The organism is Shewanella sp. 38A_GOM-205m, assembly GCF_000518445.1.
Classification (GTDB): Bacteria; Pseudomonadota; Gammaproteobacteria; order Enterobacterales; family Shewanellaceae; genus Shewanella; species Shewanella algae.
Genome location: NZ_JADP01000003.1, coordinates 1 through 57671, shown reverse-complemented (window position 1 = coordinate 57671; position 57671 = coordinate 1). Strand labels below are relative to the sequence as shown.

Below are 57671 nucleotides of genomic sequence, written 5' to 3'. Positions count from 1 at the left end.
TGAAGAATGTGAGCAAGAGTTGCTGGCGGTGGAAACCCGGGTTGCAGCCATTGTCGAAGCCATTGCGGACTGGATGGGTGATAAGCCACAAAGCGATCCACTGGCGGAAGGTGATGCCGTCGAGGAGATGGACCCCGAGGCGCTTAAAACCGCCCTGGAGCAACTGCTGCAGAGTCTGGAAGACGCCGATGCCGAAGCCGTTGTTCAACTGGAAGCATTGAGCCGCAGGGTGAGCAAGCCTCTGTGGCAGCGCCTGAAACCTGTCAGCAGTATGGTCGGCAGCTATCAGTTTGACGATGCCGCCGATCTTATCCGCGAGCTGCAGCAGGAGCTGAACGAGACCGAGCAGGCCTGACTATACTCATTAGGGGATATGCCATTAAAGCGCTGTGGCGCTGAAATAGGATGTGGGGCCCATAACAAGAGGGAGATTGAGATGGAAAAAGCCACTGTACTGGTGGTGGACGATACACCGGAGAACATAGATATTCTGGTGGGGATCCTCGGCGATGACTATAAGCTCAAGGTGGCGATAGATGGCCCAAGAGCGCTGGCGTTGGCGCAGAAGAGCCCTCCGGATCTGATCCTCCTGGATGTGATGATGCCGGGCATGAATGGCTATGAAGTTTGTAAGCGTCTCAAGCAGGAACCCATGACCAGCCATATCCCGGTGATCTTTGTCACCGCTCTCTCTGAGGTGGCCGATGAGACCCAGGGCTTTGATTTGGGGGCTGTCGACTACATCACCAAGCCTGTCAGTGCCCCGATAGTCAGAGCCAGGGTACGTAACCACTTGGCCCTCTATGATCAGAAGCGTTTGCTGGAACAACAGGTGCGCGAACGTACCCGCGAGCTGGAACAGACCCGCTTCGAGATCATCCGTCGCCTGGGCCGCGCCGCCGAATACAAGGATAACGAGACCGGCTTACACGTTATTCGCATGAGCCACTATGCCAGGCTCCTGGCGCAACAGGCCAAACTGCCGGACAACTTCTGTGAGCTGCTTTACAATGCGGCGCCCATGCATGATATCGGCAAGATAGGTACTCCGGATGCTGTGCTGAAAAAACCGGGGAAACTGGACGCCGAAGAGTGGCGAATCATGCAGCAACACGCCGAAATCGGTGCCGAGATTATCGGTGAGCACCCGGATCCTCTGTTGCAGATGTCCCGGCGCATTGCGCTGACTCACCACGAGAAGTGGGATGGCTCAGGTTATCCCAATGGCTTGAAAGGCAATGATATTCCCATTGAGGGGCGAATCGTCGCCATTGCCGATGTCTTCGATGCCCTGACCTCGATTCGACCTTACAAGAAGGCCTGGAGCATAGAAGATACCATGGCGTTACTGGAGTCTGAGTCGGGGAAACACTTTGACCCTGAACTGGTGGAACTGTTCAAACAGATACTGCCCCAGGTGATAGAGGTGCGTGATACTCACATGGAAACTGAGTCCGGCACCGAATAGCGACAAACTGCGGATAAAAATAAAGGCGCCGACGGCGCCTTTATTGGGTCATTCATTGTTACTCCTGCTCTTCCAGAGAGTAGGGCAGAGGCAGTACCGTCAGTTCGCTGTTTTCATCATCAGCGATGCGGAATTTGGCGCCGACTTCTGTGTCATTGGCCAGCACTGCGGTCAGCAGCAACTCGCCATTTCGTTGTACGGCTTCAATAATGCTGCCGCCCTTACGAAAACCTTCATCCAGCGCCATCTCCAGCGTGGTTTCCGGGGTGACATCGACAGTGGCTTTACCCTTGAGAATATAGAGGGCTCGCTTGTTGCCGCCGCGATACTTCATTCTGGCCACGGTTTCCTGGCCCATGTAGCAACCTTTGGTGAAGCTGATGCCGTTGATGGCCTGCAGGTTGCACATTTGCGGTACAAATTGGCCCATGTGTGATGCCGGCAGGTTAGGGTAGGCGGCAAGGATTTCCAGCTCTTGCCAGGCACTGGCATCGACTGGAGACTGCTGCTGGCACAAGGCATCGGCCCGGGCCCTGGGCAGAACCAGAATAAAGCGCTCGCCGTCCTGCAGTACCACGCCGTCATCGACAGCACTCACTTGCTGCTCTGGACTGAAGCCCGGGAACTGCTCTGCCAGCCAAGTGGCAGCCTTGGCGCCGGCTACACCCACGAGACTGTAATCGTCGCTGACATCGACCAGTTCGGCCTTACTGAACACAGCGTACTTCTTCAGTTGCGGCAAGTCGGCAGCCAGGGTATCCCTTGGCATCATCAATATCAGGGCATCACCCAGGGCAAAGGTTCTGAAACTTGAAAGCATTTTGCCTTTGGGATCGCAGTGAGCGCCCCAACGCCACTGTTCGGCCGTGAGAGAGCTGATATCCGTGGTGACCTGACCATGGATAAAGCTGCGGCCCTGTTCGCCGGTAACGGCAAGCAGACCCAAGTGAGATAGGCGGGAAATAAGCAGATCCGGAATGCCGGCATCCAGTGGCCAATCGGGCTGAGAAACGCAAATGCTCATAACAAGATCCTGAGATTGAAGGCATTAAGAGATCTGCGATTGTAGCGGATTTGACAGAAATAAACAGGGCGCCGATAGCAATATGGCACCCTGTGAAAGCCTCAAAAAATCAGAACAGCAGTCTGGTACGGATAGTACCTTCGATAGACTTGAGTTCTGTCAGTGCTTCTTCAGCCTGGGTGGTATCTACCTCCATCACCACATAACCTATGGTAGCCGTGGTTTGCAGATACTGGGCTGAAATGTTGATGCCTTTCTCCGAGAACGCCTGGTTAATCTTGATCAGAATACCGGGGCGGTTATGGTGAATATGCAGCAGGCGGGAGGCATCTTTATGCTGCGGCAGCGATACTTCCGGGAAGTTGACTGCCGACAGGGTAGAGCCGTTGTCTGAGTATTTGGCCAGCTTGCCGGCAACCTCAATACCTATGTTTTCCTGGGCTTCTTCTGTGCTGCCGCCTATGTGTGGGGTCAGTAACACATTGTCCAGGCCGCGCAGCGGGCTTTGGAATTCGTCAGTATTGGACTTGGGCTCAACCGGGAACACGTCGATGGCGGCACCAGCCAACTGTTGCTCCTTGAGTGCTACCGCCAGGGCGTCGATATCCACCACAGTGCCGCGGGAAGCATTGATCAGTATGCTGCCTTTGCGCATCATCGCCAGTTCGGCCTGGGCAATCATCTCTTTGGTTTGTGGGGTTTCAGGCACATGCAGGCTGACCACATCGGCTTGAGACAGTAACTGCTCCATGGAGTGTACCTGCTGGGCGTTACCCAGCGGCAGCTTATCTTCGATATCGAAGAAGATCACTTTCATCCCCAAGGTTTCGGCGAGGATCCCCAGCTGGGTACCGATATGGCCATAACCTATGACCCCCAGGGTCTTGCCACGGGCTTCGAAGCTGCCATTGGCGCTCTTGAGCCAGCCACCACGATGGGCCAGGGCGTTGCGCTGCGGAATACCGCGCAGCAGCATGATGATTTCACCGAGTACCAGTTCGGCCACGCTGCGGGTATTGGAGAAGGGCGCATTGAACACAGGAATACCCAGTTGCTCGGCAGCCTTGAGATCGACCTGGTTGGTGCCGATACAGAAACATCCTATGGCAACCAGCTTTTCCGCCTGTTGTAATACTTCTTGGGTCAGTTGGGTACGGGAGCGGATTCCGACGAAATGGGCATCTTTGATCGACTGCTGCAGCTCTGAGCCGGAGAGTGATGCCTTGTGATACTCGATATTGGTATAGCCAGCCCTTTCCAGCACATCGACGGCTGATTGGTGGACGCCTTCCAACAACAGGATTTTAATTTTATCCTTGTCCAGCGAGTGTTTCGCCATGATATAGGTACCCTCTTGATTATTAACTAATGTACGTATGCTATGATGCTTTTGCCCATGCCCAATCAAAGTAGCACTTTTTTCAGGTGAAGTGGAGGGCTAGATGGCTAAAGTATTTTTTCCTAATTGAGAACAATCACTGGCATAAGGAAAGTGGCTTGAAAAACACAATTATCTGGCTGGTCGTTTATTTTGTGGTACTTATCTGGTCGGCGATAGCGCCTAAAGATGATTTCACTTGGTGGCTGGAAGCGCTGCCTGGGATGCTGGCACTGCCGATACTGTTTTTTACCCGCAAACGTTTTCCGCTGACCCCGCTGCTTTATGGCCTGATTTTGGTGCATTGCCTGATACTGTTTGTCGGCGCTCACTACACCTATGCCGAGGTGCCGCTGTTCGATACTTTAGCGCAGTGGATGGGCTCTGAGCGTAACAACTACGATAAACTGGGTCATTTGGCCCAAGGGTTTATCCCGGCAATGATTGCCAGAGAGATACTGCTGCGTAACCAAGCTGTGAAACCTGGTGCCTGGTGTGCTTTTCTGGTCAGTTGTTTTGCCTTGGCCTTGTCGGCTTTCTATGAACTGATTGAATGGTGGGTTGCCGCGGCTACAGGCACAGGTGCCGAGGCATTTCTCGGCACCCAGGGCTATGTCTGGGATACCCAGTCGGATATGCTGATGGCTCTTATCGGTGCCATCGCCGCCTTGCTGTTTTTATCCTCATTTCATGACCGCCAGTTGCAGCGTCTTGGCACCGATTGACAGGTCGGGACAGAGAGAGCCATATACAGTCTTTACAATATTTCATCTGGCAATGCGACTAAAGATTGTTAGAATCATACTTTATGGTGATGAAAACCGGACACTATCTGGTCAGAATCATCTGATACTTTTTGTGTAAGCTCACGGAAAGTGATTAAGGAAGCTATCCCTTTAGGGATATGAGCGAGACTTTTCAGGGAGAAGAGTAAATATGAGTAGTATCAATGAGTTGGTTTTTATAAACCAGATAGCCGCCCCTTGTCATTTGGCCATACTGGCCGAGTCCATTGGTCTTAAGACCCGTATAGTACGCCACCCGGAACAGTTGGATCCGCAGAAGAGCGATAGTACTTTCTATCTAATTTCTCAGAAGGGGTCGGCGCTGGACAATAAGGGCATTCCTCTGCTGGCCAGCCGTCTGGTCTCTCATGTTCCTGTCGCCCTCTATCAAGTTGCCAGAGGTTCACTGGATCAGGAGTCGGCTATGTTGCTGGGGATCCGCGGGGTACTTTATTCAGATCAGCGCATCGATCTTATGCTTACTGGCCTGCGCAAGATGGTGGCCGATGAGCTCTGGTACGACAGAACCCTTATCAGCAAGATGTTCCGTAAGCTGGTCAAGACCTTGGACACTGGCAATGAGATGTCGGCCGATACGGTTTCCATGCTGCAGATGTTGACCCGGCGTGAACGTACCATTATTCAACTGGTTTCCAGTGGTGCCAGGAATAAAGAGATAGCCCAACGTCTGTGTATCAGTGAGCATACGGTCAAGGCGCATATTTCATCGATTTTCCGCAAGACTCAATCTCGTAATCGAGTCGAATTGTTGCGTTGGGCCCAGACCTATCAGAGTCACTTCGATCTCATCAGTTGATTTGTCGCTAGATCCAGCCTGAACTTGGCCCCGAATGGGGCTTGTTTATGCTTTGATGGCTTTTATGTAAGCCAAGTCAGTGGAAAATTCCTGTCAGAGTGCGGCAATCGCCGCAGCTTTGAGCTTTTTTGCGCGTCGGGAATGGCTTTCAGCCAAAGCCATGATAGCCGTTGTGCCAGCGGCGTAAAGTCGTGGAGCTTAAGTATTCCAATCTGTCCATAGCTTGCGCTCATGAGCACACTCGTCACCGGCGAGTGTTCGCCTTCAGCTACGTTATTTGCGCCAACGGCTGTCGGCGACACCGAGGAGGGATTGGAGCAATTCTGTGAGAGCTAACTTGTTTGAAGCTACCTATATGCCTGCAGACATACTCCTCATTTTCAGGCACAGGCGGAACTGTGACCGTCGAAAACAAGGATGTTTTCGTCGAGGCTACAGGGACGTATTAACGCCGTGTCACAGGATCGCCTGTGCAAGAGCCCACCGCAGGTGATGGGCTGCAACTTAGCTGGCAGCTAAAACCAGGTTTATTAGTGATATTTGGTTCAAAGCCATGATAGCCGCTGTGCCAGCGACCTAAAGTCGTGGTGTAAATGCCTCCATGCACAAGGGCCAGCTCGCCTTCCTTGGCTCGCGCTCATTTCGCAACATTCGCCTTGCTCGACCTTCGAGCCTCGACATCCCTGTCTCGGTTACGCCATTTTGCAACAACGCCAGCGGCGGCTCCGAAGGGGGAATTGGTGCAATCATAGCTTTGCTAGAAATTGCTTATATACCTACAGACATACGCCTATTTTCCAGACACAGGCGGAACTGTGACCGTCGAAAACAAGGATGTTTTCGTCGAGGCTACAGGGACGTATTAACGCCGAGTCACAGGATCGCCTGTGCAAGAGCCCACCGCAGGTGATGGGCTGCAACTTAGCTGGCAGCTAAAACCAGGTTTATTAGTGATATTTGGTTCAAAGTCATGATAGCAGCTGTGCCAGCGGCCTAAAGTCGTGGTGTTCCACACCACACTGGACGAGGGGCTTTGCTTGTCCAAAGCCCCTTGCATCCCCAAGGATACCCCGACGTAGCCGAAATCCCCGCTGGCTTATGAAGCAAATTGGCTACTCAGGACTCGCCAAATGCATCCATGCATAAGGGCCAGCTCGCCTTCCTTGGCTCGCGCTCATGAACTTGTCGCTTCGCAACATTCGCCCTGCTCGACCTTCGAGCCTCGACCTCCCTGTCTCGGCTACGCCAATTTACAACAACGCCAGCGGCGGCTCCGAAGGGGGAATTGGTGTAATTCTGTTAGCACTGAGTAGCTTGAAACATCTGAAGTGTCTGCAGACATACACCTCATTTTCAGGCACAGGCGGAACTGTGACCGTCGAAAACAGGGCCGAATTTTGTTCCTGACAAATTCGGCATTTCCTACGTCCATGTAGGTCAGATGTTTTCGTCGAGGCTACAGGGACGTATTCACGACGTGTCACAGGATCGCCTGTGCGAGAGGCGCACCGCAGGTGATGGGTTACGTCTGTGGTCAAAAACCCGGCAAGTATTGGTGAGGGATTTAAGGCTTAAAGCAATGCTAGCCGCCGTGCCAGCGGCGTAAAGTCGTGGTGTAAATGCCTCCATGCACAACGGCCAGTTCGCCATCCAAGGCTCGTGCTCGAAAGCATGTTGCTGCGCAACTCTCGCCGAGTCACAGGATCGCCTGTGCGAGAGGCGCACCGCAGGTGATGGGCTGCAACTTAGCTGGCAGCTAAAACCAGGTTTATTAGTGAGATTTGGTTCAAAGCCATAATAGCCGTTGTGCCAGCGGCGAATACTCGCCTTGTTATTCGATGTTTATGGTATGGGGTTCCCAAGAAACCGCTGGAACCATGAGTTTTCAAGCCACAATGACTCACGCTCAGTTGGCAATTGGGCAAACAAAAAGGGAGCCAAGAGGCTCCCTTTCGCATAAAGCACCAGAGTGATTAGTTCTGGATAACAGTGGCAACGTTGTAGTCACCGCTTTGGGTTACGCTGATAGCGTTGCTGGTACCGGCCTGAGAACCGACAACCAGGTTTTCGTTACCGCTTTGGGTGATCATCAGGCTGTTACCTGTACCAACTACGGCGAAGGCGCCGCCGTCAACACCGCTCACCCAGTTGTTGTCGCCGCTTTGAACGATTTGAGCCAGGTTGTCATCACCCAGGATCAGCAGGTCTACCAGGTTGAGGTCACCGCTTTGAGTGGTTTCGATATCGGCATTGTCATAGCCAACAACAGTGACCAGAGCTTCGTTGGCGCTGCCATCTTGCTCCATATCAACTTCGTTGTTCTCACCTTCCAGCTCGGCATAGGCAAAGTTTTCAGTGCCTTCCTGATGGATTTCGATCTGGTTGTCTTCACCTGTGGCGAATGCAACCAGCTCGTTGTAATCGCCCTGTGAAGTCAGGTCCATGCTGTTGTCAGTGCCATAGGCGGCGGCAGTAGCGAAGTTGGTGCTGCCATCCTGCTCCAGGTCGATGTTGTTGTCGTCACCCCAGATTTGGAATTCAACGCCGTTAGTGTCGCCTTCCTGCTGGATATCGACTACGTTGTCGCTACCTTGAATATCGGCAACCAGCAGATCGCCTACCGCGTTGCCATCACCTTTCTGGTAGATTTCAACGTCGTTGTCATCACCTGTGGTGAATTCGAGTACTGCGGTGTTGGCAGTGCCGGTTTGCATCATTTCGATGTTGTTTTCAGAGCCGGACAGGGCGTAAACAAAACCAGTGTTCAGATCGCCTGCCTGATCGATTTCGATGCTGTTGTTATCACCGGCAACGCCACGCACGCCACCTATGTTGCTGTTGCCTTCCTGCAGTACGGTCACAGAGTTACCGTTGCCTACGTTGGGGCTGAAATCAACGGCTATCATGCCGGCTTCGTTGTTGTTCCCGTTTTGGCTGATATAGCCGGAGTTGTCGTTGCCGTTGACACGGAATACCGCGAAGTTGGTGTCACCGTTTTGGTTTACTTCGGCGCTGTTGTTGTCACCGATCAGCTCAACATTGGCTTCGTTGAAGAAACCGGATTGAGCGACAGTTGCAGTGTTGACGTTACCGTCTACATCGACGCTGGCCACGTGCCAGTCTTCATTCTGAGTCACTATAACTTTGTTTTCGTCGCCCTTGGAATCAACATAGGCTTCGTGCCAAACACCGTCTTGAACCACGGTGGCTTCCTGGGCAGAACCTTCCTGATTGATGACTGCCAGGTTCAGAATGCCGGTTTGCTCGGCATAGACTTCCTGACCTACAGTGCTGCGGCTCTGCTGGTTAACTGAGATTTCGTTGACACTGCCGGCGAAGGCTTGGGCACTCATACCCAGACCCGTTGTGATAGCCAGTGCAATCAGTGACTTTTTAGCTTGAGATTTCATTAAACGCTCCCTGTGTTTTTAATACTGCGTGATGCTGATAGTGGCAGCATCGGCAATTTGTTGTATCGAAAAATTGGCGCTGCCAAGCTGGTTGAGTTGCACCAGATTGTCATTGCCTATTTGAGTGATGTTTGCCTTATTGGCGTCACCCACCTGCATCATTTCAACCTGGTTATTGACCCCGAGTTGTACTACTTGTGCCTGATTTCCAAACCCGGCCTGGGTGAGGATGGCGCTGTTGTCAATTCCGGCTTGAACTATGATGGCTTGGTTGAAACTGCCTTGTTGCATCAGGTCGACCAAGTTGTCGCGTCCCTGAGTTTCCAGCAGTGTCTGGAGGGTGACTGGCAACTCCTGTAGTGCATTTACCTGGCGCTCTGTCGCTGCTGTACCAAGACTGGTCAACAAAACGGCTGAACCAAACAGGATTTTTGCGAGTACCGACACCTAAGACTCCTTTTCGTACATATCCTTGATTGAACCAGAGTGGAACAAATCAGCAACAAAAGTTACGCGTATGGGACGGGTGCCGCAATCGGAGTTAAAGGCTATTTAGGCTTTAGTCGATATTGTCTGGGTTTTAAGGTTTGATTCTATTTAGTATATTGAAAAATAAGTTTTTATTTTTATTTTTCAGATGTTTTTAAGATTCAAAATACCTAACCCGTCTAGTATCAAAGTCGTATTTTTCAGTTTGCTACTTTCTCTCTTGTTTTCATTGCGGTAACAATCTATTTGCAATAAATAAACGCCGGATTTCACTCGCTGGCCATTGTTTGCCTGTCGTTTCAAGGAAGTGCCGCAGATGCAAGCCGTTCCGGATACCAAGGGATTATAAGGACTATAGGAAGCCCGAATATGTTGAAAAAATTCTCGCCATTGGCGGTGGCTGTCGCTGGTGTTATGGCGCTTGGCGCCGCTCCTGCAATGGCTAAAAACGAGATCCGTTACGCCAAGGACTCTATCCTGGTGGTTTACAAGGATAATGCCACCAAAGAGGAGCGCATCGCGGCTCAGCGCCTGGTACGTGGCACTCTGCGTGATGCCAATGCCGATGGTATAGATGACAAATTTGCCCGCTTGCTCGATGGCCGTCTGGCCAAGCTGAATCTGCGTCAAGGCGCCGATATTGAGCAGGCGATCAAGATGATCTCCAGCCACCCTGCGGTTAAATATGCTGAACCCAACTACATTCTGCGGGCCATAGGCATGCCGGATGATCCCCGTTTCCCTGAGCTCTGGGGCATGCATAACACTGGGCAAACCGGTGGTGTGGCTGACGCCGATATTGATGCTCCCGAAGCCTGGGATGTCACTACAGGCAGCTCGGATGTGATCATTGGGGTTATCGACACCGGGGTTGACTATAACCATCCGGACTTGCAGGCCAATATGTGGGTTAACCCGGGTGAAATTCCCGGTAACGGCATAGATGATGATGGCAACGGCGTGATTGATGATGTTCACGGTTTCAGCTCGGCCAACAACAATGGCGATCCCATGGACGGCAACGGCCATGGTACCCATGTATCCGGCACCATTGGCGCCAAGGGCAACAATGGTCTGGGTGTGGTCGGGGTTAACTGGGATGTGAAGATCATTGGTTGTCAGTTCCTGACCCCTGCCGGTACAGGTTCTACCGCAGATGCCATCGCCTGCATCGACTATATGACTGATCTCAAGGTGAATCATGGCGTTGATATCAAAGCAACGAACAACTCCTGGGGCGGCGGTGGTTTCAGCCAGGCGCTGAAGGACTCCATCGAAGCCGCCGGTGAAGCCGGTATTCTGTTCCTGGCTGCGGCCGGTAATGACACCAGTGACAATGATGTCAGCCCTCATTATCCGTCCAACTATGAATCGGACATAGTGATGTCTATCGCCAGTACCGATAGCTCGGATGGTATCTCCTGGTTCTCCAACTGGGGTGCTACCAGCGTAGACATGGCGGCGCCTGGCAGTGCCATTCTGTCAACGGTTCCAGGTGGTGGTTACGAGAGTTATTCGGGTACTTCCATGGCTACGCCTATGGTGACCGGGGTGGCGGCTCTGGTGTGGTCCATCAACCCGGATCTGACACCGCTTGAGATGAAAGAACTGTTGATGAATTCGGGTGATGCCAATGCGGCCATGACTGGCAAGAGTGTTGCCGGTACCCGTCTGAACGCGGCCAACGCGCTCGATCAAGCCAACCCAAGCCCAAGTTATCGCTTCAGCGTGACTCCGGCTGCCCGCACTATCGAAGCCGGTGAAAGCACCAGCTATGACTTCAGTGTCGGTAGTGTGGCCGGTTGGGATGGTAGTGTTGAGCTGAGTGTCAGTGTGGAGCCTGCTCTGGAAGGGGTATCTTTGTCTGCCACCAGCGTTGGTGCCGGTGACAGCTTTACCCTGAACGTAGCCAGCACAGCCGAGACTCAGTGGGGCGATTACGCCATCACGGTATCGGGTAATGACGGCAGTATTGAAAAGAGCAGTGTGGTGAGCCTGGAAATCATCCCTCAAGGGCTGAATGACTTCCCATACAGCAATGATACCCCAGTGGCTATTGCCGATAACACCACAGTGACCAGCACCATTGAGATCGCCGATCCGCTGCAGATCTTTGGTGTCAATACCAACGTCAACATCAGCCACACCTGGATTGGTGATTTGACTGTGACCCTGACTTCGCCATCCGGCACCGAAGTGGTGCTGCATAATCGCGAAGGAAGCAGCAATGACGATATCGTCAAGAGCTGGGATCTGGGCGACTTCAACGGTGAAATTGCCCAAGGTACCTGGACTCTCAGCGTGACTGACCATGCCGGTGGTGACACAGGCACCCTGAACAACTGGGGGATGGTGATCACGGCGCTGGGTGAAGCCGGTCCTTCAGCACCTAATGCCGGCTTTGACTATCAAGCCGAAGGTTTGAGCGTCAGTTTCAGCAATAGCAGCTCTGATATCAATGATGATATCGCCAGCTACCACTGGGATTTCGGTGACGGCTCTGTCTCCAGCGAGGCAAACCCTCAACATGTGTATGCTGAGGCCGGTACCTACACAGTGACCCTGACAGCGACCGATGCCACCGAGCTCAGCGACAGTGTCAGCATGGAAGTGCAGGTATTTGCCCACAGCATCTCTGCCGATATCAGCCGCGCCCTCAAGTCCCGTCGTGGCAGCGCCATGGTTGATGTTAACTGGAATGGTGCCCTGGGTGATGAAGTGGCGATTTTCCGCGACGGCGAACAGGTTGCGACCACCGCCAACGATGGCCAGTTCCGTGACCGCTTCAATACCGAAGCCAATAGCGTGACTTATCAGGTTTGTGAACTGGGAGCCGAGCTTTGCTCTGATCCCGTTGTTGCTCAATTCTGATAACCCAAATAGATGAAAGCGGCCATCCGGCCGCTTTTTTTATGGTCATATCGCGCAAAAATTAATTTTTGATGACGGGGAGAGATAATTAGTTTCGAGGTTTACTGATTATTTGATGTAAAAATATTTGTCTATTTTATCGACCATATCATACGGCTTATTATATTTTATAGAAGACAGGATTTATTTGTTGTCTAACTATTTTTTTATTAAATAACAGCTTGGGTTGAAACAGGGTTTTCTGCTTTGTTCTCAGTTGAGAACATGGTGGTTAATTAATGATTTATATAGAATTTGCGTTCGGTATAACTGTTGCCTAAATGTGATTAAACCACTTCAATTGACCGTTCTTCTCTGGGACAATCCCGCGGCACGTTAATAGAAATTAACGGCATTATTACAATTAAAGGGGTTGATAATATGGATAATGTTAACAAGCTGACAGCCATTGCGATTGCCGTGGCTGCCACCATTCCAGTGATGGCCAATGCCGATGTTTTAATCAGCGAATACGTTGAGGGCAGCGCCAATAATAAAGCCATAGAGCTATATAACTCTGGTGATAGTCAAGTCGATTTAAACGGCTATAAATTGGTGCGGTATAAAGATGGCGCTACTGATGCCTCCGATATGCTGGTATTGGATGGCCAAAGCATGGCGGCCAAGGGGATTAAAGTGATTCTGCATCCCAATGCTGAAATAAGCTTGCCTGCTGGAGTCGACAGCCTCAAGGGCAATCTCTATTTCAATGGCGGTGATGCGGTAGCCCTGATGAAAGATGGCGTCGTCGTCGATATTGTCGGCGCCGTGCCTACCCCAGCCGACTGGGGCCTGAATATCACTTTGGCCCGCAGCAAGTCGGCGCTCACTGCCTCGACGCAATTCAATGCCGCCGATTGGCAACCTATGGGCACTGATAACTTCAAAGGACTCGGCAGCCTGGATGAGGCTGCAGCCCCTGAAGTTACGGCATTCAGCTGTGATGGCGCCACGCTGACACCCATCTATGAAGTGCAGGGGAGCGGAGATCGCAGTCCGTTGGTCCCTGAGGGTAAGTTCGAATCCGACAGCGAATACACCCTCAAGGGTGTGGTCAGTGCCCGTGGCGACAGCCTGTTCAAAGGCTTTTATCTGCAAGATCCCAAGGGAGACAACTCGCCTTTCACCTCCGACGGCATCTTTGTATTCCTGGGTGAAGCAGCGCCGGAAACAGTGCAGCCCGGTGTCGAGGTTTGCGTACAGGGTAAGGTCAAGGAGTACTATGGCCTGACTCAGTTGGATATCAAGGCTGACAAAAAATTTGCCGTGGGTGAGTTTACCCAACTGCCGGTGGCTGCGCCTTTTTATGTGGCAGATGGTGAAACCCTGCAGCAAGCGCTGGAGCGCTTTGAAGGCATGAAGGTAGTACTGGATGCCGGCAGTGATCTCAAGGTCAGCCGTAACTTCAGCTTTGACTACGATGCCCGTCGCAACAATCTTATGTTGTCTCACAAGGCGCCGCTGCTGAAGCCGACCCAGGTACACCTGCCGCTGTCGCCAGAGGCGATGGCACTGGAGCAAGCCAACCGTGCCAACCAATTGTTTGTTGAGTCAGACTTCAAGGCCAAAGACGGCGAGCTGCCCTGGATGCCGGACTTCAACCCAGAGACAGGTTATCTGCGGGTTGGCGACCAGTTAACCGGCCTTGAGGGGGTTATAGGATACAGCTATAACCAGTATCGTCTGGTGGCAACCAACAGTATTACTCCTGGGGATATATTACGCGGCGACGACCGAAGCCAAGCACCGGCTATTGCCGAGAAGGGGGATATCCGGGTCGCCAGCTTCAATGTGCTTAATTTCTTCAACGATGCCGTTGGTGGTGACGCCAATCCAACAGGTGATAACCGCGGCGCCCTCAGCGAAGAAGAGATGCTGTTGCAACGCACTAAAATAGTCAATGCCATTACCGCCATGAACGCTGACATAGTGGGTTTGATGGAGATTGCCAACAACGGCTTTGGCGAGAAAAGCGCCATCCGCAATCTGGTCGATGCGCTCAATGAGCAGCAAGCCGATGAGGATATCTATGCCTTTGTAGAGATAGCCGATGCCGACAAAAAAGATGGCAAGTATCTCGGCGGCGATGCCATTACCGTGGGCATGCTTTATCGCCCCACCAGGGTGACTCCGGCAGCCGAGGCTTTTGTGATTGCGACTCCAGAGCAACATGCCGCTGAAGCGGTTGCCAGCCGGGAAGTCGATGGTAAACAGGAAGCCAGCCCTGCCTTTGATAAGTATCAGCGCTACAGTCTGGGACAGAAGTTCAACATAGCAGATCAGAGCCTGACTCTGGTGGTGAATCATCTCAAGTCCAAGGGCTCGGGTTGTCTTGAGGATTGGCTGAACTTTGATGAGAACCGGGATCCTCAGGATCTGCAGGGTAAATGCAACGCCTTCAGGGTGTCAGCTGCCAAAGTTCTGGGAGAAGCCTTGCAAAAGATCGACGGCGATCTCCTGGTGATCGGCGATCTCAATGCCTATGGTCTGGAAGATCCTGTGCGGGTGCTGACCGACTATGATGCCGCCCAATCGGAGCGGGTTCTGCGTACCGCCTCCTGGACCACTCTGAACGGTAAGGTCTATGAGCATCAGGGAACTGAAATCAGCAAGGGGTATGGACTTATCAACCTCAACACCTTGGCCCATGGTGTCGATACTTTCTCCTACAGCTATAACGGTGAGTTGGGAAATCTCGACCATGCACTGGCCAACGCCAGTCTGGCGGAGCGTTTGGTTGCCATTGAAGACTGGCATATCAACTCGGTCGAATCCAACATGTTCGAGTATGGCAAGAAGTACACAGGTGAATTGCCCAAGTCTGACAATGCCTTCTCGGCTTCGGATCATGACCCTGTGATAGTGGCACTCAGTTATCCTGCCAAGGTTGAGCCTTCCAAGCATGATGGTGGTGCCTTGGGGTATCTGTCACTGCTGTTTCTCGCAGCATTGGGGCTGCGCCGCCGCGGCTAAAGCTCTCAAGTCTTGATTGACACCCACCCGGTCAGAGGATTGCGCTGGCCGGGTTTACTTGGATACAGGCGGCCAAGTACACTGATTTTCCTATTGGAGTACTAAGGATAACAATAAGATGAGTATTTGGTTTCGACCCATCACCCTGGAAGATTGTGCCAAACTGGATGCCGGTATGGGGGGCAAAGGCACTTTGATGCAGACCCTGGGGATCCGCATCACTGAGATAGGTGATGACTATATGGTAGCCAGCATGCCGGCGTCTCCGGCTATCCACAACCCACTTGGGATAGTACATGGTGGTGCCAATGTGGCGCTGGCAGAGACTGTGGCCAGTTATGCCGCCAATTTTGTGGTGGACTTTGAAAACTACTATTGTGTAGGTCAGGAGATCAACGCCAATCACCTGCGGGCAGCCCGCAATGGTGAACTCAAGGCAACAGCCAGAGCCGTACATTTGGGCAAACGCAGCTCTGTCTGGGAAGTGCTTATTCATAACAGCGCCGGTGAGCTGACCTGTATTTCCCGTATGACCGCGGCCGTGGTCAAGCGCTGACAGCTTCACTCAAGGGCGCTCTGACTCAGGGGACAGAGATGAATGCCAGGGAGTTTCTGCTGAAAGCCAGTGAGATAGACGCCATGAAAGGGGAGGAGCGGACGCATTTCCTCAACCCCAATGCGGTGCGACTTAGAAAATCTCTCGGTGATGTCATCGGCCTTGCTCATCTTGGAGTGCATCTGATTGAGCTGGCGCCCGGGCGTGACAGCACCGAATACCACCTTCATTATTTTGAAGAAGAGTGTATTTATGTGCTCGAAGGTGAAGGCGAGGTGTGTATCGATCAACAAGTCTTCGCCATCGGGGGCGGGGACTTTATCGCTTTCCCGGCCGGCAGTGTGGCTCATGGCATGAACAACACTTCCGAGAGGCCGCTCAAATATTTAGTCATGGGACAACGCCTCAGCCATGATGTGGCCGACTATCCTTATAAGGGTAAACGCCTTTATCGTAATCAGGGGTGTTGGGATCTGGTGGATCTCGACACCATTAGCCATCCCAAATAGGGGAGCTTGAATGGATACAATCAATATATGGGAGTGGGTCGGTTATCTGGCATCGGTAGTGGTGGCCATCTCTCTGATGATGTCCAATATCAAACGACTGCGCTGGTGGAACCTGCTTGGAGCGGCGCTGTTTGTTGCCTATGGGATCGCCATTGCTGCATATCCTGTGGCTTTGGTGAACTTCTTCATAGTGCTTATCGATGCCTATTACCTGGTTAAACTCTATCGTAGCCCAGAGCCTGATTTACAGGCCGCCCCTCAGGCAAGCCCGGAAAAATCAGAGGATCAGCAAGGCTGACAACCCTGTGTCAGGGGAGCCCCAGACGTCGGTTTCTATAAGGTTTGTTGCTTTCGTGACAATGTACGTTTGCTCTGCTTCAGCCGTTTCTCATCTCGACTGGCAGTCACTGCTATCTCGGTCATGCATTTCTTTATCCCCATTTCTCAATCCCAAACCCCATTTAATCTATAAATAGAATTGTGATAATCAGTTTTAATCGTTTTTAAAAATATCTTCGCCTGACTAAGATGACCACATCGCCAATACGACTGCTCAAGGGAGCACTTATGGCCACCATATTCGATGTGATTGAAAACTGGTTAAACGAGACAAAGGATTAAGGAGCACGAGATGAGTCAGAAGCAATATATCACCAGCCAGAGCGGCGCCCCCATCGCAGACGATCAGAATTCCCTCTCCGCCGGAGAGCGTGGTCCCCTGTTGCTGCAGGACTGGCACCTGATTGAAAAGTTGGCCCACTTCAACCGCGAGCGGATCCCAGAGCGGGTAGTGCATGCCAAAGGCACGGGGGTTTACGGCACCTTCACAGTGACCAATGATATGAGCCAATACACCATAGCCGAACATTTCCAGGGGGTTGGCACCCAGACCGAGGCCTTTGTTCGCTTCTCGACCGTAGGCGGTGAGATGGGCAGTGCCGATGCCGAGCGCGATCCCCGTGGCTTTGGGGTACGTTTCTACACCAAGCGCGGTAATCACGACATTGTGGGCAACAACACCCCCACCTTCTTCCTGCGTGACGGCATCAAGTTTCCTGACTTTATCCACACCCAGAAGCGGAATCCGCACACCAATTTGAAAGATCCTCAGGCGATGTGGGACTTCTGGTCGCTCAACCCAGAGTCCTTGCATCAAGTGACTGTATTGATGTCTGACCGGGGTATTCCGGCCAACTATCGGCAGATGCATGGCTTTGGCTCGCACACCTTCTCATTTTGGAATGCCAAGGGTGAGCGCTTCTGGGTCAAGTTCCACTTCAAGACAGAGCAGGGCATAGCCAACCTGACTGAAGAGCAGGCCGCCAAGGTGAAGGGAATCGATCCGGATCATGCCCAGCGTGACATGGTGGCGGCAATCCAGGATGGCAACTTCCCCCGTTGGAAGCTCAAGGTGCAGATAATGCCGGAAGCCGATGCCAATACTTACCATATCAACCCGTTTGATTTGACCAAGGTATGGCCACATAAGGACTATCCGCTGATCGAGGTTGGGGTACTGGAGCTCAATCGTCTGCCACAGAACTACTTCGCCGAAGTAGAGCAGGTGGCACTGGCGCCGAGTAACCTGGTTCCCGGTGTCGGCGCGTCACCGGACAAGATGTTGCAGGCTCGCCTGTTTGCCTATGCCGATGCCCAGCGTTATCGGATAGGAGCCAACTATAACCAGTTGCCGGTGAACTGCCCCCATGCGACTCAGGCCAATCACCATCAACGTGCCGGTGCCATGGCCGGGGCTCAATGCCCTTACCATGGAAGCCAGACAGGTGGCGATGCGTCGGCAAACTATGGTCCCAACTCGCAGCCAAGCGGCCTGCAGGATGCGACCGAGTTCAAAGAGCCGCCGCTGCGCCTGGATGGTGAAGCCGACAGATACAGCCGTTATGGCCAGGATGACTACACCCAGGCTGGCAATCTTTACCGCTTGTTGCCGGAAGAGGAAAAGGCCAGGCTTATCAGCAATATCTGCGGTACTCTGAGTCAAGCGACTCAGGATGTGCAGCAGCGAATGATTGGCCACTTCAGCCAGGCCGATGCCGACTACGGCCGCCGGGTGCAAGAGATGCTGGCCAGCTGATAGCGGCACGCCGGAAATAACAGGGGGCAGCTTGAGCTGCCCCTTTTGCGCTGTCAGCGGTTTCCCTATTCCCACAGCAGGGTGGCTATCCCCAAGAGGGCAAACAGCAGGGCGCAACCTCTGTGGATCCAGGTCATAGGCAGCTTGTCGGCACTGAAATGGCCGGCCAGCACCACGGGAACATTCGCCAGCAGCATGCCGACAGTGGTGCCTGTTACAACCATCAGCAGGCTATCGTATTTGGCCGACAGCACCACGGTTGCGACCTGGGTCTTGTCACCCATTTCGGCGATAAAGAACAGTAAGCAGGTGGCCACAAAGGGACCATAGCGGTAGAAGCGGCTCTCTTCGGCATCGACCTTATCGGGCACCAGCACCCAGAGGGCGATGGCAAAGAAACTGCCGGCAACAAGGTAACGGCCGATATCGGCGCTGAGCCAGCCCATGGCCCATTGGCCCAGCCAGGCGGCGGCAAAATGGTTGAGCAGGGTGGCGACAAGGATCCCTGAGATAATTGCGGTCTTGTTTTTGAAACGGGCGGCCAACAACAGGGCCAACAGCTGAGTCTTGTCACCGATTTCGGCTACGGCGACAGTGATAGTTGAGGCGATGAGTGCTTCCAAAATGGGCGTTCCTTCGGGGTGGCAAAATTCCAAGCACAGTCTACCGCCCACCCCTTTATATTTGTGCGGTATACCGTGCTCAGGTCTTGCCTGGCAAGCCTAAACTTGCTGTAAGCACCATGGCATGAGGCCAAGTGTGTTGATACTTACCCCTGGGCGGGACCCAGGTTAGCTACTCCCCTAAGACAGAGGCGGCCATTATAACCATAAAGCTCGTCATGGCAACACTGGTCGGCTCAGTGACAGGGGGATTTTACGGTATTTCGTTTATCCGATATGAATCAAGCAGATGTTGTGATGCTCAGTATGCTGTACGCATTGTCTGTTTTTAACTTTTTGGTTTTTAAAGAAATTCTTCTTTGACATCGTTGTCATTTTTGCCTTTACTCATAGAACTCTCAGCTGCAGGAAACTGAGGTGAGAGCTTCTGGGTATTTGGCAAACTGAGCGAAAGCTCAGGACGCAAAGCTTCCGGTCTAAGGCCCTAGGGTTAAGATAGCGGGGCTGCCACAGTCGCTGACTGTGTCTGCAACAGAGTCATTCTCTTGTGTGCCCAAATACCGCTTGTTCAAGGAACTGTCGTTAAGGCAGCAAAATGGAGTATTGCAAAGTGGTTAAATCATCATTTAAAACAACAGCTTTGTCCTTGGCATTGACAGCCGCTGGGGTAGGGTTATCTACCCAGGCGTTGGCTCATGGCTATGTGAAAAGCCCAGAGTCCAGAGCCTACGCCTGTAATCAGCACAACAACACTAGCTGTGGTGCGATTCAGTGGGAACCCCAAAGCGTCGAAGGGCCTTCAGGATTTCCGGCATCCGGCCCGGCCGATGGTCAGATAGCCAGTGCCGGAAATGCCAGTTTCAGAGAGCTGGATCAGCAGTCATCCAGTCGCTGGACCAAACAACCTGTGAGTGCCGGCCCTATCAACTTTACCTGGCAGCTGACCGCCAATCATGTTACCCGCGACTGGCGTTACTATCTGACCAAGCAAAACTGGGACCCCAACGCACCTTTGAGCCGGGCGGCCTTTGAGTCTGAACCATTTTGCAGTGTCGATGGCGGCATGGTGCAGCCTCCCAAGACGCTGACGCATCAGTGTCAGTTGCCACAGCGTAGCGGTTATCAGCTTGTGCTGGCGGTTTGGGAAGTGGGGGATACCAGCAACAGTTTCTACAATGTCATAGATGTGAACTTTGACGGTGCAGCCCCGACTCCTTCCGAATGGCAGGACGTGGGGAATATCAACCCGTCCCAGGATCTTAAGGCTGGCGATCAGGTGTTCACTCGGGTGTTTGGTGACAACGGAGAACAACCTTCGTTGTCTACCCGGCTCACCATAGCCGATGCCGGGCAGGGTAATCATAATACCTGGCCCAGTTTGTTGGCTGAGGCGATCAATGCCGGTGGCACCGGCCTTAAGGCGGGGCAATTGAATGCCAATGGTGAGATAGTGCCCGTCTATGGCAAGAATGATGTCTTCGCCCAGAATGATTCCGGGATCACCCGGGTCGAAACTGGTTTTGAGTTGGCGCCTCTGCCCGGCGGCGATTTCAGTGTCAGCGGCCTGAGCGACAACTATGAGATAGTCGATGGCAAGGCCAGCGTTGGCTTTACTGTAACCACAGATGCCAGAATGCAGGTCAGTGCCTTTATCAGTACTCATGATGGCAAGGCATCCGGTTCTGCTGTGCAGCAGATTGACAATAACAGCGCCGACTTCAACATCGAAGTGCTTGAGCCCGCTGCCGGACATTACCACATGCAGTTGAAGGCTCAGACCCAAGAGGGCAAGGAGCTGACCCAGGAGTTTGGTTTCTTCCTGCGTCAAGCCGGTGATACAGCGCCGGCGGATTTCCAGTTCCCTGATGGTTTGGGGTCATACACAGAGGGAACCAGGGTACTGCAGCCCAAAGATGGCAAGATATACCGTTGCAAGCCCTTCCCGGAAAGTGGTTATTGCCGCCAATGGTCGGCCAGTGCGACCCAGTTTGAACCCGGTGTCGGCAGTCATTGGCAACTGGCCTGGATAGCCGAGTGATAAGTGCCTTCCAAAGCTGACTCGATAGCCGCAGCGACTGCTGCGGCTACTGTTTCATGCCTGGTGGTCTTTTCAAGCGCAACAATGCCGTGAAGTAACTCACTAAATTACTTGGATAAATAAAGTTTCATCTTCAGTTAATCTGGTTTTCTTTTTAAAAGTTCCTATCTTAATAGTTAGTGTCGAAACATTTTTAATAATTTGAAATTTATATAGAATTGGACACTGACTCGCCTTATCCCGCCAATCGAGCCTGTAGTGCAAGTGCCATTTTTAGCCGTCAGAGATGACGGTGACGACTTGCCCACCCAGTCTTAAGGCTTCCCTTCCGGGACGATACGTTTCAAGATGCTGACGCTCATCGGCTTACTCCAGTGGCAATCTCACCGTCTTCCAGGACTGCTTATGCCAGTTTTTTGCCTCCATAGGATATGCATGTAAGTCATGAGCGTTATTGAAGACATTCTGTCTGGATCTGAGCTGGCTTTTTTATGCATTTCTCTGGCCTTATGGCCTTTTGCACCCCTGCGTTGGCGGCGGATCCATCTCCCAGGCATTCACTGGAGCACGACACATGATAATGAAAATGAACAAGTTGACCCTGTCGATTATTCTCGCCATGGTGCTGGGTATTGCGACAGGCCAGATTTTGCGCTGGTATTTCCCCGAACAAGCCCAGACATTTGCAGACAGCATTACCATACTCACAGATATATTCCTTAATCTGATCAAGATGATCATAGCTCCCTTGGTGTTTACCACCCTGACCGTGGGTATCGCCAAGATGGGAGACAGCCGCACTGTTGGCCGGGTCGGCTTGAAGACACTTTCCTGGTTTATGATGGCCTCGGTTATCTCGCTGCTGTTGGGACTCTTGATGGTCAGCTTGCTGGAGCCGGGAGTGGGGCTCGACCTGGCGCTGCCGGACAGCCATGCCGCGACAGGTCTGGAGGCCGGTGGTTTGAGCCTGAGAGAGTTTGTCTCCCATGCGATCCCCAAGAGTGTTATCGGTGCCATGGCCGACAACGAAATTCTGCAGATAGTGGTGTTCTCACTCTTCTTTGGTTTGGCGGCTGCGGCTTGCGGTGAACATGCCAAGCCGGTGATTTCAGTGCTCAGCAGCGGCGCAGATATCATGCTCAAGGTGACAGCTTATGTGATGAACTTTGCTCCTTTTGCCGTGTTTGCCGCTATAGGTGCCATGGTGGCCAAGGAGGGCAGTGGCATATTGCTCACCTATGGCAGCTTTATGGGGCAGTTTTATCTTTCCATGGGGCTGTTGTGGTTGGTGTTGATTGCTGCGGGTTCCTTGTTCCTCGGCGGCCGTATCCGTCGTTTACTGAGCTTGATGCGTGAGCCCTTGCTGCTGGCATTTTCCACCGCCAGCTCTGAGTCGGCCTATCCGAAAATGTTGCAGCGGCTTGAAGAGTTCGGCTGCAGCAAACGTATCTCCAGCTTTGTACTGCCAATGGGTTATTCCTTCAACCTGGATGGCTCCATGATGTACTGCACCTTTGCCACCATGTTTATTGCCCAGGCCTATGGCTTTGAGCTGAGTCTGGGGCAGCAGTTGACCATGTTATTGCTGTTGATGGTCACCTCCAAAGGGATGGCCGGTGTGCCCAGAGCTTCGTTAGTGGTGATTGCTGCAACCCTTGGGCAATTCAACATTCCCGAGGCGGGGATCCTGCTCTTGCTCGGGGTCGATCACTTCCTCGATATGGGCCGCTCGGCCACCAATGTGCTGGGTAACAGTATTGCCGCCAGCGTGGTGGCCAAGAGCGAGAATGCCCTCAGTGACACCGCTGACATAGTTCCACAGCCACAAGCTGAGGTCGCGTGAGTCGAACTCAATACGTGAGTCATGAGCGACTGGGCTTAAATTCACTGCGATATTATCCTGATAGGCTATCGCAGTGAATAGGCTCTGCCTGGATGCCTTGACGCCAATTGCTGTGTAAGCCACTCTCTACAAAAGAGAACGCCACGAGGACTTGTTCGAACCTTCCCTAATATCAGCAGCGGCGCATTTACCGATAATGATATTCTGCCCTGTTTTTGATGGAACCGGCCTGCTTTTCGCCTCAGGGCCGATAGTCGCGCTTCCCCGCTTGCCCAAGGGCTGTGGCTCTGTTAATGTCCCGGTTAAGTCAATTTTTTGAGAAAGAGCCTCCGTGTTGAGTTTGCATCTCTGCAGTCCCAAATTCCGCTGTCCACGATTTAGTTAGCCCCAGTGGCTTGGTGGCATACCTCTTCTGTTTGCTGAGCTGTTGGGGCCAATGAAACTCCGTAAGGCGGAATTTCATCTGCGGCCAAGACGTTACAGCTTGCCAGCTGCGCTGACAATTCGCCTTTCCCATGAGTTAAATCTGACCTTAAAGATAACAATACAAAAGAACAGGACGAATTTTAGTGAACTTGAAAACATTGGGCTCTATAGCCATAGTCGCGGGTACTGCGATTGGCGCCGGTATGTTGGCCTTGCCACTGGCAACGGCTGCCATGGGCTTACTGCCGGCACTGTTATTGATGTTGGTCATTTGGGGCATTTCCGCCTACACCTCACTGTTGATGCTGGAAGTCAATCTGCGCTCCGGCGTGGGGGATAACCTGCATGCCATCACAGGTAAAGCCTTGGGTAAGACGGGGCAACTGATTCAAAGCGCCGCTTTTCTCAGCCTGCTGTTTGCCCTGACCGCCGCCTATCTGACCGGCGGCGCCGATCTCCTGGTGCTCAAGGCCAAGGCCTGGTTCGATATGACCCTGGATGGCCAGGACGCGGTACTCTTGTTTACCCTGGCTCTGGGCAGTTTTGCCGCCTTGGGAGTCGGTTGGGTCGATAAGCTCTCCCGCGGGCTGTTTTCTGCCATGATAGTCATGCTGGTGCTGGTGGTACTGTTTCTGCTGCCTGAGGTGAATATGAATACCTTACTGGAGCAGGCGCCGACCGATTCCTATGCCAATGTGTGGCTGGCCGCCGTGCCTGTGGTGTTTACCTCTTTTGGTTTCCATGTCTGTATTGCTACTCTGGTGCGCTATCTCGATGGTGACACGGTTTCCCTGCGCAAGGTGCTGCTGATAGGCTCCGGCATTCCGCTGGCCTGCTATCTGCTTTGGCTGCTGGTAACCCTGGGTACCGTTGGCGGCGATACCATTCACGGTTTTGGTGGTTCACTGTCAAAACTCATCAGTGCCTTACAGGCCATCAGCGAACAGCCTTTGGTGAGCAAGTGCATTGGGCTGTTTGCCGACTTGGCGTTGATCACCTCGTTTCTTGGAGTGACCCTGAGCCTGTTTGACTTCAGCGCCGAGCTTATCCGTGCCAAGAGTAACTTTGTCGGCCGCTTGCAGACCTGGTTGCTGACCTTTATTCCGCCGCTGGCCTGCGCCCTGTATCTGCCCGAAGGTTTTTCAGCGCTGCTGGGTTTTGCCGCCGTGCCTTTAGTGGTGATCATCATCTTCCTGCCGATAGCCATAGCGCTGAAACAGCGGCGTGAGTCGCCGGAAGGCTACAAAGTTGCCGGTGGCAAGCCGGCGATGGCGCTGATGACCCTCCTGGGGATAGGCATTATAGCTGCCCAGCTGTATGCGACGCTGGGGGCCTAATACAAGCCCTTTGTAAGGGAATTTTTCCGAGTCTGTAGCCGCTTGGTAGTCTGTGTTAAAGTCGGGACTTGTGCCCGGCTTTTTTGTTGCACAAAAACAACAAATTGAACTGATACCAGCGAATGGACTTACTAGAATGAAAAAATGGTTACTTGCAACGGCCATAGCCACCAGTTTTGGTGCTCAGGCCGATGAGGGCATGTGGCAGCCCTACCAATTGCCGGCCATGGCCGATGAACTCAAGGCCAAAGGACTGGAAATAGACGCCAAGTCTATCTCCAAGCTGACGGAATTCCCGATGAACGCCGTGATAAGCCTGGGCGGCTGCACCGCGTCTTTCGTTTCTCCCAAGGGCCTGGTGGTAACCAACCATCACTGTGCCTACGGCTCCATCCAGTACAACTCCACCCCGGAGAAGAATCTGCTGCGTGATGGCTTCCTGGCGAAAAACTTTACCGAAGAATTGCCGGCAACTCCGGGCTCGCGGGTATATGTCACCGAAGAGGTCACCAATGTGACCGACAAGGTCAAGCAAGGCCTGGACAACAAGCAGGGCGACGCTTTCTACAAGGGCGTCGAGGCGGCCGAGAAGTCACTGGTGGCCCAGTGTGAAAAAGAAGATGGCTATCGCTGTCAGGTTTACAGCTTCCACGGTGGTCTTGAGTACTATCTGGTGAAGCAGCTGGAAATCCGTGATGTCCGCCTGGTGTATAACCCGGCGGCCAGCGTGGGTAAGTATGGCGGTGATGTCGACAACTGGATGTGGCCGCGCCACACGGGCGATTTCTCCTTCTACCGCGCCTATGTCAACAAAAATGGCAAGCCGGCCGATTTCTCCAAGGATAACGTACCTTACGAGCCCAAGAGCTTCCTCAAGGTGTCGGCCAAAGGGGTCAAGGAAGGGGACTTTGTGATGGTAGCCGGTTACCCGGGCCGCACCAACAGATACCGCACCGGCAATGAAGTGGAAAACCAGTTTGAGTGGTCTTACCCACAAGGCAAGGAGCTGCGTGAGCGCTTTATCGAGATCATTAAAGAGACGGCCCCGGAAGGCAGTGACGAGCGCATCAAGTACGAGAGCCTGATCGCCGGTCTGGCCAACTATGCCAAGAACTTCACCTCGATGATCGAGTTCTATGGCAAGTCGACCATGCTGGAAGACAAGCGTGCCCTGGAAGCCAAGCTCAAGAGCTGGATCGATGCCGACAGCAGCCGCAAGGCTCAGTATGGCGAGGTGTTGGCACAGCTGGATAAGCTGGTCGCCCAAAGCCAGGCGGATCAGCAGCGTGACATTATCCTGGGCTATCTGGGGTATACCACTATGTTGCCGACGGCCCGCGAACTCTATCGTCTGGCCAATGAAAAGGCGCTGCCGGACATGGAACGTGAGCCGGGTTTCCAGGAGCGTGACATGATCCGCTTCAAGGCCGGTATGGAGCGTATCGATCGCCGTTATGCCGCCAGTGTCGACAAGGCGCTGGTGTTTGAGATGCTCAAGCGTTATGCGGCGCTGCCCAAGTCTGAGCGGCTGCCGGCGCTGGACAAGTACTTCGGCATAGGCAACAAGCTCGATGAGGCCAAGCTGAAGAAGACTCTGGACAAGATGTACAAGAATACCAAGCTGGATAACAAAGATGTGCGTCTGGCCTGGATGGACAAGTCGGTTGCCGATTTCAAGGCCTCGAAAGATCCTATGATCCAGTTTGCCGTGGCCTTCTATGACACAGGTATGCAGCTGGAGCAGAAAAAGAAAGAGTTGGCCGGTGAGCTGATGAAGGTGCGTCCTCAGTACATGGAAGCCATCATTGCCTACAACCGTGAGCAGGGTAAACCTGTGTATGCCGATGCCAACTCCAGCCTGCGGGTGACGGTGGGCCATGTGAAGGGCTACTCACCCAAAGATGGTCTCTACGCCGTACCTTTCACTCGTCTGGAAGGCATAGTGCAGAAAGACACCGGGGTTGAGCCTTTCGATGCTCCCAAGAAAGAGCTGGAGCTTATCAAGGCCAAGCAATACGGTGACTTCTACTTCAAGGATATTGACTCGGTACCGGTCAACTTCCTCTCAACTCTGGATACCACAGGCGGTAACTCAGGCTCGCCAACCCTCAACGGCCGCGCCGAGCTGGTGGGACTGCTGTTTGACGGTGTTTATGAGAGCATCATAGGTGACTGGAACTACGACGATAACATCAACCGCTCCATTCAGGTGGACAGCCGTTACATGCTGTGGGTGATGAAGTATCTGGATAATGCAGACAACCTGCTGCAAGAGATGGAAATCGTTAAGTAAGCTTCGCCATCAACAACAATCCCCGCCAAGTTGCGGGGATTTTTTTAGCTAGCACTGGGTTGTTGATTGCAGCGCCTGATCCAACAGCTCACACACCTCGGCGGCCGGGCGTTCAACCTTATCGGGCAAAGATTGCAGTACCCGGCGAGCTTTGGCCCTGAGCGGGCTGCGCTGTGCCAGCCTTGCCAGGTAACTATCTGAATAGTAGTAACCAATTAGCGGGTTACGCTGAATATTAAACAGATGAAATTCGCTGATATCCTGCCAGTCCAGCTCCAGTGTCCGTAGCAAAGAGCGGTAGCAGATGCCATGCTGATGGAAATCGCTGCTGGCCTTAGGCCATAGAGACACATCGAGGCCAGCAAGGCAGAGCTCCAAGTCAGCAGCAGTGCCAGCCAGCGCGGCCAGCTAGATCAACTGTCACTGAAGTAGAATGCGACGGGCAGCGCCGTGAAAAACAATGCCACTAAAAACAATGCCATGAAAAACAGCGCCGCAGACAGCAATTTGCGCCGATTGACTCCAGTATCAAAGGCTGCTGCATTTCAGAGCTGACGGGTATAGGCCTGGCAGATATTCTGCTCACCCGTCTGCTTGGCTCGTTTCAGCGCCACTTCGGCATTACCGAGGAACTGCTCCAGACTCTGGCCCGGCAGATAGGCGGCTATGCCTATGCTGATCCCTTCTGCCAAGCCGTTTTCGCCCAAGTTGGCCAGCGCCTTGACCGCATAGTGATGCGCCTGATTGGCATCGGTTTCCGGTAGTATGATAATCAGCTTACCCAATTGCCAATGGGACATCTGATAGCTGTTGGGCAGATCCCTGAGCAGCTGCATCTCCACCTCGTGTTGGCGGTTCTCCAGCTGGCCGATATCGCTCATATGGCTGAGCATGCCCTCGGGGCTGATGTCCATCAGGAGCAGACTGGCTTGTAGCTTTTCCTCTTCGGACATGGACTTGAAGTAGCGATCCAGATCCCTGAGGTTCACCAGGATGGTGCTGCGGTGTGGCACCAGATCGCCACTGGCCTCAATCTTGCCTCTTGGGGTTGCCTGCTCCAGGGTGCACACCAGATATTCAATCTCGCCGTCTTCATCCAGATAACCCTTGAGCGTGGCTTGCAGGCAACTGCCGTGGCTGTGGGTGCAGAGTATTTGCCCTTGCCACTGGCCTTGCATGCTCACCAGCTGGCTAATTCTCTGCCACTGGTTGCCAAGATCGTTTTCCAGCAAAGCCGCCAGGCTGTGGCTGAGATCACCGTTGAGTTGCATCAGCTTATCAAAGGCTTCATTGACCTTGAGCAACTGCCCCGAGGGCGTGGTCAGGGCGGTGGCCACATTGCTGCCGGTCAATAGCTTGCTAAGGAAGGCTTCCTGCTGGGCTTGTTTCAGTTCGCCGATATCTTCAAAGGTTATCAGCAAATAGGTTTGACTGCTGGCGTTGTAGCGGCGGATATGCAATCTGAGCTGGGCGTTGTCCAGGGATTCGAGCTGCACTTCGCCGCGCCACTCGCCGGCATCCGCCAACTGTTGTTTCATCGAAGAATAAAGCTCGTCTTCCAGCTGCAGGATCCGTTGCAAACTGCGATCCGGCAGCTCATCCTGCTCGAGTTGCAGAGTGCGGGCGGCAGTGGCATTGGCGCTAACGATACGGCCGCTGGGGTTGACCAGCACACAACCCAGGTTGGAGCGGAACAGGCCGCGGGCCAACTCGATACTGTTTTGTCTGGCGCGCTGTTCGAGGCGGAACATATGGGTCAGCAGGATAACCGCGGTTGCCAGAATGGTCAGTATGGCGGCGCAGGCCAAAAGGATGTTGCGCCACTGAAAGAAACGGGAGGCGATGTCGTGATTGCGGATATAGGAAAGCAGCAGATATTCGCGCTTGGTATCGTTTTGCGAAGCCAGTTGTACCTTGAGATAGACGAAGGTGGCGTCTTCTCCGTGGAATTGACCAAAGTTACTTCTGGCCATCTTGCTCCACAGTGCTGGATAGCTCTGTCTTATGCTGCTGCCCATGGTTTCAGGCAGCCTGGCCAAAGGGTCCAGATCCGAGGCGCCGGCATAAAGCAGGCCCTGATTGTCAAACAGCAGCAGAGGTGAGGCATTACTGGAGAAGGCGGGCTTTATCGCCTGCAGCATCTGCAACATGGAGTTGTAGGTGACCAGATAACCGCGCACGCTCTGATCCTGATTTTCCAGCCAGGCCAACTGGTAAATGTAGGGCTCGAGGCGGCCGTCAATCGGGGCAAACTCCAATGCCGAGGTATAGATTTCCTGCCCCCCCAGATTGCGCTTGTTGCCCAGGAGTGCCGGCGGCATGGACATGCTGCCGAAGGTATTGCTGGTGGCGATACGGAACTTGCCGTCGGCATCAAACAGCGCCAGATCCAGCAGTTCTGGGGTGCTGCGCTTCAGGCTGTCCCAGCTCGTCATCAGCCGTTGATATTCTTTGTGTCCCGGATTATCCAGGTACTGGCGCAGATATTCTGACTTGGCAAACATCTGGGTGCGAAACTGCTGGAAGGAGATTTTATCGGCCAGCAGGGCACCAACGGTTTGCAGCTCGCTGTATCTTTGTACCGCCCACTCTTCCTGCAGTCGTCGCTCGCCCAAGGTGATCAACACATTGGTAATGAGTATCACAGTGATCACCAGCATGCTCAGCTGACTGGCAACGGCCAGCAAGCGCTGCCGGGACCAGTGAATACCCTGAGCCGAGATAAGCAGAGGTGTGTCTTTGAGTCCGGTATTCTTTTTGAACATGGAACTGTGCTGGCTCCAGAGTGAAAATTGCGCTCATGTTAACACGAAATAACCCAGTGGGCATCGGCAGTTACCGACCGCTCACCGGGCAGTTAACACTGTGGCCCCTGAAGGCGCGAACACATCCCTATGGGGCCTGCGCGGGTTTACAGGTCCATCTGCTTGGTGCCGCCTCTTTGCTAACCCAGCTGTCCCAGGATCCTGTGCTTGAATTGACAGCCGGCGTCTTCCACTATTTTGCGACAGGCGTCGATATCCACCCCTTCCAGGCCATCGAGTGCCGATACCTGCACCTGCTTGATGTAACGGGGAGCTTCGCGAATAAAGGCGTTGACCGCATCCCAGGAACCTGCCAGACGTGGGCGACAGTGTTTAATGTAGCCTGATTCAGTGTCGGCATTGAGTGAGACCGACAGGGCATCGACGCACTCGGCCAGCTCAGGCAATATGTTGCGCCTGTGAAACAGGTTACCCAAGCCATCGGTATTGACCCTGACCTTACCACCGCGGCGTTTTATTTCGCGGGCCACTTCCAGCAAGGTTTCGAGATTGAGCGTCGGTTCACCATAGCCGCAGAACACATATTCATCGAAACGGGTTACCTCGCCGAGCAGCGGAATGATATCGCTGCCGCGGGGGCGAACCTTGAGATCCAGCTGATACTCATGAATGCTCTTGCTGCCGTTATGCTTGGGACAGAAGCGGCATCTCAGGGTGCAGCGGCCGGTGATATTCAGATAGCGGCTGTTGCGTATGTCATAGACGAGTGTGGGTTGGCTTTGGGCTGTGCTGCTCATAACGACTCAATAAGGCATGCAGGAGATAACTTGGAGTCTAACCAAGAGCCGCAGTGAAAAATGCTAGCAGGATCAGAAAACACCCACTTAGGAGCCACACGAGATGCGGTAGAGTTGAATTTGTTGCCTGATAAGGGAAGGGAGCCTTTGGGCTCCCTTCAATCACTTACTCAGTGTTGCGACTCGTTTAACTGGGCCTCTGCCTCTTTCGGCCGCCACCACCAGTGATAAAACGCTCGGCTCTTGTGGCTCAGATCATCGAGAATGATATAGAGCATGGGCACCAGGATCAGGGTCACCAGGGTGGAGAACAAAATACCGAATGCCAGAGAGGTGGCCATGGGGATCACTATCTGTGCCTGCAGGCTGCGCTCCATTATGATGGGCACCAGGCCGACAAAAGTGGTCAGCGAGGTGAGGATAATCGCCCGGAAACGATAACACCCCGAATCTATGGCCGCCTTGACCACTGACTGACCCTGCTCACGGGCGCGGTTGACGAAGTCCACCAAAATCAATGAATCATTCACCACTACCCCGGCCAGAGCAACTATGCCGCAGAGACTGAGAATGCTCATGGACAGCCCCAGAATAAAGTGACCGAACAACGCACCTATCATACCGAAGGGGATCACCGACATGATGATCAACGGCTGGCTGTAGGACTTGAGCGGAATGGCCATCAAGGCATAGATAGTAAATATCGCGAAGAAGAAGCCTTGCAGCAAGCCGACCATGGCGGCCTGTTCATCCTGGCTGGCACCATCGAGACTGGCGGAAATATGGGGATATTTACGCTCGAGTTCGGGCATAAACTTCTCCTGGATCTCCTGCACCACCTTGGAGGGCTCCACTTTATCCTTGTTGGCGTTGGCGGTCACGGTAATCGCCCTGCGACCATCCACCCGGGTAATGGAAGAGTAAGATTCCCCCAGCTCCAGTTCGGCCACGGTAGAGAAGGGCACCGCCATGCCGTTTGGCGTGCGGATCATCATGTTCTCCAGGTGGCCTATGGTGCGGCGCTGCTCCAGCGGATAACGCACCATTACCTTGACCTCTTCCTTGTTGCGCAAAATTCGTTGCGCCTCATAGCCATAGAAGCCATAACGCACCTGGCGCGCCAGATCCGATAATGTCAGCCCCAGCGCTTCTGCCTCGGGACGAATCTTGAGGCGAATTTCATGGCTGCCGGAGGAGAAGTTATCGGCAATATCATAAACGCCTTCATAGCTGGCAAGCTTCTGTTTCAGTTCTTTGGCGGCCGCAGACAATTGTTCCAGATCGGTGGAGGTAAAGCGGAAAGAGATATCGCCGCCGGCATCATTGGTGCTGGCATTGATATTGAGTTTCTTCACCGCCACCAAGTCCGGCAACTGCTTGCGCCAGGCCTCGGCTATGGTCACGCCGTCCACGTCCCTGTCTTCACCCTTGGTCAGCTCGGCAAAGATAAATGCCGAGGTGCGGCTGCTCATATTGATAAAGCTGTGCTTCACCACAGGGTAGCCGATTTCGGACTCCATCTGCTGGTTCATGGTATAGAGGGCATTTTCAATTTTTTGCACCACATCCAGGGTGTTGAGCTCTGAGCTGCCTTCATCCATTTCCAGATTGACCTGGATAAAGTCGGACGGAATATCCGGGAAGAATACCCAGCGCACCTTGCCACTGGTGACCATGGCGACCGACAGAATAAGCACACCGATAAAGCCCGCCACCAGGGTATATCTGTGGGGGATCATCCGCTCCATAAAGTTGCGGTAACTGTGGTGGATAAAATGCTGCACTTTTTCGTTGAAGGCGCGCTTGAAGCGGCCAAATGGCCCAGGGTTGGGATTGGGTTTGCTGGGCTTCATGTGCGCCAGGTGCGCCGGCAGAATGAACTTGGACTCCACCAGCGAGAAGGCCAGGCAGAGGATCACTATCATGCCGATGGATTTCCAGATGATCCCCATGGGACCTGGCACCATCAACATGGGGATAAAGGCGGCAATTGTGGTCAACACCCCGAAAGTAGCGGGCATGGCGACCTTCTTGGCACCGCGGATCACATTGGTGATCGAGTGGCCGTGACGCTCAACCTCTGTATGGGCACTCTCGCCTATGACTATCGCATCATCCACCACTATCCCCAGCACCAAAATAAAGGCGAACAGAGTCAACATGTTGATAGACAGGCCAAAAGGTTCCATCGGCATCAGTGCCATGGCACCGAGGAAGCACACAGGCAGCCCCAGCATGACCCAGAAGGCCAGTTTCAGATCCAGGAACAGCGCCAGGATAATGAACACCAGCAAGGCACCCATAAACATGTTGGACAGCATCATGTTGAGGCGGCCCTTGAGATAGTGGGTCAGGTCGCCCCAGTAGTCCAGCTTGGCGCCGCTGGGCAGAGTGGCTTGACGCTCGGCAATAAAACCTTTGACCTGATCGGCAATCGCCAGGGCGTTTTGATCGTCTATGCTGGTGATCTCTATGATGGCCGCCGGCATGCCGTCGAAGCGGGTGTACTCGAGCCGCTCCTCAAAGTCATCCTTGATCTCGGCCACCATGGGCAGCATCACCCGGCTGCCATCGGCGCGAGTGCTGACCACTATGTTGGCAAAGTCATCTCCCGTGTAGGCCTGGCCCTTGGTACGCAGCAGTATGTCACCGTCCTGAGCCCGAATTGAGCCACCGGGTAGATCTATCGAAGTGTTTTGTACTGCCTGCGCCACCTGAGTGAAGGTGAGGCCGTACTCTCTGAGCTTATCTTCCGAGACTTCGATACCGATTTCATAGTCGCGCACCCCGGTCACTTCGGCACGGGTCACCGCCGGCAGGTTGGTGATCTCATCACGGATCTCCTTGGCCAGCTCTTTCATGTCGTGCAGTGTCATGTCGCCATAGACAGACACCCAAATAACGTTGTTTTCCGGCTTGATCCGGTAGATATCCGGCTTTTCGATATTGGCCGGAAAAGTCGCGATGGCATCGACCCTGAGTTTGGCCTCATCCAGCACCTCTTTGGCATCATAGCCGTCTTCCACCTCTATGGTGACAGAGCCCACGCCTTCGCTGGCAACCGAGGTAACCTTCTTGATGCCGCTGATGTCCTGAATCGCCTCTTCAATCTTGATGGTGATCCCTTCTTCAATCTCCTGCGGCGCTGCGCCTGGGTAGGCGACTGAGATCCGCAAATAGTTGAGTTCGAAGCTGGGAAAGACCTCTTTATTGATCAGAAAGGCGCTGAAGATCCCGCCGATAAGCAGGATCCACATCAAGAGGTTGGCGGCAACATTGTTGCGGGCGAACCAGGCAATGATTCCTTTTTCCTGCTCCATCAGAGTTCACCCGCCGCAGCCAGACGCTGTTCCTGAGTTTCATCCTCTTCGCTGTGGGAAGCGTCTTTATCTTTGCTGTTGGCAACCCGCACCAACTGACCATTGGTCATATTGTTGAGATTGGTCTTGGAGATTCGCTCGCCATCCTTGAGGCTGTCTTTGATGTAGACATACTCAAGATCTGTGCGTACCACGTTGACGTGACGCATTTCTATCTTGTTGTCCTTGTCTACCACGGCCACATGCTGATTACGCACCATATACCTGGGTAGTTTCACCAAGCCATCGACGGTGCGGCCCTTGATCACGGCGTTGACAAAGCTGCCATATTTCAGCGGCAGTTGGCCGGTCTGTTTCTGCTTTCGCAGATAAGGATCCTGCACTTCGGCCACCAGATAGACCATGCGGTTATCCGGATCTATCACCCCTTCACTGCGCACTACCTTGCCGGTCCAGGTCACGGTTTTACCCGCCAGGGCGGCGCTCAGGGTTACCTGAGTCTCAGGGTTGTCCACCGACTCCAGATAGGCCAGGTCTTTGTTGGCCAGCGGCAGGCGCACTTCGGCTACAGCCGTGTCGTACAGCTCACCCAGATTGGTGCCTATGGAAACGTACTGTCCCAAATCGACACTGCGGGCGCGCACTATGGCATCGAAAGGTGCCCGGATAACGGTGCGTTCCAGGTTGCGCTTGGCTCTGGCGAGTGCCGCTTCGGCATACTTGACGTTGGCTTGCTCTTTCTTCAACTGAGGAACCCGCAAGCCAAGCTCGGGTGGCATACCGTTGTCATAACCGCTGAATTCTATCTTGGCGACTTCGCCGCGAGCGATTTCTTCATCCAATGCTGCCTTGGCCTGGGCCAGAGTGGCCTGAGCCTGCATCAGGTCGGCCTCATAATCAGAAGGTTCTATCACCGCCAGCTCATCACCTTGATGCACCACGCCACCGGCCACAAAGGCCGGGGCTATGCTGAGGATACGGCCCTGAACTTCACTGACCAGCTGAGTCTTGTACTTGGGAGTCACAGTGCCGTAAGAGGGCAGGTTGAGTGACATTGTCTGTTGTTCGACCTGAGTCACGTCGACCACAGGCAGCGGGATCTCTTCCGCTTTTTGCTCCGGCTCCTGCTTGGTCATCATCAGGAGTTCGGCGCCTAGTACGGCGACCACTATGATGAGCAGCGGCGCTATTCTTCGGAAAAATGTCTTCATATTCTTCTGCATATCCATGCTGGAGGCTTAATCTGAGCTTAAATTACCAGACAAGCAGCGGCCAATAAATGTGTTTTTGTAAATAAAATGTGTCAAAAGCTGTCGGCGGCGGGAGGGCTGTGAGGCAGGTAACAAAAAAGGACCCAAAGGTCCTTTTTAAACGAGAAATTAAGCCGAAGCTTATTTTTTCTTCTTCTTTTTCTTGCTGTTTTTGGCGCTGACATCCTTGGCTTTGACCTTTTTCTTGGTCGGCACTTTGGCTTCTTTGTGCTTGGGGCGCAACTCTTCGATAACACGCCGTTTCAGCTTCTGCTCGATATAGCGCTCAACCTTGCTGAGGATCCGCATATCATGGGCTTCCACCAGAGAGATGGCTGTGCCCTTGGCCCCGGCGCGGCCGGTACGGCCAATTCTGTGCACATAGGCGTCGGCAGAGCGGGGCATATCATAGTTGATCACATGGGTGATACCTTCGATATCTATGCCGCGGGCGGCGACATCGGTAGCCAACAGCACCTTGACTTCACCCTTGGTGAAACGACCCAGAGCCTGGAAACGCTTCTTCTGCTCCATATCGCCGCGCATAAAGGCGGCCGGGATCCCGGCCTGCAGCAACAATCCCTCGAGGCTGCTGACTACTTCGCGGGTCTTGCAAAAGACGATGGCGCGCTTGGTTTCTTCCTGATTGAGCAGGTGACACAAGAGAGCGAACTTGTGCTCCTTGTTGTCGGCCAGGTGGATCCATTGATGGATCTTGGCTTTCTCGCTGCGTGGCGGTTCGGCCTCCACCAACACAGGATCGTTGAGCAACTCAGTGGCAAAACGGCGCACGCCGCTGCCTTCCAGTGTGGCGGAGAACAGCATGTTCTGCTTACGTCCCTGCGCTTCTATGGCTATGGTCTGCACTACCTGGGAGAAGCCCATATCCAGCATGCGGTCGGCTTCATCTATGATAAGCAGTTCCACTTCGGTGGCTTCAAACTTGCGCTTCTCAAGATATTCGAGCAGGCGGCCCGGGGTCGCCACCAGAATATCCAGGTTACCGGCCAGGGTTTCTTCCTGTGGGGCGTAAGGGACACCGCCTGTGATTATGCCAATCTCCAGCCCAAGACCGGTCGCCAGATGGCAGGCATATCTGTGAACCTGACTGGCCAGCTCGCGGGTCGGGGTCAACACCAGTACTCTGGCCTGGCCTGGACGACGGCGGGGGAAGTCAATCAGATGTTGCAGTGCCGGCAGCAGGAAACTGGCGGTTTTACCTGTGCCGGTTGGGGCATGGGCAAGAATATCCCGCTGCTCCAGCGCCAAAGGCAGAGCCAATTGCTGAATACTGGTCGGGGTCTTGTGGCCCATGGCTTTCAGTGAATCCAAAAGCCTGTGGTCCAGATCGAAATCTTCAAATAGCATGGGGAGCATCTCAAACAATAATGCGCGGGAGTATACCTTGTCTGGGGTGCCGTGCACAGCTTGTCGCTTGGGAAGCTGAGAATAAGTCCCTTGCAACCGGCAACGGCTTAGAGTTTCAGGTAAAAATCCCGGGTCAGTTGTGCCATGGCCTCCGAATAGCGGCCATCGGCTTCTCTTATGTAGAGGGAGGAATGGGCTTTTGGCGCGGCAACCACTCCGCCTTCCTTGGCATGTTCAAGCAGCAGTAACTCTCGGTTACTGGGCTTTTGAGGCGTGCTGCTGACACTGACCCGCGCGGCCAGTCGCAAGCCTGCCTTTATTGCGGCGCACGCAAATCTGTCCAGGCTCTGAACCGGCAGAATAAGGCTCGCCTGTCCCTGTGGCTTGAGTAATTGCTTTATCGCCACACACAGCTCGTCAAAGTTCAGATGCTCTGTGTGTCTCGCTATGGCTCGTTTGGGGTCATCCGAGCGTGGGCCGGTTTCGAAATAGGGTGGGTTGCAAAGTATATGGTCGAACAGCGCTGAGTCTGCCAAGGCATGCTCATCGCAATAGGCCTGAATTGAGCCTTGATACAAAGCGAGTCTGCTCGCCCAGGGCGAAGCCTTGAAGTTGGCACGGCTTGCATGGGCCGCGCTGCTGTCGAGCTCAACCGCCAGTACCTCTGCCTCACTGCGCTGCGCCGCCATCAGACTCAGTAAGCCGCTGCCGGCCCCTATGTCCAGCACCCGCTTGGCCCCGGTCAATGGCGCCCAACCGCCCAAGAGCACCCCATCGGTACTGACCGGCATACCGCAGCCGTAATCTTCGATATGAAATGCCTTGAAACTGAATGCCATTGAGTGCTCAACCTCCCAAGCCGAATGCTTGGCGGGGATTTTATCCCGAAAGAGTCATCATTCGCCAAGGATTTGCCGTAGCTTTGTTTCGGTCTGGTTCATACTTTGGCAGGGGATGCTGCTAACTTTAGGCTGGTGATGCTGGACAAGTGTTAAAGGTCGTACCAGCAAGGGCGTTGGGGAGTCGACAAATGTTTGCAAAATGCTATGCCTGTTGCCTCAATTGGGGCTGGGTGTGACCTTGAACAACTTTTTCTCATCCTGAGTTTTGCATCTGTTGTGTTTTTAGGCTGCTGTTTGGTTGGCTTATTGCGCACTTTAAGAGGGTCTGGTATTAGTGTTCCCCCTTAATTCGCGGCATTCTGCGAATTAGATCAAGGTAAAACAGTTTTAGGATAAGCAAAGCAGCGAAAACCCCCTGCCATTTGTTCATAAACTCGCCAAGAATAGGCCAAATTTACCACGGATATCTGTAATAAAGGCTTTACACTCGAGTAGGGCGAGCGCGACGGCTATTATTTCAGCTATAGCTAAAAATGTTGCAATCACTTAAGTTTATTAGAAAAACATAACAAGATGGGGCATACAGTGCACAAGACTCAATTGACACTTGGTGACACCCTGGGCCTGGGATTCATGACCTTTGCGTTTTTCCTGGGGGCGGGCAACCTGATTTTTCCTCCTTTTGCCGGGCAGTTGGCCGGCGAAAACATGCCAATGGCCATGATTGGCTTTTTGATTACCGCCGTGGGTTTGCCGCTGGCCGGTTTGATAGCTGTGGCCAAGGCGCAGGGCAAGGTGATGAAGCTGTTGCCTGCCTTTGCCGCGACCGCTCTGGCAGTCGCTATCTATATCATTATTGGCCCAGCATTCGCGGCGCCTCGTACCGGTCTGGTAGCCTATGAGATTGGCGCGCTGCCTTTTATTCAAGACCCTGCATCGGTAGTGAACATTCTCGGGCTTGAGCTGAACAAGCCTCAGTTGCTCTACACTCTGGGATTCTTTTTGGTGACCATGCTGCTGGCACTGTTTCCCGGCAAACTGATGGATAGCATAGGCAAGGTATTGACCCCAGTGCTGATTCTGCTGCTGATGGGGCTGGCAGTGTCCGTTATCTTGCTGCCCGGCAGCGAAGTACCGGCCGCCAGTGGTGACTATATCAAGCACCCACTGACCAAAGGCATTATCGAAGGCTACAACACCATGGATACCCTGGCATCCTTGATGTTCGGTATGCTGATTATCGATATTTTGCGCAACAAGGGCGTGTCTGAGCCTGGCTTGCAGACCCGCTATCTGGTGCGCGCTGCGCTGGTAGCCGCCGCCGGTCTGGCATTTGTGTATGTGTCGCTGTTCTTCCTCGGTGCAACCGCAGGTGATATGGCCAAGGGCGCCGAGAGCGGTGGCCAAATCCTCACCAACTATGTGACTCACGAATTCGGTGATATGGGCATTATCCTGTTGTCCACTGTGGTGACTCTGGCCTGTTTGACCACGGCTGTGGGGCTGGTGAGTGCCTGCTCCGACTTCTTCCAGGAGTTGATCCCAGGCGCCACTTATCGCTTCCTGGTGGTGCTGTTCAGCGTGATCTGTGCCGTGGTGGCCAACGTAGGCCTGACCCAACTGCTGGCTATCAGTATTCCTGTGCTGATGACCATCTACCCTGTGGCTATCGCTCTGGTGTTGGTGACCTTCCTGACGCCTTATTTCCGTAATCCGAAATTTGCCCACAGATTAGCGCTGTCGGTGGCCTTGTTCTTCGGGATTTTTGATGCCCTTAAGGTGACAGTGACTTCACTCAAGCCGCTGACCCAAGTGGCCGAGCCCAACAGCTTGCTGCTGGCATTTGTTTCCGGGGTTGAAAGCCTGGCCCCCGTGATGTCGGCGTTGCCTCTCTACGAAGAGGGCATGGCCTGGCTGCCACCCACCCTGACAGTGATGATTATCTGTTTGTTTGTCAGCCCCAAGGCGGCGCAGGCTGTCTGAGTAACTGGAGTCCATTTCGAGACGGCGTTATCCTTGATGACGCCGTTTTTTATTGGAGTATTGTTTGTGGCCGCGACTTCTTCATCCGCTTATGTTCAGGACCCCTTGATTGAAGGTTTTCTCGATGACCTCTGGTCCAGTAAAGGCCTGAGCGACAACACACTGGCGGCTTATCGCAATGATCTGCGCCATTTTGATCAGTATCTGCAGGGAAGAGGGCTGACGCTCAACTCTGCCGGGCGCGAAGCGGTGCAGGATTATCTCGGTTTTCGTGTCGACAAAGGGGGTGCCCAGAGCAGCAGTGCCAGATTGAAGAGCAGCTTGCGGCGCTTTTATGGTTTTTTGCTGCGTCGGCAACTGATAGCGGAAGATCCCATGGCGCGTATCGCGTCCACCAAGCTCAAGCGCAAATTGCCCGGTAGTCTCAGCGAGGCCGAGGTGGATGCCTTGCTGGCTGAGCCCATACGGGAAGACCCGGTCGAAGCCAGAGACAAGGCGATGCTTGAGCTGTTATACGCCACCGGACTCAGGGTCAGTGAACTGGTGGGGTTGACGCTGGAGCAGATGAGTCTGCGTCAGGGCCTGGTACGGATCACGGGTAAAGGCGGCAAGGAGCGCTTGGTGCCCATGGGCGAGGTGGCCGTCAGCGAAATCGAGTCTTTCCTCAAGCTGGCGCGCGCCGAGCTGCTCGGCGGTAAACAGAGTGATGTGGTGTTTCCCTCCAAGCGCGCCCAGATGATGACCCGGCAAACCTTCTGGCACAGGATCAAGCTTTATGCGTTGCGGGCCGGTATCAGCACCGAGCTGTCGCCCCATACTTTGAGACACGCCTTTGCCACTCATTTGCTCAACCATGGCGCTGACTTGCGGGTAGTGCAGTTACTGTTGGGTCACAGCTCGCTGTCCACCACCCAAATTTATACCCATGTGGCCAATGCCAGGTTGCAATCGCTGCATCAGCTGCATCATCCAAGAGGCTGAATTCGGTGATCTGGCACGCAATTAGTTGCTTTCACTGACAACAGCCTGTAACTTTTCAGCCTCTGGCCCGGTCTGATGAGAGACGATAAAAAACCAATCAGGCCCAAATAAGATAGGATTTCCAATGAAGTTAACCCGTGCATTCTCTCTGTGTCTGGCGCTGGCGGTTACACCCTTTGTCGGTGTTGCCTCTGCGGCTTCCGAACCGGGTGATCAGCTGAAGCAAAAGCTCAGTGACACCTTGGGTATTGAAGTGATCTCTATGGCAGATTCACCTATCCCAGGCCTGTATCAGGCAATCACCAATCGCGGCGTGCTCTATGTCAGTAAAGATGGTTCCAAGCTGCTGCATGGCAACCTCTATGATCTGAATCAAGGGATGAAAAACCTCACCGAGGCGGCGCTTGCAGGCCCAAGACTCGAGATGCTCAAGTCCTTCGAAGACAAGATGCTGGTCTACAAGGCCAAGAACGAAAAGCATGTGGTGACTGTCTTTACCGATATCACCTGTGGTTATTGCCGTAAGCTCCATAACCAGATGCAGGAATACAACGACCTTGGGATAACAGTGCGCTATCTGGCCTATCCCCGTCAGGGCGTGCCTTCACCCAACGCCGAAGAGATGGAAGCGGTTTGGTGTGCCAAAGACCCTCACAAGGCCATGGATGACGCCAAGGCCGGCAAGAGTATCAAGATGGCCAAGTGTGATGCCAATATCCCGGGGCAGTATCAACTGGGGATGAGTTTTGGTATCAATGGTACTCCTGCGTTGATCCTCGAAGATGGCAGCCTGATCCCGGGTTATCAGCCACCGAAAGATCTGTTGAACAACCTTGAGAGTCGTAGCCTTTAATCTCAATAGCGGCAGCGCTCAATCGAAAAATCTCACTCAAAAAGGCGAGCAACCCACTCGCCTTTTTGTTATCTTGCCCGGCAAAGCCATTTTCAAGAATAGCCCATAGTGATCCACAAAATCGTCCGTCGTCCCAGGGTGGACGACAGCCATTTACCCGCTAATCTGCACCCGCTCTTAAAACAGATTTACGCCAGTCGCGGCGTTCAGGCTCCCGAGTGCGAACTGGTGCTCAAGCGTCTGCTCAGGCCGGATACCATGTTGGGCTTGCAGCAAGGTGCCGAGTTGGTGGCCGATGCCATCGCCGCCAATCGCCGCATTCTGATCATGGGTGATTTCGATGCCGATGGTGCCACTTCTACCAGTGTGTGTCTGTTGGCGCTCAGAATGATGGGAATGGAAAACTGTGATTATCTGATCCCCAATCGCTTCGATTATGGCTATGGCCTCAGCCCTGAAATAGTGGCGGTGGCGCACAGCAAGGGCGCCGAGCTACTGATCACTGTCGATAACGGTATCTCATCCATCGAAGGCGTCAGGGCCGCCAAGGCGCTGGGGATGACGGTTGTTATTACAGATCACCATTTGCCGGGCAATGAATTACCCGAGGCAGATGCCATCATTAACCCCAATCAACCCGGTTGCCGCTTTGCTTCCAAGTCGATTGCCGGGGTCGGGGTGGCTTTCTATCTGATGTTGGCGCTGCGGGCTGAGCTGAGAAAACGTCACTGGTTCGCCAAACACTCGCTGGCCGAGCCCAATCTGGGGGTATTACTGGACTTGGTGGCCCTGGGCACAGTGGCCGATGTGGTGTCGCTCGATGCCAACAACCGTATTTTGGTGGATGCCGGTATCAAGCGGGTGCGAAACGGCGCCTGTCGCCCGGGGATCACCGCCTTGCTGGAGGTGGCCCGCCGCAATCCGGCGCGTTTGGTGGCCGCCGATTTCGGCTTTGCGGTTGGCCCCAGACTCAACGCCGCCGGAAGGCTGGATGAAATGGCGCTTGGGGTTGAAACTCTCTTGTGTGATGACATGCTCAAGGCAAGAAGGATGGCGGCCGAGCTTGATGGCCTCAACGCCGAGCGCCGTGAGCTGGAAACCGGCATGCAGCAAGAAGCGATGAAGAGCCTGGAGGCGCTGCAGCTCAAAGAGAGTGAACAGCCCTGGGGCATAGCCCTGTATCAGCCGGACTGGCATCAGGGGGTGATAGGTATTCTGGCTTCCCGGATCAAAGACAGGTTCCACCGCCCGGTAATCGCCTTTGCCGAAGCCAGCGACACTGAAATCAAGGGCTCGGCCCGCTCCATCAAGGGGCTGCATATGCGCGATCTGTTGGAGCTTATCAATGCCCGTCATCCCGGGATGATCCTCAAGTTCGGTGGTCATGCCATGGCCGCCGGGCTCTCCTTACGCAAGGAGGCCTTCGAGCAGTTTGCCGAGGCCTTTGACACCTGTGTCCGTGAGCTGCTGACCCTGGAAGATCTCAATGGCGAGCTGTTCTCCGACGGTGAATTGCCGCTTGAGTGTTTTACCCTGGATACGGCGCAGCTGCTCAGAGATGCCGGTCCCTGGGGCCAGGCCTTCCCCGAGCCGCTATTTGATGGCCATTTCAGAATTCTGCAGCAGAGACTGGTGGCAGAGAAACACCTTAAACTGGTGTTGGAGACCGAATGCGGCCGGATCATGGCCGATGCCATCGCCTTCAATGTGGATCTCAAGACCTGGCCTGATGCCAGCATCAATCATGTGCGTCTGCTGTATAAGCTGGATGTGAACGAGTTTCGCGGCAACAGTAACCTGCAGTTGCTGGTTGAGCAGCTGGAGCCCCTGTAAAGCAAGCAGTAAAACAAGCAGTAAAACCAAGTGCAAGCCGGGAGTCTATTTAAGATAGGGATAGGCTGAGTAACGGGTCATATATCGCAGGAGAGCAAGATGAACAATCTGTTTGCCAACTTACCCAAGCAGCTTGATGCCGAGCAGTTTGACGCGCTTTTGGCTACGCCGGATCTTAAAATTGAGCGCATTCTGTCCCACGGTCAGGTGACACCCGAAGGGCAATGGTACGATCAAGCGCAGCATGAATGGGTATTGCTGCTGCAGGGCGCCGCCCGGCTGCAATATGAAGATGGTTCAGAAGTGAGCCTGAACCCGGGGGACTGGCTCAATATCCCCGCTCATGTACGCCACAGAGTCAGTTGGACCGCCGAGGATCAAACTAGCGTCTGGTTGGCCATTTTTTACTCTTGAGCCGACTGTTCTTGCGATGCTCTTGCTCTGCAATCCGCTCAATTTTCCACAAAAAAGCCGCCTGCTGGCGGCTTTTGGCATTTAAGATTAAGGCTTACTTGATGGTTTTAACCCCTTCAGGGGTGCCCACCAGAAGCACATCGGCGCCACGGTTGGCGAACAGACCATTGGTCACTACGCCCACTATGGCATTAATCTGCACTTCCAGCTCTTTGGGGTTCAGTATCTTCAGGTTGTAGACATCCAGAATCACGTTGCCGTTATCTGTTACCACACCTTCACGATAGACAGGATCGCCACCCAGTTTCACCAGCTCACGGGCCACGTAGGAGCGGGCCATGGGGATCACTTCCACCGGTAGCGGGAAGTTGCCCAGCACATCGACTTGCTTGGTATTATCAACGATACAGATAAACTTGTCGGCCACGGCCGCAACTATCTTTTCCCGGGTCAGTGCGGCGCCGCCACCCTTGATCATGTCCATGTGGCCGTTGATTTCATCGGCGCCATCGACATACACAGACAGCTTGTCTACCGAATTGAGATCAAACACAGGGATCCCCAACTGTTTGAGTTTGGCGGTGGAGGCTTCAGAGCTGGAAACCGCGCCTTCAATATCGGCCTTTATCGTAGCCAGAGCATCGATAAAGTGGTTGACGGTAGAGCCGGTGCCCACGCCAACTATGCTGTCTTTCTCGACATATTCCAGCGCTGCCCAACCGGCCGCTTTCTTCATTTCATCTTGGGTCATAATGCCATCCTGTTGATTCTGACAAATTTACTTGAACTTGCCCTAGTATACTCCGAGTTGTAGTGAAAAGTGCCGCTCAATCTTGTCCGGAAGAATAGTTCTTGAAGTGCAACATAAGTTAAGAACTTTTTACTGCGCCCGCCTGCGCCCCTGCGCTACTATACGACCAGGGGGGAACGGCCAGGCTGATGTGGCAGTACTGCGCTGAAAAAGTGCACAGGTGCCGCTTGAATATGTCGCATACCGAACCTATTTAGAGCGCAAAATTGACCTGGTTTAAGGAGATTTAAATGGCTGGAGCGAGTCTACTGACTCTATTGGATGATATTGCCACCATCCTGGATGATGTGGCGGTAATGAGTAAGGTTGCCGCCAAGAAAACCGCCGGGGTATTGGGGGACGATCTGGCGCTGAATGCGCAGCAGGTAACAGGGATCAGCGCCGAGCGGGAGCTGCCCGTGGTATGGGCCGTTGCCAAGGGCTCTTTTCGCAACAAACTTATTTTGGTGCCGGCAGCCTTGCTGATCAGCGCCTTTATTCCTTGGGCAGTTACACCTCTGTTGATGTTCGGTGGCTTGTTTCTCTGCTTTGAAGGCTTTGAAAAACTCTGGCACAAGGCCAGTCACAGCAAGGCTTCTGCCGAAACAGACGATGAAGCCGCCGCCGAGGCCGCCATGAAAGAGGTCGAGGATATTCGCGCCTGGGAAGCGCAGAAAGTCAAAGGCGCGATACGTACCGACTTTGTGTTGTCGGCAGAGATCATCGCCATCACCTTGGGTATTGTGGCGGAAAAAGCCTTTATGACCCAGTTGGCCACTCTGTCTATCATTGCAGTGGTAATGACTATCGGGGTCTACGGCTTGGTGGCCGGTATCGTTAAGCTGGATGACGCCGGGCTGTATCTCTCAAGACGCAAAGGCGAGGGTTTTTGGACCCACAACCTCAGGCGTATTGGGCTTATGCTGGTCAGTGCTGCCCCCAAACTGATGAAGCTGCTTACCATAGTGGGCACCGCCGCCATGTTTATGGTAGGTGGCGGCATTCTCACCCATGGCCTGCATTGGGTCAGTGAGCAAATAACCCATGCCGCCAACTGGGTAGGCTCTTTGGCTGTGGCCGGCCCTGTGTTGGCAGCGCTGACACCTACCTTGCTCAACGCCCTGTTTGGCATTGTGGCCGGTGCCATCGCGGTGGCCTTGATGAGTATGGTGGAGCGTTTGAGAGGCAAGAGTGAAAGCCACTAAACGTGCCAAGCCAACAAAAGATCAAAGCTAAAAAGACATTGGCTTGAATTGAATTAAAAAACGCGGCTCAAGAGCCGCGTTTTTTGTGTTTGGTGCGGCTCAGTTAATCACGCCACAGGCCATACGGGAGCCACCGCCGCCCAGTGGCGCCGGGTGATCTGAATGGTTATCGCCTCCCATGTGGATCATCAGTGCCTTACCTTTGACGTCGGCCAGTTTCAACCTTGGTGCCAGCACAGGTGTGGAAGCCATGCCATCAGCATCGACATAGAGCGCCGGCAGATCGCCCTTGTGATTGTTATCTGTCCAGGGGTAACCGTGCTTGCCGCTGCCATCAGGGTCGAAGTGACCTCCGGCCGCGCCGCCCAATACCGTCTTACCGTCTTTACTGCTGGTGTCACAACTGCCATTTTGATGCACATGGAAGCCGTGAACGCCGGGCGTGAGTTGCTTGAGGTTGGGGGTTAACACCAGGCCGTAGGCGGAATCACTGAGACTGATGCTGCCTATGGGGCTTGGGCCATCGGCCGACAGTAATGAGATACTGACTTCTTCGGCGGCCAGTTGTGATGCGGCAAACACCAGTGACAAACAACCCGGGATCAGGATGGACTTTTTCATCGCTTGTTCTCTCCTTTGAGTGGAATTCCAAAAACGACAAGGCCGACTCGGCGGCATGATAATGAGCTGCCTATATGGCTTTCAGCATAGAAGCCGCCAGGGCAGAGTGCCAGCCGGCCTAATGTCTGGTGTTAACCTGCCCTGAGATTCAAGCCAACGCCATAAGAGGATTCGCCAATTCACCAAGATATTTCAGCAATAGCAATAAAAGCCTGGAGCCAGGTCTCAGTGTTGATCCAGCTTGGCCTGCCACAGGGCGCTTTGCTCCGTGGAAGTCAGTGAACGGCGGGCGCAGTAAAGGCTGATACCACAGCAAAGCGGCACTATCAGGAGATCCGAGGCATGAAAGCGCAGTAACAACCAGAGTGCCAGGCTATAAAGCAGTAGCGTAATCAGCGGAACCGGCAGCAAAAGCTGCCACTCGAAACACTTCCCCAGCCATCTGGCCCCCAGGCCCACAGCCACCGCCGGCAGCATATACAGCCAAACCAGAGTGCTGTTGCTGCTGGCCATAAATAGAAACAGCCACACAGCAAGAATGGCGCCCAGCAAGGCGCCGAGCAGCGCCTTGGGTTGTGACTGTTGCCGGCGCATATTTTGATAGGTTTCCCGCTGCATCTGCTGCTTAACCTTGGCCCGCTGGGCACTGTCCGGTCTATCAAGGCTGCGATACTGACGTGCCATACTTGCTTACTCCGCGACTTCTCAGGCTGATGTTATACCACTTTTTCGGGTCAAGATTCAGCCGTCAGAGTGTTGAAGCTATGCAGCTTGTCCGGGGTAACGATAAAGGGCAGCGGGATATCCCAGGGGGCGAGGGGCAGGGAGTCCACCAACTGCAGGGTATGGGCAAAACCGACTGCCAGCAATGGCACAGTTCGGGCGATTTGCTGCGCCGCGGCCAGTGTTCTGTCGTAGAAGCCGCCGCCCATGCCCATGCGGTTGCCCTGGGCGTCGAAGGCCACCAATGGCGTGAGGATGAGATCCAGCTCAGCCAAAGGCACCAGAGTACGGATATCCAGCCTGGGCTCGGGGATACCAAAGCGGTTGGCGTGCAGTTGACTGGAGAGTTGATAGCGCAGAAACAGTAAACGCCCCGGGGCAAAGGGATGAATGATCGGCAGACAGGTGGTTACTCCCCGTTGCCATAGCGCTTCGATAAGGGGAGCCGTGTCCAGCTCGCCGTCACAGCTAAAGTAGAGGGCGACTGTCTTGATTTCTCTGCCTTGGGCGCTCAGTTCATCGAGCAAGGTTAGAAACTGCTCACAACCCTTGAGGGCGGCAACATGCTGCTCGGCTTCGGGAATGGCCCTGCGGGCATGGCGAATGGCTCGCCTGAGCGTCTTGCAACGCGCATCACGGGTTTGGCTGCTTGAGTCTGTGTGAGTCATAAATGAGGATGCTCCCCAGAATGTCGATGCCGGTGTAGCCCTTGAACCGTAGGTTCAAGGCGGGTAAATGATTACATCCTAAGGCTTCTCGGTTCGCGCCGAGCATGCACAATGTCAGTAAAACATTCACCCTGAGATTAAAAATATCGGCACAGGGACATTACCAGCTGTCGCACACCCCAGGGAGCAAATTCTGGGTCGAACCTGTGAGGGTTCGTGCTATTTCAGTTTAATCCTCTCTTGCGCTTCGCTCAACCAATGCGTGCTCAAGAGTGGATTGCAGCAAACGGATTCTGTCATCCATTTGGCTCATATAATCTTGATTCTTCCGCTGCTCTTCATAGAGCTCATAGCCTATGTTGAGTGCGGCCATCAAAGCCATTTCCTCGCGGCTGATGGCGTTGGTGCGGGACTTTATCTTGCCCAGTTGCAGCTCCAATTTCTGCGCCACCGCTTGCAGAGCCTGTTCCTGACCCGGGGGACAGGCGATGGAGTAGGTGCGCCCCAACAGGGTGATATCTATGGCACTGTTACTCATCTTCCGCACGGGATCCTTTTCTTTGGCTCTGTGGCGGAATATATCTAGCTCAGCGTTAAAGTGCAAGACAAGCGCCGCTTTGTTGCGTTGGCTGCTGTTTCCCTGACCAGCTTGGTACAAATCCCGGCAGTAGATAACCGGCGAAGCCTGGATACATTGCCAAATGCACGACCTGGCTCGCAGCTTGGGTAAGATTCCAGTCTTGGTCGCCTTCCCTAACTCTGCTAGCATGACGGGGGTAAATTCAATACTTGGACAGCTTTATGGCAACCCCACCCTCATTACGTATCGAAAGCCTGCGCAGTGCGCTCGACAACGCCGACATAGGTCAGCATCCGGTTGAAGTGCATGGCGCTTTGGTGGGCCTGATTTGTGGCGGCGTGCCACAGCAGGAGCAGGCCTGGTATCAGCCACTGCTCGAGCTGATGAACGACGGCCAGCGCCTGCCCGACGAACTGACACAACTGATAACCGAACTTTTTGGCGATACCGTCAATCGACTGCAGGATCCTGACTTTGGCTTCACCCTGCTGCTGCCGGAAGAGGAAGAACCTCTGACAGTGCGGGTCGAAGCGCTCTCGCTCTGGACCCAGAGCTTCCTCACCGGCATCGCCATAATTCAACCGGGTTTGAATCAGGCATCGGAAGATGTTCGTGAAGTGATCAAAGATCTGGCGGAAATTGCCCAGGTAGAGTTCGATGTTGCCGACGATGACGAATCCGAAAGTGCATATCTAGAACTGCTGGAGTTTGTTCGCATGGCCGCCATTCTCTGCTATTCAGAGTTCGGCCCAGAGTTGCCGGATCTCGACGCCGAAACACAAGACAATAATACGCTGCATTGACAGGGCGCCCGTTCGCCCTGTCATTTCTGTGACGGCACCCATTGAGCGTGCCTGAGTAGAGGAAAGATGAACCCGCAAGTTGACGCCCAAGCTGTGAGTCAGGAATGCACTGAGCTGGATATCGCCATTGTCGGCGGCGCCATGGCAGGTGCCACCTTGGCATTGGGGCTGGCCGACCTGGCCAGGAAACTCTCCCGTCCGCTGAAAATAGCCGTTATCGAGGCCTTCGATCCCGCCAAGCAACATCCTGGTTTCGATGCCCGCTCCATCGCCATAGCCAATGGCTCAGTGTTTGAGCTCAAGCGCCTCGGCATCTGGCCTTTGCTTGAAGACCTAGGCACGGCGATAACCGATATTCATGTCTCGGATCGCGGCCATTTCGGCATGACAGAGCTCAACGCCGGGCAGTTTGCGCTGGACTCCCTCGGCCAGGTGGTGGAACTCGAGCGGGTCGGCCAGCGGCTGTTTGGCGCCATCGGCAACAGTGATATCCAGCTTTATTGCCCGGCGCGTCTTGAGAAGCTGCAAACCTCGGCTGCGGGCCATAGTTTAACGCTCAGTAACGGTCAGCGGCTTTCCTGCCGCTTATTGCTGGCGGCAGATGGGGTTAACTCCTCGGTGCGTGCCCAGCAGCAACAGGTGTTGCAGCAGTTTGAGTTTGGTCAGAGCGCGGTTATCGCCAATGTTGCTACCGACAAGCCCCATAATGGCATGGCCTGGGAGCGCTTCACCGAGCACGGCCCGTTGGCACTGCTGCCTATGGGGGACAGCGACGGCCAGGCCAGGCTCTCTCTGGTGTGGGCCTTGCCCCATGAAGAGGCCGAGCGGATGCAGGCTCTGCCGCAGGCCGAGTTTTTGCAGCAGCTGCAGCAGGCCTTCGGCTATCGAGCCGGGCGTTTTGTGGCTGTGGGTGAGCGCCACCGCTACCCACTGAGTCTCTCTTACATGCCAAGACCCATCTATCACCGCACGCTTTATTTGGGCAATGCCGCCCAGACTCTGCACCCGATAGCGGGGCAGGGGTTCAATATGGGGCTCAGGGATCTGGTCACTGTACTGGAAACGCTGGAGCCGGTATTGGCCGCAGGTGGCGACCCAGGCGCAGCCCAGGTGCTGCATGCCTATCATGCCGCCCGTGAGCAGGACAGACGCCAGACCATCAACAATATTGAGTTTCTGGTGCGCGGTTTTTCCAACAACTACTGGCCGCTGGTGGCCGGACGTAATCTGGGGCTCAGGATCCTCTCCTGGTGTCCACCTCTCAAGACCCCTGTGGCCCACAGAGCCATGGGGTGGCACAGGCAATCGGCTGCTTGTTTGTTTTCCAGGAGTCAGTGACGATGAATTTCCAAAGCTATGATGTAGCCGTGGTGGGCGGCGGTATGGTGGGACTGGCAACGGCCTGCGGTCTGGAGCAGGCCGGGCTCAAGGTGGTGGTGATAGATGCCGCCGGTGCCGCGCCGGTCGAGGGTGCGCCGCGCCTGCGGGTCAGTGCCATCAACAAGGCCAGCCAGGCGCTGCTCGAACACTTGGGTGCCTGGGCCTATCTGGACAAGTCCCGTCTCGGGCCATACAGCAAGATGGATGTCTGGGAAAAAGACGGCATGGGGCGCATCCAGTTTGATGCCCAAAGCCAGTGCGAGACTTCCCTTGGCACCATAATCGAAAACGATGCCATTCACTACGCCCTGGCCCAGCGAGCCGCAGAGCTGGAACAGCTGACACTGCTGGAACACACCCGGCTTGAGCGTATCGCCTTTGGTGAGCGTGAAGCCTGGCTGACGCTGGATAACGGCGATAACCTCAGTGCCGCCCTGGTGGTGGCTGCCGATGGCGCCAACTCCTGGGTTCGCCAGCAGTGCCAGATCCCGCTGACCTTCTGGGATTACGGTCATCACGCCATAGTCGCCAGCATTCGCACTCAGTTGCCCCATGGTGACTGCGCCCGCCAGGTGTTCAGTGCCGACGGCCCACTGGCGTTTCTGCCGCTTTATGAGAGTGACCTCTGCTCCATCGTCTGGTCGGTGCCGCCGCAAAAGGCCGAGGCCTTGCAGGCTTTGGATGATGAGGCCTTTTCCCGGGCGCTGACCGCCGCCTTCGATGGCCGCCTGGGCCTGTGTCAGTTGGAGAGTGAACGCCAGAGTTTTCCGCTGCGGATGCGTTATGCGCGCCATTTCGCCCGCCATCGTTTGTTGTTGGCCGGCGATGCGGCACACACCATACATCCGTTGGCGGGGCAGGGGGTTAACCTGGGTTTCCTCGATGCCGGCGCCATAGTGGAAACCGTGGCGGCATTGCACGGCGAAGGCAAGGATATCGGCGCCTATGGCGAGCTGCGCGCCCTTGAGCGCTGGCGCAAAGCCGAGGCGATGGAGATGATAGCTGCCATGGAGGGGTTCAAGCGGCTGTTTGCCGGCAGTAATCCTCTGAAGAAGGCGATTCGCGATCTCGGTCTCAACCTGGTGGACAATGTCGCTGGGCTGAAAACTGTGTTCATGCAACAGGCCATGGGACACAAATTCAAGCTGCCGCGTTTGTGTCGTCCTGAATAATCTTCATCCCCGGTTAGCCGTATGTGAAGGAAAACGCCCAAAAACAGTCGCTTTTGGGCGTTTTTTATACACACACTGTGATTTACTGTAAAAAAATTACAGGCAAACCATGAGAAAAATTAATCCATAATGGTTCGGATTAGAAAAATCACTTGTATACAAATTTGTGACGCAGGGTATAATTTCGCTGCATTTTAACTCAGTGTTGCCCCTGGGTGACACTGTAAAGCCCCGACTAGAAGGGATAACAATGGCTAATAAAACTGTACTCTTTAACAAGCACTTGGAAGCCAATGCCAAGATGGTTGATTTTCATGGTTGGGATATGCCACTCAACTATGGTTCGCAGATAGAAGAACATCACGCAGTGCGTCAGGACGCCGGTATGTTCGACGTCTCCCATATGACGGTTGTTGATGTCACCGGCAGCGACGCCAAAGCCTTCCTGCGTAAACTGCTGGCCAACGATATCGCCAAACTCAAGGTCTCCGGCAAGGCGCTGTACAGCGGCATGCTGAACCATGAAGCCGGGGTGATTGACGATCTGATCACTTATTATCTCGATGACACCCATTACCGGGTTGTCGTCAACTCAGCCACCCGCGAAAAAGATCTCGCCTGGATTGCCGAGCAGTCCAAGCCCTATGATGTCACGGTGACCGAGCGCCCTGAGCTGGCGATGATTGCCGTGCAGGGCCCCAATGCCAAGGCCAAAACCGCCACTGTGTTCACAGCCGAGCAAAACGCGGCCGTTGAAGGCATGAAGCCTTTCTTCGGTGTGCAGGCAGGCAGCCTGTTTGTGGCCACCACAGGTTACACAGGTGAAGCCGGTTATGAAATCATAGTGCCTGCCGAAGACGCCGAAGCCCTGTGGCAAGCGCTGCTCGAGGCCGGTGTTAAGCCATGTGGTCTGGGTGCCCGCGATACGCTGCGCCTGGAAGCCGGGATGAACCTCTATGGTCAGGACATGGATGAAACCGTTAACCCATTGGCCGCCAACATGGGCTGGACCATTGCCTGGGAACCGAGCGATCGTGACTTTATCGGTCGTGAAGCCCTGAGCGCCATCAAAGAGGCCGGAGCCGACAAGTTTATCGGCCTGGTGATGGAGCAAAAAGGCGTGCTGCGCCATGGCATGCCGGTATTCTTTACCGACGCCAACGGCCAAGAGCAGGAAGGCGTGATCACCAGCGGTACATTCTCACCGACATTGGGCTATTCTATTGCGATGGCCCGGGTACCGAACTCCATTGGGGATACGGCCGAAGTCGAAATGCGCAAGAAGCGCGTCGCTGTTAAAGTAGTGGCGCCAGGCTTTGTGCGTAACGGTAAACAAGCATTCTAAAACACGGGAAAGGAACAAGAATAATGAGCAATATTCCAAGCGAACTGAAGTACGCTTCTTCTCACGAATGGATCCGCAAGGAAGAAGACGGTAGCTACACAGTCGGTATCACTGAACATGCGCAGGAGCTGCTGGGTGATATGGTTTTCGTTGAATTGCCGGAAGTAGGCGACACTGTCAGCGCCTCTGAGGATTGCGCTGTGGCCGAGTCTGTTAAGGCCGCTTCAGATATCTATGCCCCTCTGTCCGGTGAAGTGATTGCCATCAACGAAGCGCTGGAAGACAGCCCTGAGCTGGTCAACAGCGATGCATTCGGTGATGGCTGGTTCTTCCGTATCATGCCTTCTGACCTGTCTGAGCTGGACAACCTGCTGGATGCCGAAGGATATCAGGCTGTCATCGACGAAGAATAAGCGTTGCTGAAAAACGAAGCCCTCCGGGGCTTCGTTTGTTTTACCACTAAATAAAGAGACTGGTACACCGCCTCCCTACGGCTGGATACCGGCGAACATGGAACAAGGTTAATCATGACCAAGCAAACCCTCACTCAGTTAGAGCAGCACGAACTCTTTATCCGTCGTCATATCGGCTCCGACGCCCTGCAGCAGCAAGAGATGCTGAACTATGTAGGCGCCGAGTCACTGGAAGATCTGACGGCGCAGATAGTACCGGAGTCGATTCGTCTGAACCGGGATCTGGCCGTGGGCGAAGCCTGTGGCGAAGCCGAAGGTCTGGCCTATATCAAGGGCCTGGCCAAGCAGAACAAGGTATTCAAGAGCTACATAGGCATGGGCTACTACGGCACTGAAGTGCCTAACGTTATTTTGCGCAATGTGCTGGAAAACCCGGGTTGGTACACGGCTTATACCCCTTACCAGCCGGAAATCGCCCAGGGTCGCCTGGAAGCGGTACTGAACTTCCAGCAGATGTCCATGGACCTCTCTGGCCTGGATCTGGCCTCCGCCTCGCTGCTGGACGAAGCCACAGCCGCCGCCGAAGCCATGGCGCTGGCCAAACGGGTATCCAAGGCCAAGAAAGCCAATATCTTTTTCGTTGCCGATGACGTGTTCCCGCAGACGCTGGATGTGGTCAAGACCCGCGCCGAATGCTTTGGTTTTGAAGTCGTCGTAGGCCCCGCCGAGGAAGCGCTCAATCATGAACTCTTTGGTGCCCTGTTCCAGTACAGCGGCAAGACAGGCGAGCTGAACGATCAGCGTGAACTCTTCGCCAAGCTGCGTGAGCAGAAGGCGATTGTGGCTGTTGCCGCCGATATCATGTCGCTGGTATTGCTCAAGTCTCCCGGTAGCCTGGGCGCCGACGTGGTCTTTGGCAGCGCGCAGCGCTTCGGTGTACCTATGGGGTATGGTGGCCCGCACGCCGCCTTCTTTGTGACCCGAGATGAGCACAAGCGTTCCATGCCTGGCCGTATCATAGGCGTTTCCAAAGACAGCCGCGGCAACACAGCGCTGCGGATGGCGATGCAAACCCGTGAGCAGCATATCCGCCGCGAAAAGGCCAACTCCAATATCTGTACCGCGCAGATCCTGCTGGCCAACATGGCCTCTTTCTACGCCGTATACCATGGCCCACAAGGGCTGAAGACCATAGCCGAGCGTATCCACCGCCTGACTGACATTCTCGCCGCCGGCCTCAAGGCCAAGGGCGTTGAGCTGGTCAACGCTAGCTGGTTCGACACTCTGACCTTCAAAGTGGCCGACAAAGACGCCGTGCTGGCCCGCGCCGTTGCCGCCGAGAGCAACCTGCGTATCGATGCCGAAGGCACTCTGGGTGTCAGCCTGGATGAAACCACTACCGCTGATGATCTGGCTGCCCTGTTCGATATCATCCTGGGCGCCGGTCATGGCCTGGATGTGGCGGTACTGGACGCTGAAATCCTTGCCAAGGGCAGTGAGTCCATCCCTGCTGCGCTGCTGCGTGATGAGGCTATCCTGACGCATCCAACCTTCAACAGCTTCCACAGCGAAACCGAGATGCTGCGCTACATCAAGCGTCTTGAAAACAAAGACTTGGCGCTGAACCACTCGATGATCTCTCTGGGTTCATGCACCATGAAGCTGAACGCCACCGCCGAGATGCTGCCTATCAGCTGGCCGGAATTTGCCAACCTGCATCCTTTCTGCCCGCTGGATCAAGCCAAGGGTTATGAAAAGCTGCTCAATGAGCTGTCTGACTATCTGGTGGAAATCACCGGCTATGACGCCATGTGCCTGCAGCCCAACTCGGGTGCATCCGGCGAATACGCCGGTCTGTTGGCCATCAAGAAGTACCATGAATCCCGCGGCGAGGGGCACCGCAATGTCTGTCTGATCCCTCAGTCGGCTCACGGTACCAACCCGGCTTCGGCGCAGATGGCGGGTATGAAGATAGTAGTTGTGGCCTGTGACAAGCGCGGCAACGTGGACATGGAAGATCTGCGCGCCAAGGCGGCCGAAGTGGCCGATAACCTATCCTGCATTATGATCACTTATCCTTCCACCCACGGCGTGTATGAAGAAACCGTCTCGGAGATCTGTGAGGTGATCCATCAACACGGTGGTCAGGTGTATCTGGACGGTGCCAACATGAATGCCCAGGTGGGCGTGACCACTCCCGGCTTTATCGGCGCGGACGTTTCCCACCTCAACCTGCACAAGACCTTCGCCATCCCTCATGGCGGTGGTGGTCCAGGCATGGGTCCTATCGGCGTTAAAGCGCATTTGGCTCCTTTCGTTGCCGGTCATACTCTGGTTAAGCCTGGCCGCGAAAGCGACAACAACGGCGCCGTTTCTGCCGCGCCTTACGGCAGCGCCAGCATACTGCCAATCAGCTGGATGTACATCAAGCTGTTGGGCGCCAAGGGCCTGCGTGAATCAACCCAGAACGCCATGCTCAACGCCAACTATGTGATGAAGAAGCTGTCAGAGCACTATCCTGTGCTCTACCGCGGCCGTAACGACCGTGTGGCTCACGAGTGCATTATCGATCTGCGTCCGCTGAAAGAAGCCTCCGGCGTGACTGAAATGGATGTTGCCAAACGCCTCAACGACTACGGCTTCCACGCTCCGACCATGAGCTTCCCGGTTGCCGGAACCCTGATGATCGAGCCGACCGAGTCTGAGTCCAAGGCCGAACTGGACAGATTTATCGAAGCCATGGTGGCCATCCGCGGTGAAATCGCCCGGGTCGAAGCCGGTGAGTGGCCTGCGGACAATAACCCGCTGCACAATGCACCACACACGCTAGCCGACATCATGGATCCCGCCTTCGACAGCCGTCCATACGATCGCGAACTGGCGGTATTCCCGAATGCCACAGTCAAGGCCAACAAGTTCTGGCCGACCGTGAATCGTATTGATGATGTGTATGGGGATAGGAATTTGTTTTGTGCCTGTGTGCCCATGTCTGAGTACGAGTAATTGCTGCTTGGACTCGCTACTGCGGCGTTAAATCTTGGCGCCAGTGCTCATTGACATCAGTCAACTGCGCGCTGGCGCCATCGATTTGCCTAGCATTAGCTTCGTCAGCTACGCAATTATGGTTTAGTGGAGTACATTAGTTAGGGCTTCATCCAATCATTTTCGCTGCTCATTTACTCAAGTAAACTGCGCGGCGAAAATGATCGGCTTCATTGTCTTCTCTTCGGCAGTGACGCCATTATTGCTGCTTGGACTCGCTACTGCGGCGTTGAGCCGTATCTGAAATTTTCCCTCTAATCCTGCAAAAAATACGATGCATTGACCACACTGCAACATCTCTAGTTACGGAATTACCTGGGGATTCCCTAGCCAAAGGTGTTATGTACTTTGGAGAAAATATGGAAGTAGTTGCTATTGAACAGCATGTCTCAGAATATCCAAATCCGTTTTATTTGAAGCAAGGCGATAAAGTCGAACAGGGTGAAATAGATGGCGAATTTCCCAATTGGATTTTTATAACCAATGATGCAGGTGAGCAGGGTTGGGCTCCAGTTCAATATATAGAAAAGGTTGATGGCAGCTCCGTGGGTATCATGCTTCAAGATTATGACAATGTTGAGCTCAATACTGCCATAGGTGAAAAACTGTCAGTGCTGTTTGAACTCAATTCGTGGTATCGAGTCTCGAGGCCAACGGGCGAAATAGGGTGGGTACCAGTACGCTCGGTACAACTTACGTAATAAGGTACCATACGTCACTTGGCCCTACGCTGGTACGGCCTCATTACACGTCGTTATGCCTTTCTAAGATATAAGTATATGGAGATAAAATTATGCCAAAGCTAGAGAAAATAGATCACATCCATATTTATGCGCCAGATCGTTTGAGTGCGGAGCAATGGTACAAAGAAGTATTAGGGTTCAATCGAGTTGAGTCACTTGAACGTTGGTTTTTAGAAGGTGGGCCATTAACGATTGAAAATGGTGGTGTTCACATTGCACTCTTTGAATCAGACACTTTAGTAAATACGACCGTGGCGTTTTCTGTGGATTCTACAAACTACGAAGAATGGAAAGCGCAGCTTGGTAATCATGGTGTTGATTTCAAAGAAAGTGATCATGCTCTGTCATGGTCTATTTATTTTAGCGATCCATATGGTAATCCGTATGAAATTACTAGTTATGAATACGAAGAAATCAAAAAACTAAAAAAATAAAGACATCCATCGTTAGCTGATTAAAGACTCTAAATAGCTTATATGGACACCTCTCCGATGCAAGCACCGGCAGGTCTCTTTCTGACAAAGTAGCCACACACATATATCCGGCTTCGTGAGCCCTGATGAACATCCGTACTCTCTGTCCTCATTAGTGCCATGGCTTTTAGCAGCCCAGCTATTTGTCAGGTTCACAGAGAGTCGGTTCTACCTGTCTGCACATCAACTCTTTGGACTTATTAAAATCAGTTAGTTACTTAACGATATACTCTGTTTTTTGGTTTATTAGCGCCCACGCTATTCGGGCATTTTTGTTAGCCAGCGCCACTACAGCTTTGTTTACGCCACTTCGGGCAATAATACCTTTCAGCC

General features: G+C 53.9%; 45 protein-coding genes, 1 other RNA gene, 1 pseudogene and 2 riboswitches (1 of these 49 running past the window's edge). Of the genes and pseudogenes, 28 read left to right on the top strand and 19 right to left on the bottom strand.

The genetic code is table 11. The annotated features are described in order from the left end of the window. Both N512_RS0103425 and N512_RS0103420 read left to right on the top strand, forming a co-directional pair. Positions 1-355: the final stretch of a PAS domain S-box protein gene (locus N512_RS0103425; RefSeq protein WP_028779412.1), read on the top strand. 4949 nt of this gene lie to the left of the window's left edge; the window shows 355 of its 5304 coding nt (coding positions 4950-5304); its start codon lies off the left edge, out of view; the stop codon is at positions 353-355. Between the two features lie 81 nt (positions 356-436). Continuing rightward, a complete protein-coding gene (locus N512_RS0103420; protein ID WP_028779411.1) occupies positions 437-1468 on the top strand; it encodes a response regulator in 1032 nt (343 codons plus the stop codon). 58 nt (positions 1469-1526) lie between these two features. On the opposite strand, the gene ygfZ is transcribed toward N512_RS0103420, so the two are convergent. Both ygfZ and serA read right to left on the bottom strand, forming a co-directional pair. Beyond that, positions 1527-2492, bottom strand: a complete 966-nt coding sequence (ygfZ, locus tag N512_RS0103415; RefSeq protein ID WP_028779410.1) for a tRNA-modifying protein YgfZ — start codon at positions 2490-2492, stop codon at positions 1527-1529. A gap of 109 nt (positions 2493-2601) precedes the next feature. Next, positions 2602-3831, bottom strand: coding sequence for a phosphoglycerate dehydrogenase (serA, locus tag N512_RS0103410; RefSeq protein ID WP_028779409.1), 1230 nt, complete (start codon positions 3829-3831; stop codon positions 2602-2604). Between the two features lie 158 nt (positions 3832-3989). Between serA and N512_RS0103405 the strand changes: the two genes are divergently transcribed. Both N512_RS0103405 and N512_RS0103400 read left to right on the top strand, forming a co-directional pair. Beyond that, positions 3990-4595: a DUF2238 domain-containing protein gene (locus N512_RS0103405; RefSeq protein ID WP_028779408.1), complete on the top strand. Its 606-nt coding sequence runs from the start codon at positions 3990-3992 to the stop codon at positions 4593-4595. Positions 4596-4806: 211 nt separating this feature from the next. Further along, entirely contained in the window at positions 4807-5472 is a 666-nt protein-coding gene (locus N512_RS0103400) for a helix-turn-helix transcriptional regulator (RefSeq protein WP_025008979.1), read from the top strand. A gap of 1973 nt (positions 5473-7445) precedes the next feature. Here the strand turns inward: N512_RS0103400 and N512_RS0103395 are convergent. Both N512_RS0103395 and N512_RS0103390 read right to left on the bottom strand, forming a co-directional pair. Then, entirely contained in the window at positions 7446-8882 is a 1437-nt protein-coding gene (locus tag N512_RS0103395) for a curlin (RefSeq protein ID WP_028779407.1), read from the bottom strand. Positions 8883-8900: 18 nt separating this feature from the next. Continuing rightward, a complete protein-coding gene (locus N512_RS0103390) occupies positions 8901-9329 on the bottom strand; it encodes a curlin (protein ID WP_025008981.1) in 429 nt (142 codons plus the stop codon). 411 nt (positions 9330-9740) lie between these two features. Between N512_RS0103390 and N512_RS0103385 the strand changes: the two genes are divergently transcribed. The 6 genes from N512_RS0103385 to katB all read left to right on the top strand — a co-directional run bounded on the left by N512_RS0103385 (position 9741) and on the right by katB (position 18414). Further along, positions 9741-12242 (top strand): S8 family serine peptidase, encoded by a 2502-nt coding sequence (locus tag N512_RS0103385; RefSeq protein ID WP_028779405.1) that lies wholly within the window; start codon positions 9741-9743, stop codon positions 12240-12242. Between the two features lie 420 nt (positions 12243-12662). Next, the gene (gene exeM / locus N512_RS0103380) at positions 12663-15254 is read left to right on the top strand and encodes an extracellular exonuclease ExeM (protein ID WP_028779404.1); all 2592 of its coding nucleotides are present in this window, start codon (positions 12663-12665) and stop codon (positions 15252-15254) included. 118 nt (positions 15255-15372) lie between these two features. Continuing rightward, positions 15373-15810: a PaaI family thioesterase gene (locus N512_RS0103375; RefSeq protein WP_028779403.1), complete on the top strand. Its 438-nt coding sequence runs from the start codon at positions 15373-15375 to the stop codon at positions 15808-15810. 38 nt (positions 15811-15848) lie between these two features. Then, a complete protein-coding gene (locus tag N512_RS0103370) occupies positions 15849-16319 on the top strand; it encodes a cupin domain-containing protein (protein ID WP_028779402.1) in 471 nt (156 codons plus the stop codon). Between the two features lie 10 nt (positions 16320-16329). After that, positions 16330-16617 carry a YgjV family protein gene (locus N512_RS22130; RefSeq protein WP_044735110.1) on the top strand — a complete coding sequence of 96 codons (288 nt, stop codon included), beginning with the start codon at positions 16330-16332 and terminating at the stop codon, positions 16615-16617. Between the two features lie 333 nt (positions 16618-16950). After that, the gene (gene katB, locus N512_RS0103360; protein ID WP_028779401.1) at positions 16951-18414 is read left to right on the top strand and encodes a catalase KatB; all 1464 of its coding nucleotides are present in this window, start codon (positions 16951-16953) and stop codon (positions 18412-18414) included. Positions 18415-18479: 65 nt separating this feature from the next. Here katB and N512_RS0103355 read toward each other — a convergent pair whose 3' ends face one another. Then, the gene (locus N512_RS0103355) at positions 18480-19037 is read right to left on the bottom strand and encodes a TMEM165/GDT1 family protein (protein WP_028779400.1); all 558 of its coding nucleotides are present in this window, start codon (positions 19035-19037) and stop codon (positions 18480-18482) included. A 92-nt stretch (positions 19038-19129) separates the two neighbouring features. Continuing rightward, positions 19130-19232: riboswitch (yybP-ykoY riboswitch) on the bottom strand. A gap of 232 nt (positions 19233-19464) precedes the next feature. Further along, a riboswitch (cyclic di-GMP riboswitch) is annotated at positions 19465-19549 on the top strand. Positions 19550-19683: 134 nt separating this feature from the next. Between N512_RS0103355 and gbpA the strand changes: the two genes are divergently transcribed. From gbpA to N512_RS0103335, 4 genes are all read left to right on the top strand, one after another. Then, positions 19684-21075 carry an N-acetylglucosamine-binding protein GbpA gene (gbpA, locus tag N512_RS0103350; RefSeq protein WP_231473510.1) on the top strand — a complete coding sequence of 464 codons (1392 nt, stop codon included), beginning with the start codon at positions 19684-19686 and terminating at the stop codon, positions 21073-21075. Positions 21076-21649: 574 nt separating this feature from the next. Next, complete coding sequence (locus N512_RS0103345) at positions 21650-22918, top strand: dicarboxylate/amino acid:cation symporter (protein ID WP_197021424.1); 1269 nt, start codon at positions 21650-21652, stop codon at positions 22916-22918. Between the two features lie 569 nt (positions 22919-23487). Beyond that, positions 23488-24681, top strand: coding sequence for an aromatic amino acid transport family protein (locus N512_RS0103340; RefSeq protein WP_028779397.1), 1194 nt, complete (start codon positions 23488-23490; stop codon positions 24679-24681). Positions 24682-24817: 136 nt separating this feature from the next. Then, positions 24818-26974, top strand: coding sequence for a S46 family peptidase (locus N512_RS0103335; RefSeq protein WP_028779396.1), 2157 nt, complete (start codon positions 24818-24820; stop codon positions 26972-26974). Positions 26975-27022: 48 nt separating this feature from the next. Here the strand turns inward: N512_RS0103335 and N512_RS0103330 are convergent, their stop codons facing one another. The 7 genes from N512_RS0103330 to N512_RS0103300 all read right to left on the bottom strand — a co-directional run bounded on the left by N512_RS0103330 (position 27023) and on the right by N512_RS0103300 (position 37313). Then, positions 27023-27325: a hypothetical protein gene (locus N512_RS0103330; protein ID WP_156029040.1), complete on the bottom strand. Its 303-nt coding sequence runs from the start codon at positions 27323-27325 to the stop codon at positions 27023-27025. A 194-nt stretch (positions 27326-27519) separates the two neighbouring features. Continuing rightward, complete coding sequence (locus tag N512_RS0103325; protein ID WP_025008993.1) at positions 27520-29739, bottom strand: PAS domain-containing protein; 2220 nt, start codon at positions 29737-29739, stop codon at positions 27520-27522. 179 nt (positions 29740-29918) lie between these two features. Continuing rightward, a complete protein-coding gene (locus tag N512_RS0103320) occupies positions 29919-30536 on the bottom strand; it encodes a TatD family nuclease-associated radical SAM protein (protein WP_028779394.1) in 618 nt (205 codons plus the stop codon). Positions 30537-30706: 170 nt separating this feature from the next. After that, complete coding sequence (locus tag N512_RS22125) at positions 30707-33856, bottom strand: efflux RND transporter permease subunit (RefSeq protein WP_037474087.1); 3150 nt, start codon at positions 33854-33856, stop codon at positions 30707-30709. After that, on the bottom strand, positions 33856-35067 hold the full coding sequence (locus tag N512_RS0103310; protein ID WP_037474157.1) for an efflux RND transporter periplasmic adaptor subunit: 1212 nt from the start codon (positions 35065-35067) through the stop codon (positions 33856-33858). The genes N512_RS22125 and N512_RS0103310 overlap by 1 nt, the downstream gene beginning before the upstream one ends. A gap of 180 nt (positions 35068-35247) precedes the next feature. Continuing rightward, positions 35248-36474 (bottom strand): ATP-dependent RNA helicase SrmB, encoded by a 1227-nt coding sequence (gene srmB / locus N512_RS0103305; protein ID WP_028779392.1) that lies wholly within the window; start codon positions 36472-36474, stop codon positions 35248-35250. Between the two features lie 107 nt (positions 36475-36581). Next, complete coding sequence (locus N512_RS0103300) at positions 36582-37313, bottom strand: tRNA1(Val) (adenine(37)-N6)-methyltransferase (protein ID WP_028779391.1); 732 nt, start codon at positions 37311-37313, stop codon at positions 36582-36584. A gap of 576 nt (positions 37314-37889) precedes the next feature. Here N512_RS0103300 and brnQ point away from each other — a divergent pair. From brnQ to N512_RS0103275, 5 genes are all read left to right on the top strand, one after another. Further along, a complete protein-coding gene (gene brnQ, locus N512_RS0103295; RefSeq protein ID WP_028779390.1) occupies positions 37890-39299 on the top strand; it encodes a branched-chain amino acid transport system II carrier protein in 1410 nt (469 codons plus the stop codon). 36 nt (positions 39300-39335) lie between these two features. Further along, positions 39336-40280: a site-specific tyrosine recombinase XerD gene (gene xerD, locus N512_RS0103290; RefSeq protein ID WP_081737078.1), complete on the top strand. Its 945-nt coding sequence runs from the start codon at positions 39336-39338 to the stop codon at positions 40278-40280. Between the two features lie 124 nt (positions 40281-40404). Then, a complete protein-coding gene (gene dsbC, locus N512_RS0103285; RefSeq protein WP_028779388.1) occupies positions 40405-41133 on the top strand; it encodes a bifunctional protein-disulfide isomerase/oxidoreductase DsbC in 729 nt (242 codons plus the stop codon). 108 nt (positions 41134-41241) lie between these two features. Continuing rightward, positions 41242-42966: a single-stranded-DNA-specific exonuclease RecJ gene (recJ, locus tag N512_RS0103280; RefSeq protein ID WP_028779387.1), complete on the top strand. Its 1725-nt coding sequence runs from the start codon at positions 41242-41244 to the stop codon at positions 42964-42966. Between the two features lie 99 nt (positions 42967-43065). Then, positions 43066-43380 (top strand): cupin domain-containing protein, encoded by a 315-nt coding sequence (locus N512_RS0103275; protein WP_025008998.1) that lies wholly within the window; start codon positions 43066-43068, stop codon positions 43378-43380. A gap of 94 nt (positions 43381-43474) precedes the next feature. Here the strand turns inward: N512_RS0103275 and rpiA are convergent, their stop codons facing one another. Beyond that, on the bottom strand, positions 43475-44131 hold the full coding sequence (gene rpiA, locus N512_RS0103270) for a ribose-5-phosphate isomerase RpiA (protein WP_025008999.1): 657 nt from the start codon (positions 44129-44131) through the stop codon (positions 43475-43477). 290 nt (positions 44132-44421) lie between these two features. Between rpiA and N512_RS0103265 the strand changes: the two genes are divergently transcribed. Next, on the top strand, positions 44422-45375 hold the full coding sequence (locus N512_RS0103265; protein WP_028779386.1) for a DUF808 domain-containing protein: 954 nt from the start codon (positions 44422-44424) through the stop codon (positions 45373-45375). Positions 45376-45474: 99 nt separating this feature from the next. On the opposite strand, the gene sodC is transcribed toward N512_RS0103265, so the two are convergent. From sodC to zapA, 5 genes are all read right to left on the bottom strand, one after another. Then, the gene (gene sodC, locus N512_RS0103260; protein ID WP_037474075.1) at positions 45475-45996 is read right to left on the bottom strand and encodes a superoxide dismutase family protein; all 522 of its coding nucleotides are present in this window, start codon (positions 45994-45996) and stop codon (positions 45475-45477) included. A gap of 225 nt (positions 45997-46221) precedes the next feature. After that, entirely contained in the window at positions 46222-46680 is a 459-nt protein-coding gene (locus N512_RS0103255; RefSeq protein ID WP_025009002.1) for a hypothetical protein, read from the bottom strand. 50 nt (positions 46681-46730) lie between these two features. Further along, the gene (locus N512_RS0103250) at positions 46731-47387 is read right to left on the bottom strand and encodes a 5-formyltetrahydrofolate cyclo-ligase (protein WP_028779384.1); all 657 of its coding nucleotides are present in this window, start codon (positions 47385-47387) and stop codon (positions 46731-46733) included. An 8-nt stretch (positions 47388-47395) separates the two neighbouring features. Beyond that, a non-coding RNA gene (ssrS, locus tag N512_RS23975) (6S RNA) lies at positions 47396-47576 on the bottom strand. 40 nt (positions 47577-47616) lie between these two features. Next, complete coding sequence (gene zapA / locus N512_RS0103245) at positions 47617-47925, bottom strand: cell division protein ZapA (protein ID WP_025009004.1); 309 nt, start codon at positions 47923-47925, stop codon at positions 47617-47619. 263 nt (positions 47926-48188) lie between these two features. Here zapA and N512_RS0103240 point away from each other — a divergent pair, with 263 nt between their 5' ends. The 8 genes from N512_RS0103240 to N512_RS0103200 all read left to right on the top strand — a co-directional run bounded on the left by N512_RS0103240 (position 48189) and on the right by N512_RS0103200 (position 57299). Next, complete coding sequence (locus N512_RS0103240; RefSeq protein WP_028779383.1) at positions 48189-48770, top strand: UPF0149 family protein; 582 nt, start codon at positions 48189-48191, stop codon at positions 48768-48770. Between the two features lie 66 nt (positions 48771-48836). Beyond that, positions 48837-50108 (top strand): 2-octaprenyl-6-methoxyphenyl hydroxylase, encoded by a 1272-nt coding sequence (gene ubiH / locus N512_RS22120; RefSeq protein ID WP_051472631.1) that lies wholly within the window; start codon positions 48837-48839, stop codon positions 50106-50108. 2 nt (positions 50109-50110) lie between these two features. Continuing rightward, on the top strand, positions 50111-51322 hold the full coding sequence (locus N512_RS0103230; RefSeq protein ID WP_037474072.1) for an FAD-dependent monooxygenase: 1212 nt from the start codon (positions 50111-50113) through the stop codon (positions 51320-51322). A gap of 250 nt (positions 51323-51572) precedes the next feature. Next, positions 51573-52667: a glycine cleavage system aminomethyltransferase GcvT gene (gene gcvT, locus N512_RS0103225; RefSeq protein ID WP_028779381.1), complete on the top strand. Its 1095-nt coding sequence runs from the start codon at positions 51573-51575 to the stop codon at positions 52665-52667. Positions 52668-52690: 23 nt separating this feature from the next. Continuing rightward, on the top strand, positions 52691-53080 hold the full coding sequence (gcvH, locus tag N512_RS0103220; protein WP_025009008.1) for a glycine cleavage system protein GcvH: 390 nt from the start codon (positions 52691-52693) through the stop codon (positions 53078-53080). Between the two features lie 114 nt (positions 53081-53194). Continuing rightward, on the top strand, positions 53195-56083 hold the full coding sequence (gcvP, locus tag N512_RS0103215; RefSeq protein ID WP_028779380.1) for an aminomethyl-transferring glycine dehydrogenase: 2889 nt from the start codon (positions 53195-53197) through the stop codon (positions 56081-56083). A 398-nt stretch (positions 56084-56481) separates the two neighbouring features. After that, positions 56482-56823 (top strand): hypothetical protein, encoded by a 342-nt coding sequence (locus N512_RS0103205; RefSeq protein WP_028779379.1) that lies wholly within the window; start codon positions 56482-56484, stop codon positions 56821-56823. A gap of 92 nt (positions 56824-56915) precedes the next feature. Next, positions 56916-57299 (top strand): VOC family protein, encoded by a 384-nt coding sequence (locus N512_RS0103200; RefSeq protein WP_025009010.1) that lies wholly within the window; start codon positions 56916-56918, stop codon positions 57297-57299. A 253-nt stretch (positions 57300-57552) separates the two neighbouring features. On the opposite strand, the pseudogene N512_RS24605 reads toward N512_RS0103200, so the two are convergent. Beyond that, positions 57553-57671, bottom strand: a pseudogene (locus N512_RS24605) (IS110 family transposase); the annotation flags it as partial.

Coding starts and splice junctions, on each gene's coding strand:
- N512_RS0103420 (WP_028779411.1), top strand. CDS start 437: ATGGAAAAAGCCACTGTACTGGTGGTGGACGATACACCGGAGAACATA.
- ygfZ (WP_028779410.1), bottom strand. CDS start 2,492: ATGAGCATTTGCGTTTCTCAGCCCGATTGGCCACTGGATGCCGGCATT.
- serA (WP_028779409.1), bottom strand. CDS start 3,831: ATGGCGAAACACTCGCTGGACAAGGATAAAATTAAAATCCTGTTGTTG.
- N512_RS0103400 (WP_025008979.1), top strand. CDS start 4,807: ATGAGTAGTATCAATGAGTTGGTTTTTATAAACCAGATAGCCGCCCCT.
- N512_RS0103395 (WP_028779407.1), bottom strand. CDS start 8,882: ATGAAATCTCAAGCTAAAAAGTCACTGATTGCACTGGCTATCACAACG.
- N512_RS0103385 (WP_028779405.1), top strand. CDS start 9,741: ATGTTGAAAAAATTCTCGCCATTGGCGGTGGCTGTCGCTGGTGTTATG.
- exeM (WP_028779404.1), top strand. CDS start 12,663: ATGGATAATGTTAACAAGCTGACAGCCATTGCGATTGCCGTGGCTGCC.
- N512_RS0103375 (WP_028779403.1), top strand. CDS start 15,373: ATGAGTATTTGGTTTCGACCCATCACCCTGGAAGATTGTGCCAAACTG.
- N512_RS0103370 (WP_028779402.1), top strand. CDS start 15,849: ATGAATGCCAGGGAGTTTCTGCTGAAAGCCAGTGAGATAGACGCCATG.
- N512_RS22130 (WP_044735110.1), top strand. CDS start 16,330: ATGGATACAATCAATATATGGGAGTGGGTCGGTTATCTGGCATCGGTA.
- katB (WP_028779401.1), top strand. CDS start 16,951: ATGAGTCAGAAGCAATATATCACCAGCCAGAGCGGCGCCCCCATCGCA.
- N512_RS0103345 (WP_197021424.1), top strand. CDS start 21,650: ATGATAATGAAAATGAACAAGTTGACCCTGTCGATTATTCTCGCCATG.
- N512_RS0103335 (WP_028779396.1), top strand. CDS start 24,818: ATGAAAAAATGGTTACTTGCAACGGCCATAGCCACCAGTTTTGGTGCT.
- N512_RS0103325 (WP_025008993.1), bottom strand. CDS start 29,739: ATGTTCAAAAAGAATACCGGACTCAAAGACACACCTCTGCTTATCTCG.
- N512_RS0103320 (WP_028779394.1), bottom strand. CDS start 30,536: ATGAGCAGCACAGCCCAAAGCCAACCCACACTCGTCTATGACATACGC.
- N512_RS22125 (WP_037474087.1), bottom strand. CDS start 33,856: ATGGAGCAGGAAAAAGGAATCATTGCCTGGTTCGCCCGCAACAATGTT.
- N512_RS0103310 (WP_037474157.1), bottom strand. CDS start 35,067: ATGAAGACATTTTTCCGAAGAATAGCGCCGCTGCTCATCATAGTGGTC.
- srmB (WP_028779392.1), bottom strand. CDS start 36,474: ATGCTATTTGAAGATTTCGATCTGGACCACAGGCTTTTGGATTCACTG.
- N512_RS0103300 (WP_028779391.1), bottom strand. CDS start 37,313: ATGGCATTCAGTTTCAAGGCATTTCATATCGAAGATTACGGCTGCGGT.
- brnQ (WP_028779390.1), top strand. CDS start 37,890: ATGGGGCATACAGTGCACAAGACTCAATTGACACTTGGTGACACCCTG.
- xerD (WP_081737078.1), top strand. CDS start 39,336: ATGACGCCGTTTTTTATTGGAGTATTGTTTGTGGCCGCGACTTCTTCA.
- dsbC (WP_028779388.1), top strand. CDS start 40,405: ATGAAGTTAACCCGTGCATTCTCTCTGTGTCTGGCGCTGGCGGTTACA.
- N512_RS0103275 (WP_025008998.1), top strand. CDS start 43,066: ATGAACAATCTGTTTGCCAACTTACCCAAGCAGCTTGATGCCGAGCAG.
- rpiA (WP_025008999.1), bottom strand. CDS start 44,131: ATGACCCAAGATGAAATGAAGAAAGCGGCCGGTTGGGCAGCGCTGGAA.
- N512_RS0103265 (WP_028779386.1), top strand. CDS start 44,422: ATGGCTGGAGCGAGTCTACTGACTCTATTGGATGATATTGCCACCATC.
- sodC (WP_037474075.1), bottom strand. CDS start 45,996: ATGAAAAAGTCCATCCTGATCCCGGGTTGTTTGTCACTGGTGTTTGCC.
- N512_RS0103255 (WP_025009002.1), bottom strand. CDS start 46,680: ATGGCACGTCAGTATCGCAGCCTTGATAGACCGGACAGTGCCCAGCGG.
- N512_RS0103250 (WP_028779384.1), bottom strand. CDS start 47,387: ATGACTCACACAGACTCAAGCAGCCAAACCCGTGATGCGCGTTGCAAG.
- zapA (WP_025009004.1), bottom strand. CDS start 47,925: ATGAGTAACAGTGCCATAGATATCACCCTGTTGGGGCGCACCTACTCC.
- N512_RS0103240 (WP_028779383.1), top strand. CDS start 48,189: ATGGCAACCCCACCCTCATTACGTATCGAAAGCCTGCGCAGTGCGCTC.
- ubiH (WP_051472631.1), top strand. CDS start 48,837: ATGAACCCGCAAGTTGACGCCCAAGCTGTGAGTCAGGAATGCACTGAG.
- N512_RS0103230 (WP_037474072.1), top strand. CDS start 50,111: ATGAATTTCCAAAGCTATGATGTAGCCGTGGTGGGCGGCGGTATGGTG.
- gcvT (WP_028779381.1), top strand. CDS start 51,573: ATGGCTAATAAAACTGTACTCTTTAACAAGCACTTGGAAGCCAATGCC.
- gcvH (WP_025009008.1), top strand. CDS start 52,691: ATGAGCAATATTCCAAGCGAACTGAAGTACGCTTCTTCTCACGAATGG.
- gcvP (WP_028779380.1), top strand. CDS start 53,195: ATGACCAAGCAAACCCTCACTCAGTTAGAGCAGCACGAACTCTTTATC.
- N512_RS0103205 (WP_028779379.1), top strand. CDS start 56,482: ATGGAAGTAGTTGCTATTGAACAGCATGTCTCAGAATATCCAAATCCG.
- N512_RS0103200 (WP_025009010.1), top strand. CDS start 56,916: ATGCCAAAGCTAGAGAAAATAGATCACATCCATATTTATGCGCCAGAT.